The sequence below is a fragment of the Paenactinomyces guangxiensis genome (genome assembly GCF_016055185.1).
GTDB lineage: Bacteria > Bacillota > Bacilli > Thermoactinomycetales > Thermoactinomycetaceae > Paenactinomyces > Paenactinomyces guangxiensis.
In genome coordinates this window covers 57,672-112,466 of the sequence record NZ_JAECVR010000012.1, presented here as the reverse complement: position 1 = coordinate 112,466, position 54,795 = coordinate 57,672, and the positions used below count along the sequence as shown (strand labels likewise).

The 54,795-nt window shown below is 43.2% G+C and carries 77 protein-coding genes and 2 pseudogenes (2 of these 79 running past the window's edge); 16 read left to right on the top strand and 63 right to left on the bottom strand.

Annotated elements, in window-relative coordinates; genetic code table 11:
- A protein-coding gene (locus I8U27_RS12545) for an SMI1/KNR4 family protein (RefSeq protein ID WP_181752305.1) crosses the window boundary here: on the bottom strand, positions 1-106 show its 5' portion. Its footprint begins 431 nt before the window's first position; the window shows 106 of its 537 coding nt (coding positions 1-106); it begins with the start codon at positions 104-106; its stop codon lies off the left edge, out of view.
- Between the two features lie 138 nt (positions 107-244).
- Positions 245-922, bottom strand: a complete 678-nt coding sequence (locus I8U27_RS12540) for an MOSC domain-containing protein (protein ID WP_181752306.1) — start codon at positions 920-922, stop codon at positions 245-247.
- Between the two features lie 203 nt (positions 923-1,125).
- Between I8U27_RS12540 and I8U27_RS12535 the strand changes: the two genes are divergently transcribed.
- From I8U27_RS12535 to I8U27_RS12520, 4 genes are all read left to right on the top strand, one after another.
- Entirely contained in the window at positions 1,126-1,746 is a 621-nt protein-coding gene (locus I8U27_RS12535) for a TetR/AcrR family transcriptional regulator (protein WP_181752307.1), read from the top strand.
- Positions 1,739-2,593, top strand: coding sequence for an ABC transporter ATP-binding protein (locus I8U27_RS12530; RefSeq protein WP_181752308.1), 855 nt, complete (start codon positions 1,739-1,741; stop codon positions 2,591-2,593). Before I8U27_RS12535 ends, I8U27_RS12530 begins: the two co-directional genes overlap by 8 nt.
- A gap of 128 nt (positions 2,594-2,721) precedes the next feature.
- Positions 2,722-3,279: a fluoroquinolone export ABC transporter permease subunit gene (locus I8U27_RS12525; RefSeq protein ID WP_181752309.1), complete on the top strand. Its 558-nt coding sequence runs from the start codon at positions 2,722-2,724 to the stop codon at positions 3,277-3,279.
- 16 nt (positions 3,280-3,295) lie between these two features.
- On the top strand, positions 3,296-4,018 hold the full coding sequence (locus I8U27_RS12520; protein WP_181752310.1) for a hypothetical protein: 723 nt from the start codon (positions 3,296-3,298) through the stop codon (positions 4,016-4,018).
- A 331-nt stretch (positions 4,019-4,349) separates the two neighbouring features.
- On the opposite strand, the gene I8U27_RS12515 is transcribed toward I8U27_RS12520, so the two are convergent.
- From I8U27_RS12515 to I8U27_RS12440, 16 genes and pseudogenes are all read right to left on the bottom strand, one after another.
- Positions 4,350-5,501 carry a S8 family peptidase gene (locus tag I8U27_RS12515; protein WP_181752311.1) on the bottom strand — a complete coding sequence of 384 codons (1,152 nt, stop codon included), beginning with the start codon at positions 5,499-5,501 and terminating at the stop codon, positions 4,350-4,352.
- A 609-nt stretch (positions 5,502-6,110) separates the two neighbouring features.
- On the bottom strand, positions 6,111-6,416 hold the full coding sequence (locus I8U27_RS12510; protein ID WP_181752312.1) for a YciI family protein: 306 nt from the start codon (positions 6,414-6,416) through the stop codon (positions 6,111-6,113).
- Positions 6,416-6,811: a MarR family winged helix-turn-helix transcriptional regulator gene (locus I8U27_RS12505; RefSeq protein ID WP_181752313.1), complete on the bottom strand. Its 396-nt coding sequence runs from the start codon at positions 6,809-6,811 to the stop codon at positions 6,416-6,418. Before I8U27_RS12505 ends, I8U27_RS12510 begins: the two co-directional genes overlap by 1 nt.
- 266 nt (positions 6,812-7,077) lie before the next feature.
- Complete coding sequence (locus I8U27_RS12500; protein ID WP_181752314.1) at positions 7,078-7,827, bottom strand: isochorismatase family protein; 750 nt, start codon at positions 7,825-7,827, stop codon at positions 7,078-7,080.
- Between the two features lie 674 nt (positions 7,828-8,501).
- The gene (locus I8U27_RS12495) at positions 8,502-9,233 is read right to left on the bottom strand and encodes an MBL fold metallo-hydrolase (protein WP_181752315.1); all 732 of its coding nucleotides are present in this window, start codon (positions 9,231-9,233) and stop codon (positions 8,502-8,504) included.
- A 451-nt stretch (positions 9,234-9,684) separates the two neighbouring features.
- Complete coding sequence (locus tag I8U27_RS12490; protein WP_181752316.1) at positions 9,685-10,149, bottom strand: tyrosine-type recombinase/integrase; 465 nt, start codon at positions 10,147-10,149, stop codon at positions 9,685-9,687.
- Between the two features lie 9 nt (positions 10,150-10,158).
- Entirely contained in the window at positions 10,159-10,581 is a 423-nt protein-coding gene (arsC, locus tag I8U27_RS12485; RefSeq protein WP_181752317.1) for an arsenate reductase (thioredoxin), read from the bottom strand.
- Between the two features lie 29 nt (positions 10,582-10,610).
- Positions 10,611-11,660, bottom strand: coding sequence for an ACR3 family arsenite efflux transporter (arsB, locus tag I8U27_RS12480; protein WP_181752425.1), 1,050 nt, complete (start codon positions 11,658-11,660; stop codon positions 10,611-10,613).
- A gap of 48 nt (positions 11,661-11,708) precedes the next feature.
- Complete coding sequence (locus I8U27_RS12475; RefSeq protein WP_181752318.1) at positions 11,709-12,032, bottom strand: ArsR/SmtB family transcription factor; 324 nt, start codon at positions 12,030-12,032, stop codon at positions 11,709-11,711.
- Between the two features lie 81 nt (positions 12,033-12,113).
- Positions 12,114-12,479 carry a DUF47 domain-containing protein gene (locus tag I8U27_RS12470; protein WP_232345468.1) on the bottom strand — a complete coding sequence of 122 codons (366 nt, stop codon included), beginning with the start codon at positions 12,477-12,479 and terminating at the stop codon, positions 12,114-12,116.
- 31 nt (positions 12,480-12,510) lie between these two features.
- Positions 12,511-12,723 (bottom strand): hypothetical protein, encoded by a 213-nt coding sequence (locus tag I8U27_RS12465; protein ID WP_181752319.1) that lies wholly within the window; start codon positions 12,721-12,723, stop codon positions 12,511-12,513.
- A 187-nt stretch (positions 12,724-12,910) separates the two neighbouring features.
- Positions 12,911-14,273: pseudogene (locus I8U27_RS12460) on the bottom strand (Tn3 family transposase); the annotation flags it as partial.
- Between the two features lie 169 nt (positions 14,274-14,442).
- Positions 14,443-14,799: a HAMP domain-containing histidine kinase gene (locus I8U27_RS12455; RefSeq protein ID WP_181752320.1), complete on the bottom strand. Its 357-nt coding sequence runs from the start codon at positions 14,797-14,799 to the stop codon at positions 14,443-14,445.
- A gap of 70 nt (positions 14,800-14,869) precedes the next feature.
- A pseudogene (locus tag I8U27_RS12450) lies at positions 14,870-15,603 on the bottom strand (response regulator transcription factor).
- Positions 15,604-15,834: 231 nt separating this feature from the next.
- Positions 15,835-16,776: a DMT family transporter gene (locus I8U27_RS12445; RefSeq protein WP_181752321.1), complete on the bottom strand. Its 942-nt coding sequence runs from the start codon at positions 16,774-16,776 to the stop codon at positions 15,835-15,837.
- A 99-nt stretch (positions 16,777-16,875) separates the two neighbouring features.
- A complete protein-coding gene (locus I8U27_RS12440; protein WP_181752322.1) occupies positions 16,876-17,712 on the bottom strand; it encodes an AraC family transcriptional regulator in 837 nt (278 codons plus the stop codon).
- Between the two features lie 223 nt (positions 17,713-17,935).
- Between I8U27_RS12440 and I8U27_RS12435 the strand changes: the two genes are divergently transcribed.
- Positions 17,936-19,231, top strand: coding sequence for an MFS transporter (locus tag I8U27_RS12435; RefSeq protein WP_181752323.1), 1,296 nt, complete (start codon positions 17,936-17,938; stop codon positions 19,229-19,231).
- Between the two features lie 395 nt (positions 19,232-19,626).
- On the opposite strand, the gene I8U27_RS12430 is transcribed toward I8U27_RS12435, so the two are convergent.
- On the bottom strand, positions 19,627-20,073 hold the full coding sequence (locus tag I8U27_RS12430; RefSeq protein WP_181752324.1) for a DUF6376 family protein: 447 nt from the start codon (positions 20,071-20,073) through the stop codon (positions 19,627-19,629).
- A gap of 610 nt (positions 20,074-20,683) precedes the next feature.
- On the opposite strand from I8U27_RS12430, the gene I8U27_RS12425 reads away from it, so the two are divergent.
- From I8U27_RS12425 to I8U27_RS12390, 8 genes are all read left to right on the top strand, one after another.
- A complete protein-coding gene (locus I8U27_RS12425; protein WP_181752325.1) occupies positions 20,684-20,977 on the top strand; it encodes a hypothetical protein in 294 nt (97 codons plus the stop codon).
- A 201-nt stretch (positions 20,978-21,178) separates the two neighbouring features.
- The gene (locus I8U27_RS12420) at positions 21,179-21,373 is read left to right on the top strand and encodes a hypothetical protein (protein WP_181752326.1); all 195 of its coding nucleotides are present in this window, start codon (positions 21,179-21,181) and stop codon (positions 21,371-21,373) included.
- A 221-nt stretch (positions 21,374-21,594) separates the two neighbouring features.
- A complete protein-coding gene (locus tag I8U27_RS12415; RefSeq protein WP_181752327.1) occupies positions 21,595-22,158 on the top strand; it encodes a hypothetical protein in 564 nt (187 codons plus the stop codon).
- Positions 22,159-22,301: 143 nt separating this feature from the next.
- Positions 22,302-22,697 carry a hypothetical protein gene (locus I8U27_RS12410; RefSeq protein ID WP_181752328.1) on the top strand — a complete coding sequence of 132 codons (396 nt, stop codon included), beginning with the start codon at positions 22,302-22,304 and terminating at the stop codon, positions 22,695-22,697.
- A 64-nt stretch (positions 22,698-22,761) separates the two neighbouring features.
- Entirely contained in the window at positions 22,762-22,923 is a 162-nt protein-coding gene (locus I8U27_RS12405; RefSeq protein WP_181752329.1) for a hypothetical protein, read from the top strand.
- Between the two features lie 52 nt (positions 22,924-22,975).
- The gene (locus I8U27_RS12400; protein ID WP_181752330.1) at positions 22,976-23,809 is read left to right on the top strand and encodes a ParM/StbA family protein; all 834 of its coding nucleotides are present in this window, start codon (positions 22,976-22,978) and stop codon (positions 23,807-23,809) included.
- A 15-nt stretch (positions 23,810-23,824) separates the two neighbouring features.
- Entirely contained in the window at positions 23,825-24,121 is a 297-nt protein-coding gene (locus I8U27_RS12395; RefSeq protein ID WP_181752331.1) for a hypothetical protein, read from the top strand.
- 30 nt (positions 24,122-24,151) lie between these two features.
- The gene (locus I8U27_RS12390; RefSeq protein ID WP_181752332.1) at positions 24,152-24,436 is read left to right on the top strand and encodes a hypothetical protein; all 285 of its coding nucleotides are present in this window, start codon (positions 24,152-24,154) and stop codon (positions 24,434-24,436) included.
- A gap of 12 nt (positions 24,437-24,448) precedes the next feature.
- Here the strand turns inward: I8U27_RS12390 and I8U27_RS21035 are convergent, their stop codons facing one another.
- The 22 genes from I8U27_RS21035 to I8U27_RS12275 form a co-directional block, all read right to left on the bottom strand.
- Entirely contained in the window at positions 24,449-25,225 is a 777-nt protein-coding gene (locus I8U27_RS21035) for an N-acetylmuramoyl-L-alanine amidase (RefSeq protein WP_181752333.1), read from the bottom strand.
- Positions 25,215-25,622, bottom strand: coding sequence for a phage holin family protein (locus I8U27_RS12380; RefSeq protein ID WP_181752334.1), 408 nt, complete (start codon positions 25,620-25,622; stop codon positions 25,215-25,217). Before I8U27_RS12380 ends, I8U27_RS21035 begins: the two co-directional genes overlap by 11 nt.
- A gap of 19 nt (positions 25,623-25,641) precedes the next feature.
- Positions 25,642-25,971, bottom strand: a complete 330-nt coding sequence (locus tag I8U27_RS12375) for a hypothetical protein (RefSeq protein WP_181752335.1) — start codon at positions 25,969-25,971, stop codon at positions 25,642-25,644.
- Positions 25,968-26,897, bottom strand: coding sequence for a hypothetical protein (locus I8U27_RS12370; RefSeq protein WP_181752336.1), 930 nt, complete (start codon positions 26,895-26,897; stop codon positions 25,968-25,970). The genes I8U27_RS12375 and I8U27_RS12370 overlap by 4 nt, the downstream gene beginning before the upstream one ends.
- Entirely contained in the window at positions 26,898-28,124 is a 1,227-nt protein-coding gene (locus tag I8U27_RS12365; RefSeq protein ID WP_181752337.1) for a Gp37-like protein, read from the bottom strand.
- A gap of 2 nt (positions 28,125-28,126) precedes the next feature.
- Positions 28,127-29,035, bottom strand: a complete 909-nt coding sequence (locus I8U27_RS12360) for a phage tail family protein (RefSeq protein ID WP_181752338.1) — start codon at positions 29,033-29,035, stop codon at positions 28,127-28,129.
- A complete protein-coding gene (locus tag I8U27_RS12355) occupies positions 29,022-31,001 on the bottom strand; it encodes a phage tail tape measure protein (protein ID WP_181752339.1) in 1,980 nt (659 codons plus the stop codon). Before I8U27_RS12355 ends, I8U27_RS12360 begins: the two co-directional genes overlap by 14 nt.
- Positions 30,994-31,260 (bottom strand): hypothetical protein, encoded by a 267-nt coding sequence (locus tag I8U27_RS12350; RefSeq protein ID WP_181752340.1) that lies wholly within the window; start codon positions 31,258-31,260, stop codon positions 30,994-30,996. Before I8U27_RS12350 ends, I8U27_RS12355 begins: the two co-directional genes overlap by 8 nt.
- Positions 31,261-31,343: 83 nt before the next feature.
- Positions 31,344-31,721, bottom strand: a complete 378-nt coding sequence (locus I8U27_RS12345; protein WP_181752341.1) for a hypothetical protein — start codon at positions 31,719-31,721, stop codon at positions 31,344-31,346.
- Between the two features lie 11 nt (positions 31,722-31,732).
- Positions 31,733-32,359 carry a hypothetical protein gene (locus I8U27_RS12340; protein ID WP_181752342.1) on the bottom strand — a complete coding sequence of 209 codons (627 nt, stop codon included), beginning with the start codon at positions 32,357-32,359 and terminating at the stop codon, positions 31,733-31,735.
- A 49-nt stretch (positions 32,360-32,408) separates the two neighbouring features.
- Positions 32,409-32,792 (bottom strand): phage tail tube protein, encoded by a 384-nt coding sequence (locus tag I8U27_RS12335; protein WP_181752343.1) that lies wholly within the window; start codon positions 32,790-32,792, stop codon positions 32,409-32,411.
- 2 nt (positions 32,793-32,794) lie between these two features.
- Positions 32,795-33,196 (bottom strand): hypothetical protein, encoded by a 402-nt coding sequence (locus tag I8U27_RS12330; RefSeq protein WP_181752344.1) that lies wholly within the window; start codon positions 33,194-33,196, stop codon positions 32,795-32,797.
- Positions 33,193-33,606: an HK97 gp10 family phage protein gene (locus I8U27_RS12325; RefSeq protein ID WP_181752345.1), complete on the bottom strand. Its 414-nt coding sequence runs from the start codon at positions 33,604-33,606 to the stop codon at positions 33,193-33,195. Before I8U27_RS12325 ends, I8U27_RS12330 begins: the two co-directional genes overlap by 4 nt.
- Positions 33,606-34,157, bottom strand: a complete 552-nt coding sequence (locus I8U27_RS12320; RefSeq protein WP_181752346.1) for a hypothetical protein — start codon at positions 34,155-34,157, stop codon at positions 33,606-33,608. Before I8U27_RS12320 ends, I8U27_RS12325 begins: the two co-directional genes overlap by 1 nt.
- A gap of 2 nt (positions 34,158-34,159) precedes the next feature.
- Entirely contained in the window at positions 34,160-34,357 is a 198-nt protein-coding gene (locus I8U27_RS12315) for a hypothetical protein (RefSeq protein WP_181752347.1), read from the bottom strand.
- 65 nt (positions 34,358-34,422) lie between these two features.
- Positions 34,423-35,721, bottom strand: a complete 1,299-nt coding sequence (locus I8U27_RS12310; protein ID WP_181752348.1) for a phage major capsid protein — start codon at positions 35,719-35,721, stop codon at positions 34,423-34,425.
- Positions 35,702-36,406, bottom strand: coding sequence for an HK97 family phage prohead protease (locus I8U27_RS12305; RefSeq protein ID WP_181752349.1), 705 nt, complete (start codon positions 36,404-36,406; stop codon positions 35,702-35,704). The genes I8U27_RS12310 and I8U27_RS12305 overlap by 20 nt, the downstream gene beginning before the upstream one ends.
- Positions 36,352-38,349, bottom strand: coding sequence for a phage portal protein (locus I8U27_RS12300; protein ID WP_181752350.1), 1,998 nt, complete (start codon positions 38,347-38,349; stop codon positions 36,352-36,354). Before I8U27_RS12300 ends, I8U27_RS12305 begins: the two co-directional genes overlap by 55 nt.
- Positions 38,350-38,368: 19 nt before the next feature.
- Positions 38,369-39,655, bottom strand: a complete 1,287-nt coding sequence (locus I8U27_RS12295; RefSeq protein ID WP_181752351.1) for a terminase large subunit domain-containing protein — start codon at positions 39,653-39,655, stop codon at positions 38,369-38,371.
- A 16-nt stretch (positions 39,656-39,671) separates the two neighbouring features.
- Positions 39,672-40,913 (bottom strand): DNA-methyltransferase, encoded by a 1,242-nt coding sequence (locus I8U27_RS20660; protein WP_232345451.1) that lies wholly within the window; start codon positions 40,911-40,913, stop codon positions 39,672-39,674.
- A gap of 261 nt (positions 40,914-41,174) precedes the next feature.
- Entirely contained in the window at positions 41,175-41,351 is a 177-nt protein-coding gene (locus tag I8U27_RS12280) for a hypothetical protein (RefSeq protein ID WP_181752352.1), read from the bottom strand.
- 559 nt (positions 41,352-41,910) lie between these two features.
- Complete coding sequence (locus I8U27_RS12275; RefSeq protein ID WP_181752353.1) at positions 41,911-42,105, bottom strand: hypothetical protein; 195 nt, start codon at positions 42,103-42,105, stop codon at positions 41,911-41,913.
- Positions 42,106-42,201: 96 nt separating this feature from the next.
- On the opposite strand from I8U27_RS12275, the gene I8U27_RS12270 reads away from it, so the two are divergent.
- Positions 42,202-42,369 (top strand): hypothetical protein, encoded by a 168-nt coding sequence (locus tag I8U27_RS12270; RefSeq protein ID WP_181752354.1) that lies wholly within the window; start codon positions 42,202-42,204, stop codon positions 42,367-42,369.
- Here I8U27_RS12270 and I8U27_RS12265 read toward each other — a convergent pair whose 3' ends face one another.
- The 20 genes from I8U27_RS12265 to I8U27_RS12165 form a co-directional block, all read right to left on the bottom strand.
- Positions 42,370-42,780: a terminase gpP N-terminus-related DNA-binding protein gene (locus I8U27_RS12265; protein ID WP_181752355.1), complete on the bottom strand. Its 411-nt coding sequence runs from the start codon at positions 42,778-42,780 to the stop codon at positions 42,370-42,372. It lies immediately after the preceding gene.
- On the bottom strand, positions 42,761-42,958 hold the full coding sequence (locus I8U27_RS12260; protein ID WP_181752356.1) for a hypothetical protein: 198 nt from the start codon (positions 42,956-42,958) through the stop codon (positions 42,761-42,763). Before I8U27_RS12260 ends, I8U27_RS12265 begins: the two co-directional genes overlap by 20 nt.
- 56 nt (positions 42,959-43,014) lie before the next feature.
- On the bottom strand, positions 43,015-43,194 hold the full coding sequence (locus tag I8U27_RS12255) for a hypothetical protein (protein WP_181752357.1): 180 nt from the start codon (positions 43,192-43,194) through the stop codon (positions 43,015-43,017).
- A 37-nt stretch (positions 43,195-43,231) separates the two neighbouring features.
- A complete protein-coding gene (locus I8U27_RS12250; RefSeq protein WP_181752358.1) occupies positions 43,232-43,411 on the bottom strand; it encodes a hypothetical protein in 180 nt (59 codons plus the stop codon).
- A 12-nt stretch (positions 43,412-43,423) separates the two neighbouring features.
- Entirely contained in the window at positions 43,424-43,900 is a 477-nt protein-coding gene (locus I8U27_RS12245) for a hypothetical protein (RefSeq protein ID WP_181752359.1), read from the bottom strand.
- Between the two features lie 110 nt (positions 43,901-44,010).
- Complete coding sequence (locus I8U27_RS12240) at positions 44,011-44,610, bottom strand: hypothetical protein (RefSeq protein ID WP_181752360.1); 600 nt, start codon at positions 44,608-44,610, stop codon at positions 44,011-44,013.
- 5 nt (positions 44,611-44,615) lie between these two features.
- Positions 44,616-44,990 (bottom strand): hypothetical protein, encoded by a 375-nt coding sequence (locus tag I8U27_RS12235; RefSeq protein WP_181752361.1) that lies wholly within the window; start codon positions 44,988-44,990, stop codon positions 44,616-44,618.
- A gap of 107 nt (positions 44,991-45,097) precedes the next feature.
- Positions 45,098-45,523: a hypothetical protein gene (locus I8U27_RS12230; RefSeq protein WP_181752362.1), complete on the bottom strand. Its 426-nt coding sequence runs from the start codon at positions 45,521-45,523 to the stop codon at positions 45,098-45,100.
- Positions 45,524-45,667: 144 nt separating this feature from the next.
- A complete protein-coding gene (locus tag I8U27_RS12225; protein ID WP_181752363.1) occupies positions 45,668-45,949 on the bottom strand; it encodes a hypothetical protein in 282 nt (93 codons plus the stop codon).
- Between the two features lie 180 nt (positions 45,950-46,129).
- Entirely contained in the window at positions 46,130-46,345 is a 216-nt protein-coding gene (locus I8U27_RS12215) for a hypothetical protein (protein ID WP_181752364.1), read from the bottom strand.
- 15 nt (positions 46,346-46,360) lie between these two features.
- Positions 46,361-46,666, bottom strand: coding sequence for a hypothetical protein (locus I8U27_RS12210; protein WP_181752428.1), 306 nt, complete (start codon positions 46,664-46,666; stop codon positions 46,361-46,363).
- A 46-nt stretch (positions 46,667-46,712) separates the two neighbouring features.
- Positions 46,713-46,910, bottom strand: a complete 198-nt coding sequence (locus I8U27_RS12205; RefSeq protein WP_181752365.1) for a hypothetical protein — start codon at positions 46,908-46,910, stop codon at positions 46,713-46,715.
- Between the two features lie 317 nt (positions 46,911-47,227).
- The gene (locus I8U27_RS12200) at positions 47,228-47,383 is read right to left on the bottom strand and encodes a hypothetical protein (RefSeq protein ID WP_181752366.1); all 156 of its coding nucleotides are present in this window, start codon (positions 47,381-47,383) and stop codon (positions 47,228-47,230) included.
- Positions 47,384-47,399: 16 nt separating this feature from the next.
- Positions 47,400-48,869, bottom strand: a complete 1,470-nt coding sequence (locus I8U27_RS12195; RefSeq protein WP_232345448.1) for a replicative DNA helicase — start codon at positions 48,867-48,869, stop codon at positions 47,400-47,402.
- 12 nt (positions 48,870-48,881) lie between these two features.
- Positions 48,882-49,685, bottom strand: a complete 804-nt coding sequence (locus tag I8U27_RS12190) for a hypothetical protein (protein WP_181752368.1) — start codon at positions 49,683-49,685, stop codon at positions 48,882-48,884.
- 223 nt (positions 49,686-49,908) lie between these two features.
- Positions 49,909-50,310 carry a single-stranded DNA-binding protein gene (ssb, locus tag I8U27_RS12185; protein ID WP_181752369.1) on the bottom strand — a complete coding sequence of 134 codons (402 nt, stop codon included), beginning with the start codon at positions 50,308-50,310 and terminating at the stop codon, positions 49,909-49,911.
- Complete coding sequence (locus I8U27_RS12180; protein ID WP_181752370.1) at positions 50,310-50,663, bottom strand: hypothetical protein; 354 nt, start codon at positions 50,661-50,663, stop codon at positions 50,310-50,312. The genes ssb and I8U27_RS12180 overlap by 1 nt, the downstream gene beginning before the upstream one ends.
- 108 nt (positions 50,664-50,771) lie before the next feature.
- Positions 50,772-51,518, bottom strand: coding sequence for a hypothetical protein (locus I8U27_RS12175; protein WP_181752371.1), 747 nt, complete (start codon positions 51,516-51,518; stop codon positions 50,772-50,774).
- 39 nt (positions 51,519-51,557) lie between these two features.
- Positions 51,558-51,800 (bottom strand): hypothetical protein, encoded by a 243-nt coding sequence (locus tag I8U27_RS12170; RefSeq protein WP_181752372.1) that lies wholly within the window; start codon positions 51,798-51,800, stop codon positions 51,558-51,560.
- The gene (locus I8U27_RS12165; RefSeq protein ID WP_181752373.1) at positions 51,791-52,054 is read right to left on the bottom strand and encodes a helix-turn-helix domain-containing protein; all 264 of its coding nucleotides are present in this window, start codon (positions 52,052-52,054) and stop codon (positions 51,791-51,793) included. Before I8U27_RS12165 ends, I8U27_RS12170 begins: the two co-directional genes overlap by 10 nt.
- A gap of 304 nt (positions 52,055-52,358) precedes the next feature.
- Here I8U27_RS12165 and I8U27_RS12160 point away from each other — a divergent pair, with 304 nt between their 5' ends.
- Positions 52,359-52,706: a helix-turn-helix domain-containing protein gene (locus tag I8U27_RS12160; RefSeq protein WP_181752374.1), complete on the top strand. Its 348-nt coding sequence runs from the start codon at positions 52,359-52,361 to the stop codon at positions 52,704-52,706.
- Positions 52,707-52,739: 33 nt separating this feature from the next.
- Here I8U27_RS12160 and I8U27_RS12155 read toward each other — a convergent pair whose 3' ends face one another.
- The gene (locus I8U27_RS12155) at positions 52,740-52,973 is read right to left on the bottom strand and encodes a hypothetical protein (protein ID WP_181752375.1); all 234 of its coding nucleotides are present in this window, start codon (positions 52,971-52,973) and stop codon (positions 52,740-52,742) included.
- A gap of 349 nt (positions 52,974-53,322) precedes the next feature.
- Here I8U27_RS12155 and I8U27_RS12150 point away from each other — a divergent pair, with 349 nt between their 5' ends.
- The gene (locus I8U27_RS12150; RefSeq protein ID WP_181752376.1) at positions 53,323-54,435 is read left to right on the top strand and encodes a site-specific integrase; all 1,113 of its coding nucleotides are present in this window, start codon (positions 53,323-53,325) and stop codon (positions 54,433-54,435) included.
- A gap of 91 nt (positions 54,436-54,526) precedes the next feature.
- On the opposite strand, the gene aceB is transcribed toward I8U27_RS12150, so the two are convergent.
- Positions 54,527-54,795, bottom strand: the final stretch of a protein-coding gene (gene aceB / locus I8U27_RS12145) for a malate synthase A (RefSeq protein ID WP_181752377.1). 1,333 nt of this gene lie beyond the right edge of the window; the window shows 269 of its 1,602 coding nt (coding positions 1,334-1,602); its start codon lies off the right edge, out of view; its stop codon occupies positions 54,527-54,529.

Sequence of the window (54,795 nt, the reverse complement as noted above, 5' to 3'; positions counted from 1 at the left end):
ACCTCATTTCTTCCACAAGACCCTCTTCATTCTGAACAATTAGTTTATTGTCAACCAACCGTTTCTTAAGCCCGGTAAGTGTTTTCTGAACCAAGGAATATTCCAACATACTCACTCCTCTTTCTGAAAAAACCATATGCCTCTGCTTCATGAGTGCATATGGTTTTTAAGATGAATGAATCTGGTGCCACAAATACTTATACATTTAGAATTTGGTTGATGAAGATTTTTCCGGTGGTCTCCCCTAATTGGATTCGTTGCTTCTAAACCGCTTCGACAGTATTTCTGTCCACGATTCCGATAACAGAGGACAAGAAGCTAACTCGAAAGCTGCTTTTCTGTCATCTTTTCGGTGATACATAATCTCGTTACAAAGGGCAACTGTCCATTGCGGGTATGACCGATCCAACAATAATACCTCTTGGCCTCTTTCAACGCAGCCTTCTTTTAATACACGAAAATACCAACCGGTCCTTCCCGTATTTTGAATACGGACGGTTAAGTCTTTGATTTTCCAGCGTCGGGCCGGCTTCCAACAGGGTTGGCGCGGTTGGGAGATCTGCACAATCGCTCCACCAATACGGTATGTATCGCCAATACAAACATCTTTTTCGGTCTGGTTGGCAATTGTGAAATTTTCCCCCAGCGCTCCGTAATGAAAGTCAGGTAACTGTAATTCCTGTTTCCAAACTGCGTAATGATCAGCTGAATATGCGAGAACTGCTTTATCCGGGCCACCGTGATTTTTCAAATCAGCTTGCCCGTCTCCTTCCACATTTGTTCGCCCCACCCATACAGGCCCCTCTACAGGTGATTTAAAAATCCCGCTCCTCCAGGGACGATCCATCTGATCAGGCGTGTTTTCCACCCCTATTGTTTTGGGAAGGCCAACATGGATCATCAATAATGAAGCTTGACTCATAAAGCTCCCTCCTAACCAAGTATAACGGGACTCGTTTCTTAAAAAGTTGTATCGAAGGATAATAAAAATATTATAACTCTGCTCTCCTAAAATTGTCCCTTTATGAAGTGATTTATGGTTGATTGTTTTCATGGAATGGCTTATACTTTTGGTGAATAAAAAATCATTTTATTCATACAGTCATAAAAATGGAGTTGAAAACGTTGGGCAGAAAGTTTTCCGAACACGAGAAAGAGTATATTAGAAAAAGATTGCTTGAGACCGGAAAGAATATGTTCAGCACTTATGGTCTAAAAAAGACAAGCATTGGCGACCTTACAAAATCAGTGGGGATTGCTCAAGGAACTTTCTATTTGTTTTTCAAATCCAAGGAGGAACTTTATTTTGAGATTTTAGAAATAGAGGAAGAACGTGTTCGTAAGTCACTGTTGTCGGAGCACTTTATTTCAGAGGAGCTAACCAGAGCAAGATTCAAGCAGTTCCTAAAGCAAGCGGTATCGATCGTGGAGACAAATCCGATATTCAGACAAATATATGAAGAAGATGTACTTGAGCATCTAATGCGAAAATTACCCCCCGAAAAATGGGAGAAACACATGATCAAAGATTTCAATATGTCTCTCCCTTTAATCTCACACTGGCAAAAGGAAGGTCGTATGGTTGACCTGGACCCGGAGCTGATCGTGAGTATGATCCGCTCTCTCATACTTCTTACCCTGCAAAAGAAGATAATCGGAGAACAATTATACCAGCCGACGATTGAGTTGTTTATCCAATTCATCGCAGATGGCCTGGTGAAAAAGGAGGATCTTCGTCATGATTGAAGTTCGGAATCTCCACTACCGCTATCCGGGCAATCTCCAGCACACCATTAAAGAAATTAATTTTCAGATCCAACAAGGAGAAATATTTGGTTTTCTTGGACCGTCTGGGGCTGGTAAAAGTACCCTTCAAAAAGTGCTGATCGGCATTCTTAAAAATTACGAAGGAAGCGTGCAGGTAGCAGGTGAGGAGATTAACAAGGCCCGATCCGATTACTATGAGAAGATTGGTGTCGCCTTTGAGTTCCCGAACTTCTACCACCGGTTTACCGCTCTCGAAAATTTAGAATTCTTCCGCTCTCTTTATTCGGTTGACACAGCAGATCCAATGGCCCTTCTTTCCATTGTTGGCCTTGAAAATTACGCCCGAACGAAAGTGTCTGATTTTTCCAAAGGAATGAAAATGAGACTCAATTTATGTCGGGCCCTTCTTAATCGGCCGGAACTTATTTTTTTAGATGAGCCGACATCCGGGTTAGACCCTGCCAACGCCAAAAAGGTCAAAAGCTTGTTACTGGAGAAAAAAGCTCAAGGAGGAACCATTCTGATCACGACCCACAATATGAACGTGGCGGAAGAAATTTGTGATCGGGTTGCCTTTATAGTTGATGGTAGAATCAGTTTGATTGATTCACCCCGGGAACTTAAAATCCAAAAAGGAAGAAAAATAGTACGAGTGGAGTACAAGGATAAAGGGATGGTGCGATCAGAGGATTTTCCTCTTCCTCAAATCGGCATGAACGAGACATTTCTTCGCTTCATTCGGGAGAAAGATATTGAAACAATGCATACGCAGGAAAAAACGCTTGAACAAATTTTTATCGAAGTTACAGGCAGGGATTTAGCATGAACAGAATAATAGCGGCTTTGAGAAATGATATTAGATTTCAGCTTCGGCATGGTTTTTACCTTGCCTATTTGATCGTCACATTGATGTATATTGTCCTTCTCTCTTTTCTGCCAGATTAATCGAAACCAATGGTTTCAGTGATTATTATTTTTTCTGACCCAAGCGCTTTAGGCTATTTTTTTATTGGTGGCATCGTGTTATTAGAAAAGGGACAAAACATTTTTGATAATTTATTTGTGACCCCTTTTCAGTTACAGGAATATTTGCTGTCCAAAACGGCGTCGCTGGCGCTGCTTTCATTAGTTACAAGCACAGTGATTCATCTCTTTACGTTTGGTTTAGCACACCTATCTTTATTATTTATTCTTGGAGTTTTATTAACCTCTGCCTTTTTTACCCTGATTGGCCTTGGAATCGCCATTCGCTGCCGGACTTTGAACGAATTTTTCCTCATTTCACCACTTTACACACTTATATTCACCCTGCCCCTCTTCGGATATTTGCACTTGTATGAGACACCTCTCTACTACCTGCTGCCGACTAAGGCATCATTGCTCTTAATGGAAGCACCATTTCAACCACCTGTGACAGGCCAGGCCATTGTATTCTTGATGATTTTGATTGCGTGGATTGTCCCAGCGTATTTTTGGGCGTACCGCTCTTTTCGAAATTATGTGATTGAATAAATGGTGGGTTGGTTTAATGAGGCGAATTCTTAACTTGACTTTAGCTGATTTAAAAAATGTTCGCAGAGACCCTATGTTGATTATGGCAATTGCCGGTCCTGCAATGCTGACACTGGTATTCCGTTTTGTTCCGCCGATCTTAACGGAATGGCTGACGCAAAAGTTTGGATTTGACTTGACTGCTTACTATGATTTGATTCTGATCTTTATACTGCAGCTTGTGCCGTTAATGATCGGAATGGTTTCAGGGTATCTTATGCTTGATGAAAGAGATGAAAATCTTATTCAATTGTTTGCGGTTACTCCCCTAAGGAAATCAGGATACCTGTTTGTCCGCTTGGCTATGCCCGTGTTGTTGACTATTATGTTCACGATACTCCTGGTGTATTTTACCGGACTGATTCAGATAAAAGTGGTCCAGCTCCTTCCCACAATCCTGTTGCTTGCAATGGAAGCGCCGATGATGGCCTTGTTCCTTGTATCTTTCGCAGCGAACAAAGTTGAAGGACTGGCCTTGTCAAAGGGGATTGGAATAATAGTGGCCGCACCTTTTGCCGCTTATTTTATCCAGTGGCCATGGCAGATAATTGCAGGAATTTCCCCTACGTACTGGGTGGCTAAAATGTTTTTTGCAGACAGTCATTCATATGAAAACACTTTTTTTCTCACGGTTAGCTTATTGATGCATGGAGCATTGATGTGGTATTTGTTTCTCACATTTCAGCGAAGGTTGGACTGAGTATGGAAGAATGGAATCCAATCCTTTTTGAGCGCATGGCTGGCCCTTTTTATAAAATACGAGCGGGAAAACCTTTTGCTTCAGTATTGGGATGAAAGCGAGTGTCAGACGAAGGCGGGTTTATCCCCTTGCAATTCTGACAATCTTTTTTACGGACATTCTCGGGCCGAGGAATTGCGTAAAGGGGTTCCACTGGTACTGCTTACCGTTCAGCGATAGTACCTCACTGGGTGATCGCAAGCAGAATCCCACGGCGACCATCGGGCCCGGAAATCAAAAGGAGCTGTCCGCAGTTTTATACGGACAGCTCCTTTTGATACAGGATAGAGACTTAGTAGTTTACAGCACGATAAGCATTAACCCTTCCGTGAGTCCAGTAAGTGCCGGTACCGTTAATTCTGTCGGCAGTGTTTTCAATTGCGGAACGAATTTGCGAATTGTTTCTCCCCTGTGCTGCCAGGAGTCCAGCTACGCCGGCCACATGAGGAGTCGCCATGGAGGTGCCGCTTAAGGTGCGGTAGGTACCCCCTATATAGGTGGAGTAAATGCTGGAACCAGGAGCGGCTACATCAACCCAACTGCCGTAGTTAGAGAAGGAAGATCTTTGATCGGAGGAAGTAGTAGAAGCAACTGCGATCGCATTGCTGTAATAAGCCGGGTACGAAGGAGCAGAAGTGTTACTGTTGCCGGCTGCAGCAACAACGACGGAACCACTGTTCCAAGCGTAATTAACGGCATTGCTCAACGTGCTGGTGCCTGAAGAACCACCCAGGCTGAGACTGATAACCTGAGCACCTTGATCGGCGGCATATCGAATTCCGTTGGCCACGTCGCTCAAAGTACCACTTCCATTGCCATCCAGCACACGTACGGCAAGAATCCTTGCATTTGGTGCTACGCCGGCAATCCCCGTTCCGTTATTGGTAACTGCAGCGGCAATTCCCGCACAGTGGGTTCCGTGGCCGTTGGCATCATTCGGAACGCTGTCATCATAGACAAAGTCCCAGCCGTTAATCACTTTTCCGCTCAGATCAGGGTGATTAGCCTCTACACCAGTGTCAACAATAGCGATTTTAACGCTGCTGCTGCTTCGGGTGACATCCCAGGCGGCGGGAGCTTGAATTTTTTGCGGCCCCCATTGTTGTGAAGAAAGGTCATTCGGGGTCCACATTGCATGGAAATAATAGTTTGGTTCAGCATATTCAACATTAGGATTCTCTTTATATACTTCCAACATTTCTTCAACGGAAGCATTTTTGAATTTTATCACTTGAAAGCCCAGTTTGGAAGTTTCAGCTACTTTCACACCTGTTTTGTTGTGAATAGACTGGATAGATGTTGCTGAAGCACCTGGTTTGAACTTGACAATTAATTCACCGGGAGCATACTGGGAAGGTTGCGCTGGTTTGGCCAAAATGGTGGAAGGAACAACGAGAAGCGCCAGTACCAACAAAGCGGTGAACACACTGAAGAAGCGTTTCATAGAAATCCTCCTAAATATTTGTTTTTTCAGATTTGTGATCTGAGAGACCCACCCCACAATGACGATTCATTCAAAATACTTTTTCTGCTCATCCCTCCCCTTTACAAAACTATATTACATTTTCGTGAAAAATATTAATATTCCTCCTAGTATATTTAAAAAAATAAATATTTTTCTGTTACTAAAATATGGTTTTATACGTAACACGTCTATTTTACCTAGTCAAAAAGTATGATAACAGGCAGAATGTCATGTCTTATAGATAATCACAAAAAATAAATGATGATGGCCTCATTTGCTTAATCTTAATAAAATGGATATAAGAAGTAAAATTTCATTCTTCATGTGAATCGATCGCAATAGATTTTTGGATGAGTAATCATTTTAAGCCAGATGCATTTCGTGGTTAACCGAAATACACTGGCTTAAAATGATTAATGCTATATTAGCCGACTGCGGGAGTATATCTGCAGTCAGTATATGTAGATTTGAATGGCAACTCTGTTTGACTTTTCGATACGTTCCCCCATATTATCAATAGAATCCAGCAGACGTTGACTATTCTTACAAACGGTCCATAGGAGCAAAAATACGATCTAATTTTTTCCCTTAAATATTTTCTAAAACCCGGTCCAAGTGAAAATTATTTTCCAATGTTGCTTCTTCAACCTCTATCATATCCCTTGATTTGTAATAATCCACTGCCGAAAATGGATCTGAGGCTAATAGCTTCTCAGCCTCCTCCCGGCTATCCGCTTTTAAAATCATGATAGCTGTACCGTCTGTACACGGGCCGCAAAAAGGCAAGCGGCCCACCTCTTTTAATTGACGAAGATAGTTCACATGATCAGTGATCAACTTTGCCGTCATCAAATGTTTTTGTTTGTCAGAAAGGCGAACCACAAATTGTTTCATTATTGACTCTCCTTCAACGTAAGATTTAAAGCTTTTATTTGTTCTTTTAAGGTCTCAAGGTCTCCTTCAATCATTTCGTTTAAAGCATGGTCTGCTTCCATAAGTTTTGGATAGGCCTCATCACATGCAACAATTCCTCTTTCTGTCAACTTCACAATCGTTTCTCTACGATTCGCAGGGTTGGTAAACCGCTCAATCCATTCGTTTTTCTCCATGCGATCCAATATCCTTGTTACTGTGGGTCTTTCCAGTTCAACTAATTTTGAAATCTCACTGGGTGTAGCCTCCTTTAAATCCTTTAGAACACCGAGTACATACACATAGGATGGAGTTAGCCCTAATGGCTCCAACGCTTTCTCATACCATGCGAATACTTCTTTCCGAGCCTGTGCCAATTGAAACGCCAAACAATTAGAGTAAATTTTTTTATGTCTCATAGTTAGTATACTAACTGTTAGTTTACTAATTGTCAAACATGGAACTGCCAAACGCAGTAGGGATCACCAAGTCTGAGAGGTGTTTGCAATCCCAACTCCTCTAATATAGTACAAAACCAGGTTCGGGCGTTATGTTAGCCCCATATATGAGGCGGCTTGCCAGGCTTGTTTATTCGTTGGACTCCAGTTGCTCCGTTTTTTGAGACCTGGGATTAACACAGTCCCTACTCATGCATGCACTCAGAAAAAAGTTTAAGTACTTTTGACCCCGTTGGTAATGCCCAGTCCTGCTGTAGTTTGGCAGCGATGGCTCGCCAACTGGTAACGTTGATACCGGCTTGAACCATTCGTTGCAGAGCAGCTTGTTCTTCCAATAAGCTCCATCCTCCAGACACATCAATCACAGCATAAACATCGTATCCGTCTCCCGCTGCCGAAATAGCTGTAAAAGCCAGGCTCACATCTGACAAGGCTCCGGCTATAATTAGTTTTTGCCGTCCCGTTTGTTGTACAGCCCGGATAAATTCCGGATCCTCCCATGCATTAATAATTGTTCTCCTGATCACCGGAACATCGGGAAAAATATCAAGCAACTCTTGAAGGATAGGTCCACTTTCTTCTCCTAACCCCCCCTGAGTGATAATTACAGGCAAGCTGAAGATTTTTGCAACTCTACCAAGTGTCAGGACATTATTGCGGATATTATAAGGACTTGGGCCGCCATAGGGGATTAACCCTGTTTGGTAGTCAATCAAAAGCAGTACAGCATTTTGGGGAGTGAGTGATTTATCATCGCCTTCCCGCCTTCTCATGGGAAAAGGTTTTCCGATTTTGATCGGATAACGACCTTTTTCCCGATTATCTTCCCGGTGTATTTCATGATGTACCTCATGATGCACTTCATGATGTACCTCCGTAAATGTACCGTTTCGCGTTTTTTCTTTATTCCTGTCCTGACGATAATAAGAAGCCATGGAAATCCCCTTTACAACAAATGAACTTCTTTCACTGTATGCAATCTTGGTGAAAAAAGAGCATGTCTGAAAAATGGGTTAGGACCATCCTTGATTTAAAATTTACCGGGGAATAAGGAACTGAACCTATTCACTTCCCCAAACTATTCCGGGTGCATCAGCACATGGAAAAGAAGTGGATTACGAGCGCTTTTTTGTTGGAACTTATGACGAGTGTTTGAAAAGTGGGGATGGTTTTGACCCGGAGAAATTTAAGGAATGGGAGGATTAGTCCAACACCAGGAAGGAAGAAGTTAAAGGAGCCGGATAATCCCGCTCCTTTATTGCTGGTTCTAGTCCCAAAAGTATCTCTTTTTCTTTACACTTATCCAGAAGTTTTCGCAGAATGCATGTTCCTGCCCATTGTTCTTGATATTCAGGAGCTACAATCATGTCGCATATCAACCCTTGATAAAGTCCATCCGAAATCACTCTTCCGAGATCCGATTAACTTTTCACCTTTGTATGCTGAAACCGTATACCAACCGTTGGATATGGCTTAAAATAAACGCCCTTCATCAAATGGGTGCCTCCATCCTGTTGTTCCATACAGGTTAAAAAACTCTTTGTTATCAGGAAGATCTTCTCTCAGTATCACCATATATCGGAGTCCTCTCTATGATTTATGTTAACTGTCACTTGATCTTCGAGAGATCCCGAAGTTGATCTAAAGGATTAATATTGCATAAGCCCCCGTGATAACAAATCACCGAATCAATTTCAAAATCCAGAAATTTTTTCAGAGAACGAATGGCTGTATTCATATCTAGTGTGGTTCGCTGAACAGGCCCTCGCAAAATACCGTTCACACTGATTATGGCATCTCCGGCAACAAGGACTTTGCTTTTCTTCAAATAAAGACTAATATGGCCGGGAGTATGTCCGGGTGTAAAGATAACACGAATTCCTCCGCAAAACGGAAGTTCTTGTCCGTCTTCCAAGGTTTTATCCACCTTGGCCTTTGGGGGATTTGTGTAAAAAAACCTCAGGTCTTCAGGCAGAGACTCAAATGCCTCTTTACTCATGCGGCTTGGATCTGTTTTAATTAACGGTAGGGTCCCCTCGATATATGGTTTGTCAAGTTGGTGAGCATAAACGTCAATGCAGCCATCAGTTTCTTTCAGGATTTCGGGCAGACTGCCAATGTGATCTAGATCCTGGTGTGTCAGAATCACTGCTTTCAATTTGTCAAAAGAGACTCCAACCTCCCTCATTGCCTCACGTATTTGTTCCAACTTCCCGGGCATGCCGGTATCAATCAAAATAGCTACTTCATCGTCCCAAATCAGTGTGGGATTTAATGTTGAATGTTTACCAAAAACCTCAAATTTAAATTCAATCATTTCCACACCATCGGATACTCGCATAGCAATCCCCCTAACTTTTTAAAACGCGGTAGTGTAGGTAATAGCATTTATGTCTACTCATATAATAAGATATACCAAATAAAAATGTAAAATAAAAAATTATTATAACATATTTAATTAATTTTGTCAAGATATTTTTTTAAAAAAGAAAGCGCGAAATAGCTGGATAAAAGCTTATTCCAACAAAAAAGCTGCTGACCTTTTACTGGTCAGCAACCTTTATTTTCCTAAAAGTTTCCGGACTTTGCTTTATGCCTATTTTTTGATGGCTGGAGCTATTGTTCCACTTTTTCATAAACAGCAAGTAATTGCTTTATGATAGGGGTAATACCAGCGTAGCTGTCACCAGGTGCAATCTGGCTTTCATATATTACAAATCGCCCAGTGACAGGATTGCTGTCATAGACCGCAAAGTAGATTCCAATTACTAGAAAACTCCGTATATGAGTTTTTATTTTTCCTTCTCGGAACTAATACTCTCCACTGCTCGGCGTAAGTCTATTTCGCTTGGTGTGATATATCTGCGTGTGGTTTCCAAACTTTCATGCCCTGCCAATTGAGCGATGACTTGTAAAGGTTGATTGGCATCCACTAAGTTCCGACAAAAGGAATGACGTAGAGAATGAGAAGAGTAATCTACCAGTCCAATCGAATCTAAGTATTTTTTGATGAGATAATGCAGTCCTTGACGTGTCATGCGACTATGTCCTCGTTCAGATAGAAATAAAGCTTTTTCATCTACCTCTCCTCTTTCCTCGATCCAAGCCTCCATCGCTTTCATCAATTCTGGACTCATCAAAGCAATCCGATTCTTCCCGCCTTTTCCCGCAATCACAGTCAGTGTTTTTCTTCTTAAGTCTACATCCTGGATGTCTAACGAGACAACTTCTGAAATTCTAAGACCTGCTTGTAACATTGCTTGGCATTATTTCCCTTCTTTGGCAAACTGTTGAATTCGAGACTCGATTTGATCACGAACTCGGCGGAAAACCTCCCAGACTTCTTGCTCCGTCCCTTCCGCTTTGGCAGGGTCGTCAAATCCCCAGTGGTCCCGGTGAACGTGAGGCGGTGTCATGGGACACTTGTCGTTGGCATCGCCACACAGAGTAATTGCATAATCTGCACGGTTTAATAATTTTGGATCAATGACATCCGATGTTTGATCAGAAATATCGATCCCTTTTTCCGCCATTACTTGGATCGCTTTCGGATTGACTCCATGCGCCTCGATACCGGCACTATATACCTCGAAACGATCGCCTAAGTATTTCTTCCCAAATCCTTCAGCTATTTGGCTTCTGCAAGAGTTCCCTGTACATAAGAAATAGATGATTTTTTTATCAGACATCGATATTCTCTCCTTTTGAAATTGAAGGTTTAGTTTGATTCAGCCAGTTTCTTTGCAAAGTATTTGCGTTGGAACCAAAATGCGACGTTGACTAGGCCAATTAATACAGGCACTTCTACAAGCGGACCGATTACCGCTGCAAATGCGGCTCCCGAGTTGATGCCAAAAACGCCGATGGCTACCGCAATCGCCAATTCAAAGTTGTTGCTTGCAGCGGTGAACGAGAGGGATACTGTTTTTGAATAATCGGCTCCAACTTTTTTTCCCATATAGAACGAAACGAGGAACATCAAAACAAAATAAATCAATAGAGGAATGGCGATTCGAACCACATCCAGCGGTAATTGGAGGACGAGCTCACCTTTTAAGGAAAACATGACAATGATCGTAAACAGTAAGGCGATTAACGTAATCGGGCTGATCACCGGAATGAATTTGGTCTCGTACCATTCACGTCCTTTCGCTTTAACCAAAATCAGTCGAGTCATCAGACCGGCAAAAAAGGGAATCCCCAGATAAATCATCACACTTTCAGCAATCTGGCCCATGGTGATATTCACCACGGCCCCCTCTAAACCCAACCATTTCGGCACAATCGTGACGAAAATGTAGGCGTAAACGGAATAGAAGAGGATTTGAAAAATAGAATTAAAGGCTACCAGACCTGCAGCATATTCTCGATTTCCTTTCGCCAGATCATTCCATACGATTACCATGGCAATACATCGGGCAAGACCGATCAGAATCAATCCAACCATGTATTGCGGCTCATCCCGTAAAAACAGGATAGCTAACACGAACATCAAAACTGGACCAATCACCCAGTTTTGTATCAGAGATAAGCCAAGGATTCGGAAGTTGCGAAACACCTGCCCCAGTTCTTCATAGCGCACTTTGGCCAGCGGAGGATACATCATCAGGATCAACCCAATGGCAATCGGGATCGATGTGGTTCCCACCTGAAAACCTGTCAAGACTTTCACCATACCTGGAAAAAGATAACCAGAACCGATCCCGATGATCATCGCGAGAAAGATCCATAACGTCAGATACCGATCCAAAAAGGTAAGTCTTCTCATTACACCACTCATTAAATGTCACAACCTTTCCAGAGAATGATCCATTTGTTAATCACATAGAACTTTAAGTCCACTCGCTTTCAGCTGCTTGATCTCTTCAGAGGCACTCGGTAAAGATTGCAGGACTTTTTCAAAGAAAGGGTACATGGACCCATCCAAAGAATAGAAGACCCATTGGCCACTCCGCCGCTCTTTAACCAGTTTTGCGTTTTTCAGCTTTCGCATGTGCTGGGAAACGGCAGGTTGACTGATTTGAAGGATTTCAACTAACTCGCAAACGCAGAGATCTTCTACTTTAAGCAAGGCTAAAATACGCAAACGGGTTTTATCTGATAAGGCTTTGTGATATTCAACCAAATCTCCCCAATCCATCAATACTGATCACCCCATATTTATATATTTATTCGCTTATATAATGTGTCAAAAACTTCTCCAAAGGGAGAATGAATTTAATTAAGCATACTTGATAATCATACCTTCCAAAATATCAGCAATATCCTCGGCTGCATCTGTTAATTTTTCTAATCTTTCATAGATATCCTTCATTTTAATCAATTCAACTACTTCCACTGGAGGATTAAAAAGGGAACTAACACTTTCCCTCATTAAACGATCTCCTTCATTTTCGAGCATGTTAATCTCTACACATAACTTTCGAATGGTAGCGAAGTCTCGCTTTTGCAGGGAGATAAATGCATCCTTTAGATGTTTACCCAATGGCTCTAATAGATCAGCAAACTGAGTCATATAGTTCGTAGGTTTGTCTATATAGACAATACGAGTACTGCAAGACTCCACACCATCCAAGACATCATCCAGTTTTCCAGCTAATCGAAGGATATCTTCCCGATCAATTGGAGTGATAAGACTTGTTCAGTTCCGTGATCAGCAGTTGGGTATATTCATCACCTTTAGATTCTAATGCCTTGATCCGTTCACTGTACTCTTCCTTTTTCTCCAGAGTCTCCACATTCTCACGAAATAGGCGTATAGCTTCGACGATATTGGATGTGATATCAATTAATGTCTGATAGAAGAACTCTTCACCTTTTGCACCAAACAAACTTATACTCCCCCTTCAACTCCTTCAATAAATTCCTGTAATCAAGTTAATGATATGGTAATCAAAACATAAAATGATTATTCGCTCATACATATATAAGCATATCCTTATATAATTGTCAAAGAAAAGAGTAAATCCGAAAAAAACCAGTATTTCACTGATTTTAATGAAACACCGGTTTTTTCTGTTAAGCACTGGTGCCACGCAGGGCCAAGCGTTGATTCATATTCAACTGGAATGTACCATAGGGGTTTACATGAGCATAAATCAGCGGAGTAAGTGAACGGAAATCTTCTGGGTGAAGCTTCTTTAAAGCACGTTGGTCGTTTTCTAACAGCACTTCTTGAAACATCAAGGTATTGATAAAGACTAAGCAGTTTTGAAGAAGATGCAGGGATAATACAGCGACTTCTTGATCCTCGATTTGATTTGTTTGTATCTCTCCCCCCTTACCATAAAAGATGAAGCTGTTGGCGGAGTTCCAATTTTCTACTACATTTAACCCCTTATGGATCTCCCTTCGTATCTCCTCAAAATGAAGATAGTCACATAAAGAGATGGTCTTAATTGCCTTTCCTAATTCTCCTAAAGCACGGTAGGTAGGATGGTTGCTATTGCAAATAAATCGTTTCAGAATTGCTTCTGTTTCCGCTGTTCCTAGACGTAAAGCAGTAGCGTATTTAATCATTTGATCATACTGTTGCCGATAAGATCCCAATTGATTGGCCGGGTTAACACAGGGTCCAAATTAGGATATAGATCACCTAATCCTGTCTCGGGTCGGTATAGCTTTTGCGAGTGAATAGCTTTAAAGCGTGGCATAAGCTGAAAGCCCAGTAGGTGACAAAACGCAAATGCAATTTCACTTTGGCCATGTGTGTCTACATAATTTTTTTCGACCTCCATTTCAGTGCAGTGGCGAAGTAATCCCTCCATCATGGCTGCAACTTCTGAAGATGAGCAAGATTTAAGCTGCGAATAGATACAGGTTGAGTTCTTTTCTACATGCCAGTAGATCATCACTCCACGACCGCGATAACGAATATGCCAATCGATTTGCACCAACAACCCAGATTTCTTTTGCACCTGAGTTTATCTCTTAACGCTTGCAACACACTGATTTCATAATTAATGCGGTTGATACGATTCGCTTCCTTATCAAGGACGGTATCTAGCCAAGAAGAACGGACAACTCCTTCAATTGGAATATGATCGTTTTCAGCATAATAACGATGAGTCGTATTTGCATACTTCTTTAACAGCTCCAACGCCTCAATAACCGGCTTATGAACATCATTGTTTGATCGGAAATCGAGAATATCAAGGATTTCCGGAACCATCCTTCGATAGTGAGTACCGTAGGAGGCTCGCATGACTGTATAAACTTTTTGACGGAAAGCCGGCCCCGTATGTTTAATTTCTTTCACAAGATCACGCAATGTCTGTTCATTCACAACCGGATAAAGAACTTCTTTAATGATCCCATCTGGATGTTCAAGGGCTTTTTCTGCCATGCGATATAGGAGGTTTGTTTTCCCACTGACCTTTTTTAAATCATGGAGAATTTCTTTTTCCACTTTCCGTTCTGCCCGGGCACCGATCCGATCGTTCAATAAGCTTATTGACGTGAGGCAATGCCGCAAATGGCTGGTGATGGCAAGGCCTAAGCCGCTGCCTCCATATGAAGAATTTCGGGAACCATCACTTTGATAAATTCTTTCAAATATGTTCCCAAGATCCTCCTTTGAGATACCCGGGACCCTGATCCCAGATGAGCAGTTGGTACTCATGGGCAGTTTCAATAAGCTCTATCCCTAACACTTTTCCTTCTTTTCCATAATGTACGGTATTCTTGATGATATTACCTATGATTCTTATAATGCTTAGACGATCCGCCATGACGAGGCAATTTTTTTCTTCCGGGATATTCAATTTTAGTTTTATATCATATTTTTTAAGCTCAGGCAAAAACTCAATCAACGATTCCCTGGCCATTTCAGCTAAATCCAGAGATTCTGGCTTCCTTGGAAATTCATCTGCATCCAGCTTTGCCAAAGTAAATATTTCATCTGTCAACTTTAAACCTTTTGATTTCCTCTCCAAAATCTTGAGATATTCCCGTTTTTCTTCTTCTGTAGCAGCTATATCATCTTTTAGAGCATCTATATATCCGATAATTGAGGTAAGGGGGAGTCCGACTATCGTGAGAAATACTAGAAATAATCCTTCTTCTTGCTGCCTGTGATTGTATCGTTTGAACATGAAGCTTTCTTATGTGTACCATAACTGTATTATCATCCTCCAGATAGTTACTGTCCCAAACATTGCGAAAAAGTTGTGTCTTGGTAAATACTTGCCCGGGATGGGTGACGAAAAACTTCAGTAGTTGGAGTTCTTTTGCTGTCAAAGATATCTCTTTTCCATCTTTCATGACTGTGTAATTTTTTAGATCCATTGTCAGTCCTTTAAACTTTATAAGTGTTTTTTCATGAGAACTGTCGACGCTGCCCAGTATTAAGAATCTCCTCATATGAGCCTTCACCCTGGCGATCACTTCATTGATACTAAAAGGCTTGGTAATATAATCATCTGCTCCTATGCTCAGACCTAAAATCTTATCAACTTCATGATCTTTAGCAGTGAGCATCAGTATGGGTACGTTTGTTTTGTTTCTAAGTCTTCTACAAACCTCAATACCATCAACCCTGGACATCATCAGATCTAATATGATTAAGTTATATTTGTTCCTCTCAAACAGAAGAAGGGCTTCCTCCCCATCTACTGCCACATCTGCCTTATACAATTTTCTTTCCAGATATTTTTCAATAAATCTCTAATCTCTTTTTCATCATCAGCGATAAGCACTCGAATATCTTCCATGTTTTCACCTGCCTCTTATGTCATTTTCATGGATGATCAATTATTTTACTGCCTATTCCTAAATAGTGATTACCTAAAGTGTAGCAATATGCCTGATTTCAAATACAATAGGGGGTTGTTTAATTAGATTTTTTTTCGTGTTTATCTGAAGAGAAAGTTACTAGCATGTAAAATCCTCCAATCGGAGCAACAGCAGGAATAGAAGAAAAATTTTTTCATGAACGATAAACCTCATTGTTTGTTACTTCTCTTCCTTTGTGGTTGATCCTGGTTGGAAAGGGATTGATCTGAGCTGGGATTCGGCCGATTGACCAGCCACGCACCAAAGATGACAGCAATAATACCAAGTAGCGTGGTTAACGTAATTGATTCATCTAAAAAAATCATTCCAAGTATGACAGCAACAACAGGATTGACCAGCATGATAAACGAGTAGGTTACACTATGCAGACGTTCAATGAGAAAAAAAGTCAGCCAGTAAGCCAACGCGGAACCGATCAGAGCCAAGTACATTAGTGTTCCAAGGCCAGACCAACTCATGGCACTGCCAATGGATACAGGAGGATCCATTGCAAGGGATAGTCCAAGCAAATAGAGACCCGACACCCCCAGGTGAATCGTTGTATTTGCATATGTATCTCCGCGAATGTAGCGTTTGCTGAAGGAATAGGAAAGAGCATAGCAGAACGCCGCCGCAATCATCGCCAGCAACGCTAACAGCCGCATCTCGTCGTTACCGGAAAACCCGTTACCCTCACGCTGTAGAGATGTGAGTACAACACCAATAAAACCAATGACAACTGCCGCGTATTGAACAGCTGTCACTTTCTCACGTGTCCACCACCGGGCCAATAACAAGGAAAAAAGCGGAACAGTAGCAACCAAAACCGCTGTCTGCCCGGACGGAAGGTACCGCTCCCCCCAAAAGATCAGCGCAAACGCACTACCATTAAAGATAGCAAACAAGATTAAATTACGCCACTCGACCCAACTGCGCGGCAGAGTTCGACGTATCGTCAGCATTAACAATCCTATAGCGAAACAGGCGACAAGATTCCTTAATGCAGCCAACAAGAAAGGAGGCCAGACCTGAAGTCCGATTTTTATGAACAGGTATGTAGAACCCCAAATGAAACACATGGCTATAAAGCTAACTGCAACAGAAAAGCGCATTTACCTTACCACCTCCGCTAAAGTTACTTTAAAAAGGTTGTCTTTTCCTTTTATACAAATAACAATCCCCCTTGACTTAAATCATAAAGAGGGATTGCATCATTTTTCTTGTATAAAATTGCTCTTTCGATACTGGTTTGGGGTTACACCAAACATTCCTTTAAAGTCGCGCGTAAAATGGCTTTGATCGTAAAATCCGTTCTCTAAGGCGACTTCAATTAAAGACTTCGTTGAATGTAAAGCTTGCTTTGCTTTTAATATACGTAAATAACGTTGATAACTATGAGGAGGAAGACCGATCTGATTTTTAAACGAGCGAATGAGATAATAAGGACTTAATCCTGCAATGCTGGATAAATCATTTATGGAAATTTCCTCTGCGTAATGAGCTTCAATGTAATTCCTAATCCTGGTGATAGCGGCGGTTTCTTTTCCTTTCGATGGAAGGGTGTATTTTTTATCCGCATGTTTGGTTACTAGCTTTGCGAAAGCGAATAATAGCTGACTTTCTTGTTCAAGAATAGCCGATCGATTTAATAATGTAAAAAAGAGATTGGATAGAACCATCCAGAGTTCTGTGTCATTAATGACCGGATGTGTAAAAAAAGGAAGACCTTTTCTCTGCCAATGGAGTTCATCTAGTACTTTTTCTATAAGAGGAATGTTAATATAAATATCACGATAAAACCAACCCGTTTCAGAATTTGCTTGCCCGGTATGAACTTCACCGGGATTTAAAATAACCAGACATCCGGGATGAGTTTGCCAGTATTCCCCTCGATAAAAAAATGAACCCCTCCCGTCATCATGAATCCCAATGGTATAAGCCTCATGTATGTGTTTAGAGAAGGAATGACTAAAAAGTTTAGCATGAAATAATTCAATCCCCTGCACCTTTGAAGATTGCTTTAATTGGGCAAACTCCTTTTTTCGCAATATCCAACACTCTCCATTCGGTATGCCTTGTTCAAACTGCTTTTCGTGTGTCTGGAAATGATAATCTTTTTTGTGATATAAATAGTTGTAATTGGGTAGAAGATACCGAAATCGACCGATGCTTTCTCTAACCCTACTGTCAGTTTCACACGCAGATGTTCATTACCTCCCACCCCTATTACAACAAAAACAAAATGTTTTTGCCATAAAAGGAGTTACATTTATGTCCTCTCAAACGAATACAACTCTTAAGTCCAAACCATCCATTTTTTATGGATGGTATATCGTGTTTATTGCGGGTTTAGGTATATTTTTCTCTGGCCCGGGACAAACCTATTCGATCTCTGCTTTTATCGAATCCTATATCCACCATTTTGGATGGAGCCGTTCTCTTGTATCAGGGATCTATTCCAGTGCAACACTTACAGCCGGTATTTTACTTTTGGTTGTAGGACGTTTAATTGATCAATATGGCCAACGGCTCATGATGGTGATCGTCGGGATCCTGTTCTCTCTGGCATGCTTATGGAACAGTCTGGTGACTCAGCCCTGGATGCTTTTTGTCGGCTTTTTCCTCATCCGGTTACTCGGTCAGGGGTCCATGACTCTCATTCCCAGCACCTTAGTTCCTCAATGGTTTATCCGTCAGCGCGGTAGAGCCATGAGCCTGATGGCAATCGGAGGATTTCTTGGTTCCGCTCTTGTTCCGCCGATCAATGGATACCTTATTCACCGGCTGGGGTGGCAATATTCATGGATCGTATGGGGGATGTTGCTCCTCGTGATATTTGTACCTCTGGCGGGTTTTTTTGTTCGTAACCGCCCGGAGGATATGGGTTTACAACCGGATAACGGTCTTTTAAAACATCAAGATAACAGTACGGACTCTTCTTTCACAGAGAGAAGCTGGACGCTAAAAGAAGCCATTAAAACAAAAGCTTTCTGGCTGATTTTATATTGTGTCGGTGTTCCTGCCCTCGTAAATACGGCTATTGTCTTTCACCTTCCTTCGATCTTGAAAGGGAATGGGTTAGACATGAATTTGGCAACGATCATTCTCAGTATCATGGCGATGGTTGGTTTTCCCATGACATTTGTTTCTGGCTATGCCGTGGACCTTTTTAAGGTAAATCGGGTGCTGGCAATTGCATATATGGCTCAATTAACAGTTCTTACCTTCTTTTTAAGTGTGGAATCTTCGCATTGGATCGTACTCATTGCCCTGATCTGGGGAATTCAGAACGGAGTTGAACAGATTACCCTCAACGTAATCTGGCCTAATTATTTTGGCAGAGCCTATCTGGGAAGCATTAGAGGAGTAGCCATGATGACCACCGTCGTCAGCTCTGCCTTTGGTCCCGTGTTATATGGGGTTGCTTATGACTACTTCTATGGATATAAAGAGGTTATACTGGCAACAATGCTGCTTCCCGCGATAGCTATTTTGAGTTCACTTGCTCTAAAAAAACCGGACATCAGTGATCACAGTTATAAACCAAGTAAAAAACAGATGATCTGAGGAACCAGCGTAGAGGCAGCGAATATTGATGTTGTCGTCATTTATCCGGGAAATAGAAAAACGACTTGAGACTGCGTATAGCCCTCAAGTCGTTTCGTGTTTATACAGAAAACTCAAGAATGACATGTTAATATTTAACATGAGGAAAACACCATCATTTCTTAATGTTCTATAGGAAAGAATAGCATTTCTTCGTTGCTGTGGCCAAGAATACTCCTTTTTCATTCAATAAAATACATCTTGCCGTCTACTTTGAGAGAAATGGTTGATTCCGTCAAATCCTTCTTCCTTGATCCATCCGAAAAGCTATACGTTTCATCTTGGAAGCAAGAATCTGCCCCCCTTTTTTGTTCAAAAGGGGGGCAGATTCTACCTGCGTTCTCATCTGATTTACGTCATTTTCCAATATTCTGGATGTCATTGACTGCTTTTGAAATATCCTCTATTGATTGAAGAAGGTCCGCGTTCTCCAACAGCTTCGGATCAATCTTACCGTCTTTTACATTATCTAGATATGTGTCGATCACTGTTTCCAACTGCTTATTGTGTCCCACAATTACATCATGGTATTCCTGCACATTTTCGGGAGGGGTCAATTGATTGAAGTCCTGGATCTCTTGTTTTACATTTTTTAATTTTGTCTCCAATTCCTGTCTCGATGCAGGATCTGTAGTTGCTTGTTCAACTAATGAGGGAGCCGTATTGTAAAAGTCGGTGATCACCTGCGCGTACTGAGCGGCTTCGTCTGCATACTCAATCGTGTTTGTGACATCCTCTACCACAGAACATCCTGCGGCAAAAACGAACAGGATTGACAAAAGAACCAGCAAACTTTTTTTCATTTAAATAAAAACCTCCTGCCTACCTACAAGAGATGATTACTTATTCGTCTAAGGGAATTTTTGGAAATTGATATCCTGATTTGCCGTCCTCTTTCTTCACAGGCTTTATGTTCCAAAAATTCTTTACTGCGTTATTTGAGGATTCAGCTGACTCATTCCGTCTCCCCTTTCGAGTACAGAGATAGGGCTTACTTCATCTTTTCTACCCTTTAAGCCAATTCATGAAAACTGATTTAACATGTTCATCATAATCTGATTTAGGTCTTGTCGACAATAACTTTTTATCATCTACTAACAAACCGTAAAATATTACTCAATCCGTAATGATTCGCCATTATCCTAAAACTCATCTTCAAAAGCCGGCCCTGTGTAACAGGATTATACACAGTTCAGTTAATTTGCTTATTTCCTGTTGTCAAAACGCCCTATTTTACGGGGTGTTTTTCTTTTGCTTCCCTTTATTTATCAGGTTTTTATCGCATTTTCGTGTGCAAAATGTGAGCAAATAACTTTCTTTGCATAACGCAAAATTTATTGTTGACAAATTTACGAAACGCAAGTAATATAATAGTTGAAGTTGAAAATGTTGAAGTAAAGGGGATATGTGAAAGTGTCGACTGTAAAACGATTAAAAAAAAGCGACATTGTGAAAGTGAAATTTTTCAAGTTTGACCATATCAGAAACCGTTATTTAGATTCAATCGGAATCATTGTCAGAGTTGCGAGAGTAGCAGGGACTAATCAAAAGGCTTACAGAGTCCGATATTATAATCCGAGGGCTGGTAAAGTGGTCGAGGAATATTATCATGATTCCGCTTTGAAAGTGATTAACCCGGAAAAAGATATTAATCCGAAAGTATGGGAAGTGGAAAAAGAGCGTTTGTGTTTGACCACACCTTTTTAAATAAACGGAGGGGTTAAAAATGAAATGCAAAACTTGTGAAGGCGATGGAATCCTTTTTGTTATTGTTGACGTTTTAGGCGTAGAACATAAGGTTAAATGCCATGCTTGCAAAGGGGTCGGAGAAATTAAAGTCCCTTATGACATTGAAGAATAACATGGGCGGTCATTAAACCGCCCATTCAAATAAACGGAGGGATATTGATGAAGCTGAAAGCAAAAGCGATAGATTTAAACGACGAATGGATAGAGGTTGATTTACTCGAAACTGATATACGGCATGCTCCAGACGATGGAGTCACCTACTTTGAAAATATATCTGGATGTTATGACCCGGTTGCAGTTGACAGGGAAACGATTCAAATTGTGCAAAACGGTGATGAAAATGTTAGACAATAGAATAATTATTGCGGCTGGCTTAAACGTTGGTATAAACGATTATAGGAATGTTCGTTCCCCTCCCCTATCGACAAAATAAACCGTTTTCGCTTAGAAAGAAGCCGGGGAGGAGGGGCCAAAAGCGAACAATACCATAAAATAACAAATCCTTATTTTATGCAGCTTTAGCCTCCCTTCTCCCCCACCGATACCCCTAAAAAACCGGACAAAGAGGACGAAATTTGAAAGAGAAAACAGAAGAGAGAGGAGGCAGCCTGATGTTCTGGGAGAAACACTACAAACATCATAAACTTTTCTTCAAAACGTCTATCCGTGTTTATTGTGCCATCTTACGTATTGACACTGAAAATAATAAATTTGACTTAGATGTATTCATAGGAGAGCCTTACTTCTCAGATGGTACGATAAAATATGCTGAAGAAGCCTATAGTATTGGCGGTTGGAAAGGCGTCGAGTTGACCAACCCCAAAAAGGTCCGGGAATGTGCAGAGGAAACAATTAGAGATTACGAATTACCGGAACGAACGGCAAACTATTTGAAACTAAATAACCATTTCTTTGACTTGAGAAAAGAGGACGAAATACCGAAATATCAGGAACCGGAAAAGCCGGAAATACATGACCACGAGGAGAAACAAGAAAGAAGTTATATTCAATACTTGATTGAAAACCCCCATGAAGTTGAAGAACTGACAGCAGAAGAACAGACGGAACTGTTTAAGAAAAGCGAAAAGCTGAAACAGACGTTTATGGAGTGGTTTTGGTTGACCAGACAAGCCAAATGACTTTATATATGTTACTCATTAGAAACCAATGAGTAACTTTTTTAATTTACCTCTTGCATTTTGGCCTCAACTTGGTATAATGATAATAGAAAGTTACTCATAGGTTACTCGTTAGAAACTTTTTAATAAAGGAGATATGCAAAATGGAATTCAAAGATGTATACACTCTTTACTTAACGGACATTATGGAGCGGTTTAACGTAGACGCAGGCAAAGCGGAAGAAATTTTTATAAAGGCACTTGTGAGCAACGTTATTTTCGCCGAAATTTCGGAACAAGTTGATTTTCTTGTAGAACGTGAAGGCATTGAAGAGAAGAAAGAAGAGAAACTAAAACATAAAAACATTAGTCTCACTGAATTTAAAAAGATGTTTCCAGGGTACAAGCTCACGAAGAAAACCCTTATTAGCTACATTAAAGAAGGTTACGACACCATTAAAATAGATGGTACTGAAATCGACATATCAGCAAACGAAAGAGTGACGCATTTAACGGCCCGATTTATTAAAGACGGTTGGATTTATTGCGTTACAGCATAACTGTTGTAATCGCCGGGCCTAACATGGCCCCTACAAATAAAACAAATAAAAAGGAGAATGACACATGCAACAGTGGAATATTATTGCAAAATTGCAGGACGGGAATGAAATATATGACTATGAGGAATTATTCATGGGAACATCAGCACAAGCTGAAAAATACCTTTATGACGTTGCCTGCGAATTTGGTTGCTATATTGAAAGCTACAAAATTATTCCGGTGTAATAATGCCTAACATGGGCCGACAAACAAAAACGCATAAAAGGAGAATGATAACATGTTAATTTCGGTAGACGCTGGACGTTCGTATGTAAAAGTTGTTTTCCAAACGAAACCGGGGATTTTCAAAACGTTCCTTTTCCCGTCATGGATTACAAAATACTATGAAACAGATTGGGACGTTTTGACAGGTGAAAACGATTATGTTATTGAGCACGAGGGAGAGGCAAATTATATTGGTGAAGTGGTTGAATTCGTAGCGGACGGGGATTCAGGACGCCGCATGGATGAAGACAAGGGAAGTAAAAACACGCTTTTATTTATCCTGGCTGCTCTCTACCGGGCCGGGGTCAATCAATATGAACCGGTCGATTTAGTTACCGGCGTTCCGCTCGGCCGTTTTAACTCAGACATGGAAAAAGTAAAGGAAATGTTAGAAGGCTCGCACAAAGTAACCATGTATACGAAACACGGCAAAGAAATGCGGACGATTAATATTAATCGTTGCGCGGTAACTGTTGAAGGGGCTGGAGCTTTCTTCGACCAGGCAACAGAGGAAGAAACCCACGTCATTGACTTGGGAAGCCGGACAGTGAACTGTCTGACGTTCCGCCGAAAAAAATTCCTTGCTCCCGCTTCTCTAACGTTGCCCTGGGGCTGGGATACCTTGAAAGAGGAAAATAGAAATTATGAACGCGTAGCAGAAACACTGCACGGCGAACTATCAGCCAAATGGCACACAGATGCGCGTATCATCGTTGTAGGAGGACAAGCAGAACAACTAACCCCGGCCATTCGTGAATATTTTCCTTACGCTTCAACCGTAGACGCCCCTCAATTTGCAAACGCGCGAGGATATTATAAAATAGGTAAAGTAATGTTTGGATATTAACAGGAGGCGGCGGCTATGAGCGAAAACGAGAACAAGAAAAGAAAGGAGAAAACAGTTGAAAAGGCCCCGGTTAACTTTAATTTAAAGGATAAGCAAGAGGCCCAACTATGGGAATACCTAAACCGGGTTTCGGATAACCATTCACAGTATTTTAAACGGCTGCTTTATTTGGAAATGAGGACAAACCCAAACGGTGACGGGTCATTTTATCCAGTTGGTCCCGTTCCGCAAACACAACGGGAACAGGAGCCTGAACCGGAAGAGGAAAAAGAAAATTTCTCGGCGGATGATTTAGGTGGGATAGTAGGGTAAAATATTATTATTGAGAGGACGGGGAATAAAATGAAATTGACTAAAAAGATGGTTAAGGAATTCGCTGAAAAATACTTGTCAATGGAACAAGCAACCGCGACACCTTGCATTTATTACCATGACGGTAAAATTGATTTTTCACACGGGTCTACTACCTGGGGAACCGCTGAACCGGTCCATCATGGGCAAGCGAATATCTTAGCCGATACTGGAACCCTAAGCGCGTTTTCTTACGAACGAACCAAAAAGGATTTTATAGAAAACCTTTACCATCATCTAAAAAGCGAATTGAAAAAGGTAGAAGAGGAGGCGTAAAGCCTCCTTTTTTTACTGATGAACAATATACGTAGGGTAGCCGTCCTTTTTAAGCCGTTCGGCCAATCCTTCCGCGTTTTCTTTGTCTTTGAAGGCTCCAACCTGGACCCGATAAAAACCGCCATCTTTTCTCTTCACTTCAACATCTACGGAACGTTTTGAAATAACAATACAATTGGCCTTTGCCTTCGTTAGGCGCGTAAGTTCTTTCTCTAACAATTCGGTGTTCTGGCTGGAAAGTGTATTTTTCATGCTTCCGTCGTCCAGCAAGTAAGATAAATCATACATATCTTCAACCCATGCCACTTTTATTCCCCCCTCTTGAATTTGTTTAGTGAACTGGCTCCATTGCGGAAGGATATGCCGGGGGCAATTTTTCCCGGACCAGTGTTTATGAGGGACCACACGGGAAAGCGGAATATTATGTTTCGCCATCAGATAACGGACTAATTCAACTGCGTTTTGTTTAGCTTTCTCAAAATTCCCATCCGAATTGACGCATATTTCAATACCAATACTTTTCCGGTTGCCGGTCCCGCTCCCTCCGTCGCCTGCGTGCCAAGCCACCTCGTTATCAGGGATACTTTGCCAAATTTCTTTGTCATCGACGGTATAATGCCACGACGCTGCGCGGCTATTCCCGTTATATTGAAGTCTTGCGTGCGCCTCCGCATCCGCTCCACTCTTTGGGTTATCAGTTTCATGAATTGTAATATATTGTGGGTCCATCGCAATCCCTGGCCGGGTCTTTTTATTACTTGCGGGAATGAATTTTTGCTTAATTTTCACTCTTATCTTTTTCCCCTTTCTCGCGCAAAATGTGAATAGCCTGCTTAAACTTCTCGGGAACCGGCAACCCGGCCCGGCCTACGTTTTCAACAATGGAAAGGATTTCATTCACGAGATAGAAAATGGTCATCCCGTCACGGAAAACGGTTCCAGTTCCTAGAATCACGTCGACGAAATGAGCCACGGCAACCAACACCGGCATTAGAACTTTTCGGGCAATTCCTTCCCGGCCGGTCTTACTTGAAAGTTTGCCGCCAACCCAACCAGCCAACAGCCCGGAAAGGTAATCAATGACCATGAGAATAAGCAGAAATTTCAATAGCATAGGAAAACCGCCCCACAAAAAGGAAGCGGCCGCACCAACAACGCCCGAAACGGTTTTGATAATTGTCTCCATGTTTTCCCCTTCTCTTTTTTTATTCAGGTGTTTTGCTAGAATCAATTTTGGGTTGAATCCATTTTATTAACGCATCGCGGACCCCGGTCCAATCCGCTGCCGCTTGTAGCTCCGCTTTTAGTTGTTCGTCCCATGTCATGGGGATAGTAGGGACATGGGCGGCGGCTACTTGGTCAACTGTTGGTTTTTCTGATTCGTCATTTAGTGTAAAAATTAAAGTGGCATAGTAATCCGGCTCGGTTTCATGTCGATAACCAGAAATTATCAAAGGTGAAACCCCGACTGCTTTCAATTCGTTAATAATTTGGTCAACGTTGAATTTACCGTGAATGGTATGTTCTATGCTCATGATGTTGCTTTATCCCCCATTCTGACCACCGTTAGAGATGGTGTATATACATTGGTTACGTTCCATGTTACATTTGACCCGGAATTATTATAGACCCAGGCTCCGATAGTTTGACCGTCGTTTAAGTTGCCAATCCAAGTCAGTGAACTCTCTTTAACTCCTTCCGAACGTGCTACAAAATTGGACGTTGCAGGCGAATCGTTCAAAGTGATTGTATTGATGACGCTTGCTGAACTCATTCTTGTGTTTAGCTTGACTAAATATAGCCCGTTCATTCGGATACTAACCCGCTTGTTGTCGACGTCAGCCATATCAAAATTGTCATATCTTACTGTATCTAAGTTCAATTTTTGATAATTTGTTGATGATGTAACGGTTTGGTCGGCTGCCATACCGATTTCACACACCGGGACCATGTCCACTGACAAAGCGGGCTTTCTTTTGTCCACGATGGTACAGTCCAAACCGGTAGTGGCCCCGTAAGGCACGGCGACTTGAGCCAAGGGAATTTCCCAACGCGAGCCGAAATTCTTTGTTAAACTTGGAGCAGTTGGGTTTGTGGCTTCCGTCCCTTCTATGACTTCAACAGAAATGGTATTTTCAAGCCAATCCAAGCGTAAAACTACCATATCAATCCGGGAATTACCTGACGTCGTGACACTTGATAATGTTTTGTCAATGTTTGAATCCGTATCGAAAAAATGGCCCTGAATCCACGCACTTCCAGTGAATACAATAACTGAAAGCGTAGAATCATCCCCAACCACTTGTAGTTTGTTCTGAATATCGTTCGGGGCAGTGAACGCCCCACCGGGGTTGTCGGGTAAAATACCGTCGTTTCGCCAATATCGGGCCATTTGTGACCATTGTTCTTCCTTGACGTTGGCTCCAGCCCCCGAATCAAAAGGAAAATAAGTAGTTGTCATCTAGTACGCTCCCTCCAAACTGCGTAATTTTTCTTCAATATGGGTCAAAGAATCGACAATATAAGGAACCGGTCCCCCATTGGTCGTAATGACATCATCAGAACCAACAAGAGCCCGGATTTCTTCCGCCCTCTCTTCAGTAAGGGAGATGGCTATTTCTTTGATATAGTCATATACTGCTATTTCCTGGCCTGGGCCGCCTTGGTGAATAGTAACTTTGACAAAATCGCCCAGGTCCCAATCCTTCCCCATTTCCGGGCCGCCTTTGACTTGCGTGATTTGCGCCGTGACGTTTATTTTTCCTATCATGTTTTCATCCGGTTTTTCTTTCCCGTCTTCCAGCTTCAATGCGTCCCAGGCTGCTTGTTTTAATTCGTTAACGTCGACGGTTCCGCGCTTGTCAATGAATTCTACGACGTTTCCCCAACGGTTCCGGGACCATTCATTTCCTGAATACGCGAATTTTCTATAGACAGGCGTCGTTCCTCCGTCCTGTCCGCCGCCAACAAGAACAAAATTTCGGTCCGGTCGTTCATAGGTGTAGTCATATCCTATCAGGTTCCGTAACCGTTCGGAAAATTCTACACCTTTTGCCCATCGGTCCACCCAGGGGACTAATTTAAATTCAAGCTTGTTAGAATCGTTTACAACTATGTCGAAATTGTAGCCGGGTATATGCAAAATAATATCCTGGCAGACTTTCAACAGCTTGTCGAAACGGGCGATATAATAGACGTTGTTCCCCCGGTCCTGGTTGGTTTCTATAACTAGGCCCGGTATTTTTCTTTCTGCTACTGCGTTCGGGCCGATATTCAAGTCGATATAATTCTTTAAAACTCTCTCGGCTGCACCGCTCCGCGAATCATACGCCGAATTAAACGTTGTCGTATAATGCCAGGGGTCCGGTAAGGCCAATTCGGACGTAAGATATATTTTCTCATCGGCTCCAGAAAGGGTTAACGTTCTTTCTTCTCCGTTTTTTCGCCGTTCAATCCTTGTTAATGGTCCAGTAAAGAACCGGGAACCATTGCGCCATACCTCAAGGCCGAATTGTTCGTTTTGGTATTCGTGTCGTAGCTCTGTGCAGTCAAAGTCAACCTCTAACAACCAGGAACCCACTTTATTCCGTCGCTTAACCATTTCTAGGCGTTTATATTTGCTTATTTGCTGAACCTGCTTTAAATCGGAATTACGACGGATAAAAATTTGATAATTTGAACAGGTCATGACTACACCACCAAATGACGAGTCTGATAGTTTAAATCCACCTTCGTTTCGCTCGCGGGCCCGGCAATCTCAACCCGTATTTTATTTTCACCAGGTTGAAAGCCAAACAAAACGGAATCAGGTGAACGGTATTCAAATAAATTTGTTCCGTCGCTCCGCTCGATTAGATAATTGCCTGGCCGGGCGTCGACCGTCGCATATCGGGAGTATCCGATTATAGCCCCGTTCTCTACGTTGCCATCAATCAAAAACGCTTCACCTGTAGTCAAATTTGACACTTTAAAAAAATCGGCCGGCCCGTAAATGGTCCAAACAGGGTACGCGGTTGCGTCGCCGTCATTGTTGATGGTTACCTCTCCAAAACTCCCTGCATAATTCAATGTCAACGGGAAAAACGGGAAAAACGACGTCGTTGTTGATTGTTCGGTAATTGTTATCGACGTGCTAGCCTCCGAATAAAAATAAGGGTCATATGCTATCAGGACAAGGGGCAACGTTTGGGTTGTTGTTGTCAATTCGTCAGGATTTTCTTGCCCCTTCAAGCCGTCCAGGTATCGGCAATATAAAACTCTCACTATTCCGTCTGGTGTCGTGACTTGTAACTTACCATCACCAAAAAGAGGACTAAATGCTTTCATATATTTTCTTACGTTCTGGCGTAATTCGGCTGGATTGGCCCCTGATACCCTTAATCGCATTCTTATTTCCCTAGGTTCAATGTTGAGCCGCCGGACGGTTTTCCCTTCTTGAATGGACGTTCCAGAACATTCATCCTCTATCGGGACCGCTTCTTCAACATAAGAAACGGGAGGCATAAAAAACCCCTCCCGGTCAAACAAAACTTTTATATCTGATTGGCCTGTTAGGGAGTACTCCGTTCCGTCGCTCCGTATCCATTTAATAGAGTCCATATAACCACATCTCCCGCGAAACCGCCCGCGCGGTTGAATAACCTATTTTTTCGTTGTCTGTGTAATTGTTTACAGTTATATTGAGCCCGCCGCCGATGCCCATTTGTGAGGCTATAGCCTTTGCAAAGGGTTCCATGCGTCGCCCGGACAGCGGTACAACTGCTTCCGGCCCGGCTTCCCCAATGACTCCCGCCGTTGCTCCGTTCACAATCCCGCCCGACGCGAAAAATCTAAATTTCGGGATAACCGCACGGGCCGCGCCTTTTGCGACTTCTACCCAATTAACATCAACTTGCGGCAATTTCGGCTTTGGGATAGTAATTTTCATGCTTGAAAATGCTTTTTTAATTTTGTCGATGATACCAGTGATTGTGTCGTAGGCGTCTTCTATCGGCTTGGTTATAGCTTTTTTTATGTTTTCCCATGCGGTGCTTGCGTTTGTTTTTATATTGTTCCATTTGTTAGAAACTATTTTTTTAAGCCCCTCTAATACAGAGTTTGCATTATTTCTCAATTCGTTGATTTTGTTTTTTACAATTTGCTTCAATCCGTCCCAAGCCTTTTCTGCGTCTGGTTTCAGCGAATCCCATTTGACCAACTTACTCAAGTCAATCAAACCTATATCATCATCCCATTTTAAATTTGCGGGGTTGAAGGCTCGGTTTAACGATTGTTTGAATTTTTGTTTCAATGGTTCCCAGTTTATATTTTCTACTTTTTGCCCGGATATTTTTTCGGCCGCGCTTTGTAAAAGACTTTGTGCAAAACCCGCCGGAAGTGTTTCCCATAAGTATTTCCCCAGGCTTTCCAAGTTTATTTTTGAAAACATTCCCTGGAATAAACCGATAATAAAGGCATGAGGGGCAAGGGCGCTTTCTCCGGCCTTCCGGCCTTCTTGGGCGGTCATCGCTGAACTAATAACCCCGGCGAGGGCTTCCGAAATGGCCGTCTTGATTGATGCCTCAATGGCTTTTAGGTTTTTGGTTCCGTTCACAATCGCTTTACCTAACCACACGCCGAACCCATGGGCCGCTTGGGTCGTCTCCCCTTTTTCCAGGTGTTCCCCGGTTTTTTTATCAATCTCTTTTACAACTCCAACAACAAATTTCCCGGCCTTGGTAAGGAATGTTTGGGTAACTTTCGCCCAATCTATTTTGTCAATCCATGCGGTGATTTTATCGGTTAAATCGCCTAGCTTGTCAAACGCATTTCTAATCCCTTGAACCATGTTTTTGCCTAGTTGTTCCCAATTGACTTTACTTAATTTATCTAACGCGGCATTTACTTTTTCTCTTATGATTTTCCCCAACTTATCCAACATATTAAAGAAGGGCTCGGCCCCTTTGGACGTTTTAAGAATTTTCGCTGCTAGCAATCCCAACGCGGCCACAATCCAGCCAATTGGCCCGGATAAGAAAGTAAGCGCTTGCCCTAAACCGCCTAACATTAAAACCAACGCCCCGCCGAACATTAAAACCGGGCCTAGCGCAACTATCAGACCTCCTAGGGCTATAACAAGTTCTTTCATTTGCGGGGAAAGATTTTGAAACCATTTAGAAATACGTTCAACCATATTAATAAATTTGGGCATATACTTTACGGCCATATCAAGAATAGCCTGCCCGACCGGGGCCAATGCCTTTTTTAACTTTTTGAACCCGTCGGCCAATTTCTTAACCGCCTTTTCGCCCTTCTTCGTTTCCTTTGCCGCCATAACCGCCAACGTACCAAGCAAAAGAAAAGGAAGTCCTATGGCTTGCGTTAAGTTTTCCCCGGTATCAATCATGCCTTCGCCCATTCGCCCGAAACGCTCCGAAATATCCCCGATAACCCCGCGAATGGTCCGCCCGGTTTCTTGCATCCGTTCTTCTAGCTGCTCGGCTCCTCTTTCGGCCTCTTCTATGCCGTCCGTGAATTCGTCGGAATCCATGAACAACTTTACAAAAACCTCACCCACTTTAGCCACCAGGATTTATCCCCCTTTCCTTCGCTTTTTCCAGGGCTCGCGCAATCTCGTCAGGGTATTTCTTTTTCCTGGTTTCGTTCGGGAATCTTTTAGGCGGTTTTCCTATCAAATTTTCCGGCTTCATTTTCTTTTTACCAAACGCGCTTATCAATATGGCCGCTATAACGGCTGTTTGTTTCCATTCGTCGTAGTTTTTGACACGAGTCCGCCATTGGATGGATTCAGCTACAACAGATAGCCGGCTCAATGGCATATCCAAAACATCATCCAGAGCCCAACCGGTTTCACAACAAACAAAGACGGACAAGTCAATCAAATATTGGGCCGTGTCGTCCAGGCTGGTTATTTGGCTTTCTTCCGAATCTGCATCGCCATCATGACCGCCTGGTAAACCTTGAAAAAATTTAGTTTTAAATACACCTCAATAGCTTCCGCCCATTCGTCAAAATAGGCGTTAAAAACTTGCTCTTCGCTTACGCCTGGAGCGATAAGTTGGGCCAATTCTACCAGTTTGGTTTCTATAGCTCCCATTAGTACATTTGCCACGTTTTCTTTCGTGAATTCTTTACCGCCAATCTCGTTCGCCTCAGCCATTACTTCGCCGATAAACCTCAGGAACTTCAAATTGTGACCGATTGTTTGGGGTTGGATTTTGACCGGTTGACCGGCAATTATAACCTCTTGCCCTTCCGCCATGAATCTGGCCGCTTTTTCGCTCATTTGATAACCTCCTATGACTCCCTATAATAGATTTCGCCATTCGCCATAAATTCCAATTCTTCCGTTACTACGCCGTCGTTAGGGGTTTCGATACTATCCGTAGTAATTGCCCCTGTGAATTCATATCTAATATTGTTTGTCTCGTCTACATACAGGATGATGATTAAATCATCATCGCCCAACTTTTCAAAAAAAGTTCCATTCGCCCAATACCAGGAGAATGACCCGGAACCGCTTTTCCTGGTCGGCGTTACGTCGTTCCAACCGTCGCCAAATGTCGGCGTATCTTGTACTTCCTGTTCTAAATCTAATGACCATTCAAAACCGGCAACAATTGTTTCTATGGGATACGCTGCCGCATCCACCCGAAAGGAATCGGTTGAAACCTGGGGCGCATTGAAAACAATTCGCCCGCCGACGTATTCTATTTTGTAATCGCTGGCCGGGACTGTTGTCCAGTTGGTTCCGTCGCTTGATTTTTCAACTGTTACGGCGGCCGAACGGTCCCAATACCGTTTCGTTTCGTCGCTCACGATATAAGTTGTTTGGTCCCCGCTGTCAGTGAGCGGAACATCCGTAAAGGCTACGGACGGGCCTGACTTTACTTTAATCGCTCCTAAAAAACCCTGCTTTGCCAATTGCCTGCCCTCCTTTATAGCGAAGGACCGGGGTTAATGCTCCCCGGTCTTACGTAAATGTCAACGGCCCGGAACCTGTAAACTCAAATTCGACAGTAACCTTGTCATCAACGGGCGTCTCATTCCCTTGACTGGTGATATATGCCGTTCCGCTATAAAAATTTGTTTCATTCGTATATAGTTCAAGGCTGATAGGTGTGCTGTTTAGCAAGGCATCTTGTAGGGCTTTTTGTCCGTTCGTGTCGCCCATGTTCCAGGAACCCCCGAAAGAACCAGCCCAACTTTTCAAACCTGGAATCATACCAGTCCAGGAATCACCGAAACTGGTGTCATCCAGGTCCGCAACCTCAATTTCTAATTCCCATGAAGAAAGGTCTATGACTTCATTTGCTCCAATCCTTACCTTACCCTTAAACCCTTGGGTTGCTGCCATCTTTACGCCTCCTCTTCGATTACTTCAAGCGAAAATAAATGAAGGTAGTACGGGTTTTGAACATCCGTTACTACCTCCAAAGAACCGGCCGTTATTTCGGCCCGTTGTGCTATTCCGTTCAAGTCCGGGGCAGCCCGGAATGCGTTGATATATTGGTTAACTAAATCTTTTGTCGTGTCGGCTGCCGTCGCCGCATCACTCCCTAACCCAACATATAACCGCAACTCCCAAGAATAAGTAATTTCGCGTTTTTTAAAGCGGTTTCTACTCTGAAAGAATTGGTTATAATTTAGCGTTATAGCTGGAAGAAAGGGGAAACTTTTAGGCTCATGGTCATAGACAGCCACGCCTGGGACAGATTGAAGGACCGTCATTATTTCAGCTTCTAACGTTTTTATGCTCACAATTTGGCCTCCCTGATTGCTTTTCTTACCAAGCGTGGTACATTGGCCTGTGTAGTCGATGCGGAACGTTTTAAATATCTTTTCGGCTTTATCTTTACTTCCTTTACAGTGACCCAACGGTTACCGATTTTAAACCGTAGGTATTTGGCCCGTTTTGCTCGTATCTTTCCACCTTCTTCTTGTATCCTGGCGTAAATGATATTTGTTCCGTATCGGCCCCCCTTGCTGCTGCTGTCCAGGACATGAATAGACCGGCGAAGATGACCGGTCTTAACAGGTGAATTCTTTTTCGCCTCGCCCACGCCGAAAGCCAAAATATTATTTACCGCTTGCCGGGCTGCTGCTTCCATCTTCAGACCGCTATTTTGAAACGATTTCCGATTTATTTTCACTTCAACGCCTGCAGCCATCATATCACCGCCATTTTACGAACCTTGTACGGGTCCAACATTTTTAACGCTGTTGTCGGGAACCGCCATTGCCCCGTTATAACCTCCGATTCGCCATAAGTTGAAGAATAGTCCAGCGTGTCGCGCTTGAACCAGTAATGACAAATTAATAACGCGGCCTGTTTAATGCCTTGGGGTATATCTTCATGCGTCGCCCCGTATCCTGACGAATAGTTGACGGTTACGTTTTGTCGTCCTTCTGGGAAAACATCATCCATATACAGAATGCCGAATTCATAGAAACCTATTGCCGCCGTTTTATCTACTCCGTCAACGACAACGGACGAAACAGAAAGAACCGGCACTTTAGAAAGTTTGATTTCGTCGTGTCCGGTTCCGTCTATCTTTTCTGTTATTGATTCGGTTATGATTGGCCCGCCGACATATTCACGGCAATAATCAGACGCCCTATATATCAATGATTCGACAAGTTTATATTTGTCGTCCGTATCCGCCGGCAATGGTTGTTTGACGTATTGAAAGAATTCTTCAACGGTTATTAGTGCAGCCATAATCACTCAACGCCTTTTTTCTTGTGTTGGCGGCCGGTTTTCTTTGGTGCTTCTTTCTTGTCGGTTACACGTTCAACCAAAATGAAATGGCTTGGCCAACTCTTTAAAAGCCGCTCAGCCTTTTCGTCGTCATATTCTCGAACCTCATTCAATTGCTCCCCGTTCGGTCCTTCCAGTCCTAAATACTTTAATTTGACCACCTTTACACCTCCAAACAAAACCTAAATAAATGGGCGGGGATAAAGCCCGCCCATTATATTGATTATTAGGAGTCTAATTCCATATAAACCGTTCCAACGGCAATGCCTTTTCTCATATTCCCGTCGGTTGATGCCGGGGTTTGTAATGCTACGCGTTCGGTTCCGACAATATCAATAGTGTCCTGCTTGATATTTTGGTCGGTCTTAAGAGTGAGGGTACGGCGGTCGCCCATACGCGGAATCATACGATTGACTAAAAGAACCTTGTGCGCGTCGTTTTCAGTCCCCGTCCCGGTATTGTCGACTTTCATGTCTGGGCAAGTGGTTACGAAAATCGGAATGCCGTATACCTTCCCGACTTCGCCCGTTAAAATGGTCGCTTGGTTTCCGTATTTGTCCAGGGTCCGTACCGGTTCTTGGTCAATCATCCATGCCCAAATCTCCGGGCCAATCACCAAGGCCAATTGATTAGGGTTAATTCCATACGGGCCCATTTTCCCGCGTAATTTGCTGATGAATTCAAGGCCGCCCGTGTATTCAGAACCTGCGGCAATTGCTCCAAAATCTTGAGTAACCCCAGCAACTTCCAAAAGGCCGTCAAATTCGGTAATGTCCGTACCTGTTGCGCTTGCACCATACCACTTTCCAGCAATCACTGCATTTTCTTCTTCGGCTGCTGCCCCTTCTGCAATCGCTTGGCGGATTTCACCAATAACAGGGATTAAGCTATCTTCTTCCGCCTCAGTGGTCAATGGAACATAAGAACCTAATTTTGCGGCAGTTAAAGTCATGTCAGAAATAAAATCCGTTTCGTTTTGGCCTACGTTGGCGTTTTGGCTTACATAGAAAGTGTTTGCCCGGCCGGTACGTAACGGGATACGGTAGGGGTTACTCGGCATATCAATTACATTCAAGAAATTCCGAACAGTAACAAGGTCCGTTTTGGCTCTGATGATTTCGCGGGCTAATTCAGTCATGGCCCAATCGTCGGCGTTACTTGTCGTGAAAGTGATGGCCGCTTTTTGGTTAACATTTCGGACGTTCATAGTCTTTCTTCCCATACAAATATCAACCAGAGCTTTATCAGTCTTGCTCAAATTTCCGGCTCGGTCCGTTACTGGGAATTCTAATTTCTTCCGGCGGCGTTCTTCTTTCGTTTTCTCTTGTAACATCTTCTGAAAAAATTCTTCTACGAGTTGTTTTTCTTCCAACTCTTGGTTTACAATCTCTTTCGCCTTTGCTTCCGCTTCCGCCTCAGCCTTTTTCATGGCCGCCCGTGCTTTTTCCTCGGCTTTATATCGGTTGACTTCCTTTTCTAACGAATCTATACGCTCCATTACCTGTTTAACATTGTTCAAGTCCATGTTTCAATTCCTCCTTAGCGGTGAGTAAGTTTATATAGTCCTCGATAAATTTGGCCCTAAAATCAGACGCTTCCACCGTCTTCTTCTCGGGCTCGGCTGCTTTCTCCTCAATAGGCGGCCGACCCACCGGTCCGGGCTCGCTTCCCTGCATCTTGCGTTCCTCAATGTCCAACCCTTTCCAGGCTTTCGACAAACTAAAAAGCGCGTTAGGGTTAGCAGGAATCCCTACAATAGAGATTTCCAACAATTTCACGCGCTTGATAATTGGATAATCATATTCAAAAACACCACCGATACTGAAAGCCCTTAATAATCCCTCCTGCACCTTTTCGCGGACCATTTTTGTAAATTCGTCCTGAGCATTAGACAATTGAACTTTCACCCATAACCCAACGTTGTCTATTTTTGCATCTACAACTTTTCCAACTACGGACCGGATTTCGTTTCTATGGTCGGCCAAAATAACCGGGTTTTTCGCGTATTCGCTCATTGTGTCATCAAACGCCCCAGGTGCTACGGTTTCGCCGTCCAGGTCCTCTGTGAAAGTGGACGCATACCCTTCTACATAAATAAAACCGTCTTCTTCTTTGACAGCTTTAAAATCGGCGTATAGTTTGAACTCTTTCTTTTTTACTTCTTGGCCCCCGGTAGCCTTAACATCTTTTTGCTCATCTTCTCGGCCCATTCCTCGCCCTCCTTTCGCGCTATTTCCTCAAAGGATAGGCCGTCCAGGTCAACATATGGGGCAAATGCCCTTGTGCAGTTCGGATGGTCTTTTGGGTTGGCCCTGGCTTTTTCAATGCTCCAAACTTGGCCGTTAGCTCGTCGACATTCTTCGTCCCAGTCCACACCGTCGAGAACATATACTTCCGACTGTCCTAACTCTTCGTAGGCCAATAAATCGGCCAAATTGTAGGCGTCTGCTGATTCACTTCTCGCTATCATTTCGGCCCGGTAGCCTCTGGCCTGCTCAAACACTCCTGCAATACCTTTGAAATTTTCCTCCGGGTTTCCGTGCGCTATTTGGTTGATAGAATATCCGCGTCGCATCCCCTCCGTTACTTGGTCGATTACGGCTTTCCGCGTTGTCTCATTGATTCGCGTTATCTTCCGGCCTAAATTTTGTATTAGTTCCGCATGTTTCGGGTTGTCCAGGTCAAACCTCAAATCTTCCTCAAACCAGGAACCGGCCTTTTCATATGCAGATTTTGCGACAGTGATATGAAGGACTCTCATAAGCTCGGCCAATTGCTCATCTTCCGTCAATTGGTCCCATAATTCGTTAGGAATGAATTGATATGCCTTTCTTGCCAATAGCCGGTTTAATACTCGTTTTTCTTGCTCATTGAAAAAGTTGATAATATCCGGGACAAAAATTTTCTTTGCTAACGCTAAATAAGCGATGCGGGACCGTTGGAAAGAATCTGTTATGCTTTTCCAGGCCTTCGCGCCTTCCTCGTCTTCCGGTGTTGGTCTTTTCGGTTCCGGCAGCGTTATTTCGTCACCTTTAGGCATCGGGTCATAACCCAGCCTTTCGCGCACCTCGTTAACTGTGAGAATACCGGCCTCCTTGAGCGCAACCGCCTGATTAACGTTTGCTTCCTCGTCTTCCTTGACCATTTCGTCAAACTCGACGTGATTATTGCCAAAACGCGGGGCCAGTTCGTTGTTTATCACGTCCTGAAGGTCCATCAATCGCGGGGCCATCGTTTCGGACCAAAATGTTCTATCTTGTTCTTCGGAGTTGGAATAGTTCGCGTTCTCCATGATTCCAATTTTGGCCGGCGGCACACCAAACGCGGCCAATATTTGGTCACGGTTAAACTTTGCCATGCCCAAAAATTCCATGTCCTTCTGACTCAAACTAATTTCTTTGAATTCTAAACCCTTCTGCAGAACGGCCACTTTATGAAAATTGTTCACACCCCGGAACATCTGCTTAACTTCCCGTTTTAGCTGCTCAAAAGTATGTTCCGGTATTGTGTCAGGCGTCGTTAAAACCCCGGATAACTTGGCCCCGTTCTTAAAAAATGCCTTGTCGTAACTGCTTCTGTATTGCTCTGTTTCCAGCATGGCTGCAATCCCCTGCAACGTACCCAGGCCGTAATATGGATTGAACGGGTTAAAGTTTTTGAAGTGTAAAACCTCGTCTTTATCAAGCGGTATTTGTTTGCCGTTCACCTCGTAGACGTAGCCCCTTATCATTTCCTGTTTATCAGGAACGACAGCCATATGCCGGGAATCTAACAACCAAATATTTTTTGGCCGTCCGCGCCCGTCTATGTCTTCCAGAAACCAGTAGGCATTCCCGTTTAACTCCTTCCATGTTTGCGTACCTTCCAGGAGTTGCCGGCCGGTCATAAAAGGGTTGGGCCGTTGTAAAATTTTCGCCAACGGGTCGCCTATTAATTCGTTATCTCCGTTACCCTGGTAGACACGAAGGGGTGTTCGTTTCACGCTCGTGGCCAACAAGCGGACGCAAGTATACACCCATGAAATTGCAAGCATTATTTCTTCGTTTGTTTTTATCGGATTGTATACCTGTCGCCCGTCGTCGTAATCTCGTACATCTAGAATGCTTTTTCGGCCATATGACACCAGCCCGAAGACTTTAGACCAAAAACCCAAATATTTCACCCCCTTTGCATCAATCTTCGTCATCAAATAAACGTGCAAAACGTTCCGCCCGCTCGTTCTCGTATATTGGTGTTTTCTTCTCTTCCAGGTCAACCGGAATGAGCAACGGTCCGTAATCCTTCCGCGCCCATACAGCTAACGCCAACGATATAACCGAATCATCATGCTGGCCCTCCGGGGCGTTGTATCGTATGTTCCCGGCTCGGGTAATCTCATATTGGAACATATCCAGTTCATTCAATAGAACCGGTATATCAGGGTAACTGATTTCCTGCCGCTCAATCCTAACGGCCAAATGCTCGATTAAATGCTGTTTAGTAACGTTTGTCAAGGTGTAGCCTTCGACATCCAAACCCCGGCGGACGGCCATTTCCAACAACGGGTCACCTACGCCCGTGCTATCCATCAGGATTTTAGCATTGTTGAATTTTCGGGCCGTTGTCTCTACTCGGTCCATTTGCAACGTATAATCTAATTTATTAAACCGCTCCCAGGCGACAACATGGCCCGTCTTCACGTCCACACAAGTTAAAACAGTGAAGTCCGTCGTTTTTGCCACGTCTAAACCCAGCACGTAAGCCCGGCCCGGCTCCGGTTCTTCAAATGAGCCTTTGACACATTGACGAATACCCCGGAAAACACCTGCCGCATCATCTAAAAATTCCGCCTCGTACTCCTGGCGGAAAATATCAGACGGAATCGACGCCTTGGCCTCTTCTATTTCCTGCGGGGCAATATAGGGATTGGCCGATGTTGGGAATCTCCAAGACTCATATTGCAGAAATTCCGGGTCTTGCCCTCGCGTCCATATGTGATAGAACCAATTCTTCCCTTTTGGTGTTGATATGATGATTGCCCGGCCGTTTGTGTCGCTCAATGTTGGCCTTAGGACAGCCGTCCAGGCTTCCTCTTTCACGTCCGCCGCCTCATCAACAACTAGGAAATTAACCGCGAATCCGCGAAGATTATCGAATTTTTCAAGGGAATGAAATTGTATTTTGCCGCCGGATAGAAAATTAATTTCCATTACGGGCGATTCTCTAAACGATTTAATAGCCCCTTTAAAATGCCGTTTGACAAGCTCGTAAATGTTCCGGCATTGCTTATACGTCGGGGCCGTCCACCAACATAAATGATTCGGGTTCTCCCAAGCGTGTTTTACTATCTCATTAGCGGCCATGAACGATTTCCCAAACCGTCGGCCACACGTTGCGACACGGAACCGCGCCGTTGATTGGTGCATGGGTATTTGTCCAGGATGCGGCCGGTATAGCTTGATTTTGTATGCTTGACTCATCCGGCTCGCTCCTTTATTAACTTGTTCTCACTTTCGACATCTCGACGTAGGCCGGGTTTAACTCAATTCCGATATATTGGCGCTTTAATTCTGAAGCAACCAGACCAACCGTCCCGCTACCGAAAAACGGGTCTAGTACGATTCCTTTCCCGCTTCCGTCGTTGTCTTCGCATTTGCAAACCGGTTCCCAACCAATAGTATTTACAATGGTATCACCGGCGCGACCATGTCCATTTTTAAATATGGTTTCTTCTCCCAAATATTCGCGGTGGTTTTTTTTAGATGGTCCCCGACCTTCTTTATTTACGGTTAACCGCTCCGTTTTTCTTGCCCACGGCGCACCACAATGCGGGCAAGTTTTTTCCGGGCATCCGGCTAAAATACACGGCTTTATCAAGTCTGGCGGAAACACGGCGAAATGTGCGCCTTTAAACGGTTTTGTTGATACGTTCCACACCGTTCGTTTGTTCTTCCCTCGTTCGGCGTAATTTTCATTACCGAATCCGGTATGAGGTTGCAAACCGGTTCCTTTATTTTTCTTGTTGTTAATCCTATTGCGTGTTCCCCAATCTTTGGCCGGTTCCCGTATCGCGTCCGCGTCGTAGTAGTACCGCGGCGATTTCGTCAAAAGGAAAATATATTCATGGGCTTTTGTCGGTCTATCTTTCATGCTTTCCGGCATGGCGTTAGGCTTGTTCCATATGATATCACTTCTTAAATACCATCCGATTTCTTGCAATGCCTCAACCCACGCATACCGGCGTAATCGTTCTTCCACCAATTGAACCATTTCCCAATCACCAAATAACCGCGCTTCTTTCAACCAATCGGCCCATTGCGCGATACTTGCGGCGGGAATTACGGTCATACCTTGTAAAGCGAAGGCTACGCGCCAAGGGATTCCAGCAAGGTCTTTCGGTTTTAATCCCGTTGGTATTTTACGGGCGGGTTTCTCTAACTTGTCTATATTCCTATTTGCCCCCGTCACAGACTTCCGCCCATTGCCGCCGTTAAACTTCGTCGCGTAACTATCCCCCAGGTTTAACCACAACGTACCATCTTTTCTTAACACTCGCCGCACTTCCCGGAATACTTCAACCAACTTTTTTACGTATTCTTCCGGCGTCGGCTCCAGTCCAATCTGGCCATTAACGCCATAATCACGAAGGTTCCAGTATGGCGGAGAAGTAACGCAACAATGAATACTATCATTAGGTAACTTTTTCAACTCTTTTATACAATCGCCTTGAATTATCATTGTTAACCTCCACAATATGAACCCTTTTAACTTATTGAGCAAGAGAGGGGCACGGGTATAATCCATAAGGTTATCCCGCTCCTGTCCTGCTCAATAAGTTAAAAAAGAACCAGAGCCGTTAACCCCGGTTCAATGCAGTAGACACTAGCAACGTCCGTTGTATATGGTATTGCCTCCGGCGCACCTCTGACCCCATTCTCGCCTACATCAATAGCTCACGTAGGAATGAAAGACTTCGGGAGAACAGGTTTTCACGCACCTCTAACCCCAATTCGTGCGCATGTCCGCAACCCGCGTCCCTTGTCGCGGCTTCCCTTCCTTCGGCGCTCCCATCTTCTCCGGATTCCTTACACCACGCGGAGTCCCGGTTCTTCGATTGGCCTGGCGCCGATTATTTGCCGCCCCGATGGTCATTGACAACACGGCCGCGGAGGCCATGGCCTTGCACCAGTGGCGAACATTAGCCGGTTGGATGCTCCCTCAGCGCAATCTATACCCAGGGTAATTCGGGCAACCGGCACGGACATTATATCCTGATAATCAACCCAAAACGGCCGATGTTACGGATATAATGGCCTTGATAGGGACTGAGGGGTAATCACTCAACACATCCAAGAAGGGGATGCTACCTCAGCCTTTCTTGACGCAATGTTACGCCTATAAAGTCCCGTCCGCTCTTTATAGGGTATTCCTTCCTCAAGTTTCTAGTTTTATAGCCGTCTCCTACTTGCAAAGTATCGGCTTGGAAGGTTGTTTACCGCACAACCTTTTAAGCGTTGGGTCATGTTGAACACTGACGCGCCCGCAATTGGGCAAATACTCTTACTTCTCCGGCTCGCTATTGAGCATTAGTAAGCGACTACCATTGTCGCTTTTGTTGATTCAATACTTTTACCGTTAGCCCCCTATCCGTCATTCGCTAACGGCGGTGACTCACCCCCACGGGATTTCCAGTCCCGCCCTACAGAGCCTCCCGAACCTTTCCTATCTCAGCCTTTTAAGATTTTGCCCATTCGTTAAGCTCATCAACGGCTAAATTGATTCTTTCCCTTGCTAATTCATATTGTTTTTCAATCAATTCGGCCATTTTCCTTTTTAATTCGGCCTCCCGTTTGTTGCATTCCAGAGCCAAAAATTGTTCTTTTAACCATGAGTCAAACTCTTCGATATAAAGCTGGTTTTCCTTTTCCATCTTATCGCCGCTCCTTCTGAGAACTCCAATAAATTCATTGTAATCAGTCCAAATCAGTGATAACGTAAAAGAAAACACAATATAGAAGGTGGAACTATGGATATTAACTTAGAGCATGAGCAAATAGATATTTTAAAAAAACTCATCGAAGAAGAAATAAAGCGGAACGGGGAAACAGACGAACTTAAACGCTTAAAATTCTCTATATACAATCAAACAACCCTCTGGCAGTTACCCCGTTATGATTGGTCTAAGGCTGAATAGTTATTGCCCGCCGTCGAACTCGGCCAAAAACTCGGCGGAATGGTCTATTTCCGCCTTAACCTCTTGTTTTTCGACAGGTTTCAACCCTACGCGGTCCAAAATATCGGCGTTGGCGTCCAATTGGGTCCGGGCCGATACATCGCGCCCCTGGCCCTTTTTCTTTCCTTCAGCCAACGCAACAATATTCCGGGCTGCCTCCGGGGCGTAGACTAACAGTATATCTCTGGCCTGTTCTACGTTTTCGTTCCGTATCACTTCGTATTCAGCCATGAATGACTTATTCTTATAAAACCAACTATGGACCGTTGTCCTTTTCTTCTTCAACTTCTCGGCGATTTCATCAATGGTACAGCCTTCCAAACGTAGCCGCATGGCCGTGTAATGCTGTTTGTTAAGTTCCGTTTCCGCCAACGCCTTTCACCTCCCCGGACAACTCAACAATAACTACTTTTTCCGGGTCGTACCTTTGAGCCTTGATAAAACCTTCAGCGCGGCCCCTGGTACGGAACACATACAAAGACTGATTAAAACCTCTCGTTAAAAATTTTTCCGTAGCTTTATTGAACAATATATAAATATTGACTTTCAACGCTTCCAACTCCCGGTTGCAAAATTAAAAAGGGCGTTCATTGTCCCTGATTTCTTTTATTTCGTTTTGTTCCCGTTCAGAAAATCCACTCCGTAACCCATAACAGATAACTCAATAGGTCCCTCAATATCCGCCTCGAATTGAATATACTTCAAACCTTCAACCGGTTGGCCGTCAACTAATACCTCGATGTCCCTGCCGCGTTTTCCTTTAGCCTTAATGATTAATTCTTTCACGTCTACCGCCCCCCAAAAATCCGTGTTTTATTCCTTTTTAATCCGTCACATATCCGACGTATTCAATATTCCTCATATTAATGACGCCATTATGAGTTTTTATTAAACTATCGGGTTTCAGTTCATGGGCAAGGTCTAAAAAGTCTTGGAGCGCATCTCCTTCCAATGTATAAAACTTCCCACTATTCCCGAAAAAAACAATCTTTTTAATATCCATGCCTACCGCTCCCTATGATATTTTCCGGGTCCATTTGGCCCGCTTTTTAAACTCCACAACCGGAACCAATCGCCCATAACTCCAATACGTCGGATTTTTCGCCGGGGCCTTTTTGTATAACTGTATCCACTCCGGCAAACTCTTTAAAATGGCTAATGGTTCAATGGCTATAATCTCGGACGTCGGCGGAATGAAATAAATAATAACATCCGCTTGGCATTTCATTACCCATCCCTCTTCAAAGGTTGAGCTATTGGAAATGGTTTCTATAAAAACGTTCCCGGTTTTCCTGGCCATAGAATCCGCCTTATATTCCACTTTTAACCGTCGTCCGGTTTCCTCATCTATAAAAATCCGGTCAATACCTGCCTTTTGCAGTTTCCTATCTGTAACCGGTTCGATTCGATACCATTTTGAAAAGAAGGTGTCTAACATCTTTTCAAATGCTTCACCCTCTTTTAGTTTTTCGCTGAATGTATGAACCTTCATCTATTCACCTCGCGAAGAGGGAAAAATTACGCCCTAAATTTTGCGTTACGCAATGTTAAGGGCCAAAAAAATATCCCCTATATATAAGTTGCAACTGTTGGTCAAATTCGTTAATTTCGTAGTTGTATAATCTGCCTTTTGCTATACCTTGCGGGCGTTTTCTCTTTTTTTCTCGCTTTTTCTAATTCCTTTCTTATTCTTCCGTATTGCCTATGGACATCCTGTTTTAATAACCTGTTAGCTTCCCTGGCAGATACGCCCCAAACCTTTGTTAAAATAAAAACCTTCCTTTCCAATGCTGACAAATTATTTAATGTCCGACGTATGGCTGCCTTCTCGAATCGGGTTAACTGTTTAGAACGTTTATAGCCTCTTTCTATCGCTCTAACCAATGACGGGACGTCTTCAGGCTCAAAAGGGCTTGTTTGTTTCCTATCGCTCGGTCCCTTTAATTTCCCACTATGAGCCTTTAGCCAATCGAAACCGGCTTTATATTCCTCTGCTGCTTCCTTCGCCTTTTTCCTCAGTTCCAAACTAAAATCATGATTCATAGATTCCGCTAACAGTAGATTGATTCTTTCGGCCAATGCTAACGCGCTTTCGTACTCCCGCGCAGGTAATACAGTCGCCTTTTCGGTTTCATGGTCAACAACTAAACACGCTTGATTCTCAGACCCATAAACCTTTATACCTGCATTCGGTTGGAACATCGCCCTCACTCCTCAAAGTAATCTTCCATATATTCCGCCCAATACTGTCTAAATTCTTCTTCTTCCCCTTTCCAAACGGTTGTCAAGTCATCGGTTTCATAATGCACCCGGTTAAAATCATCAATCAAAACCTCCCGGCGTCTTTTGGAGAGGCGGGCCGGGTCTGTTGTTTGTTCCGGTTCCCGGCCTCTTTTTAGCCAATTGGCTGCATAGCTTAAATCTCTTTTCATGCCGTTTAAAATCCGCCATTCCTTAGTTATCCTGGGATTCACCCGGCAGTTATCCTCATGCTTTTTCGTTTTGTTTATTAATTCTTCCAGGCGTTCCAAACTATCGCGGCATATATCTAAATGTTTTTTTCTCCACTCCTCGAACTTCATTTCTTTTTCCTCCTGTGCTATGACTATTGCTATCTGTAAATATAATACCAAAAATAAACTCGGAACGCAATGTTATCAACCTAAAAAAATGCGTTCCGCAAGTCGGCTTATTTATATTTGTCGAAATAACCTAGTAATCCATACCCCGCAAGGTCCGCCCAAGCGTTTTCCTCTCCCTGGTTCCCGTTTGCAATCCGACTTAATTTGTCTATTACTCTTACAATCCCTAACATATTATGATAATGTTCCGGCTTTACGCCGTCGGGATAAAGTTTTTCAAGAATGCCGGCCGCTTTCCCCCAGCTATCGCCATATTCTTTTTGTTTCCGGTCTACCAGTTGGCCGATTCGTTGGCCTAGTGTTTCATATCTTCCGGGGCGTTCTTCCTGTTGGTTAAACTCCTCCGCTATTTGGCGGGCTGTTTCTCTAGATGTAAGTCCACGCCCTTTGACTTCCTTTACATTTTCTTTGTTTACAGTGTCATAAATATAAGTATTTTCCGTACCATGTACTACAATATAACGTTTTTCCATTATTACGCCTCCTCAATCAACTTGTAATATTCTTTCAATGCTTTTTCGCCTTCATATCGTCGGTACTCCCTGATAATTTCCCCGGTTTCCCGGTCTAATATCTGAATTTTGAAGGTGTTTCGGTTATCGAATATGAGATACCTTTCATTCATCATCTGGCTCTTTAAAACGTATAACAACTTCCCCGTCTGATACAATCCATTGTTCGATTTCATAATCTAAAACATCCGCCGTTATTTGCTTTTCCAGGCTCCGTAAAACTACCAGTAGATTCCGCCCGGTTAATCTTTGCGGGATGGCAACTCGTTTCTTTAACCGCTCCTTCGCAGCCTCTTCCTTTTCTCGCTGCATCCGGTCCTGAATCTTCTTTTGATGTTCCGGGTCATTCGCTTTTATCATTTCCGCCCAGGCAGCCGTAGTTTTCATGCCCCGCGCCTCCAATCAATCAAAGCACCTAAGCCGCCGCCGAAAGACATTACTGCTGCGCCGATTGTCACAAAGGGAGATAATGTTCCCAACAGTCCCAATGAGATAAACACAACACATAAGCAGCAACCTAAACCGAAAAGTAGTGGATAGTAAAAATCATTCATGTCCCACGACTCCTCAATTGATAGCCCTGTTAATCTCCACTTCTACTGGATACATTTCCGCCAATTCTCTCCGCTCACGTAAGAACTCGTGTTTGATTTCGTTTAGGTGACGGATAAACGTTAATTCGGCAAACGTCCATTTATCACAATCCTTGCTCAATATTTCCTGTGACAGTAGAAGCACTGAGTTATAAAAGTCTCTGCGTTTTTCACCATCTGTTTTCTTCATGCTCCGCGCCTCCCTTTACATCTCCTCATATAATCCTAATAAACTCAACAACGTCTGAACCGGCAGGACTACAAGCCAATCCTTTTTATCCGCCTTAATCGCCAAGCCGTCGACCACCTCTTCATCTAACCACTTATACAACTGCTTGAACCCGTCTTTCCTGGCCTTGACTTCCCACTTTAACCCCAATCCTTCAACGTCTCCGGTATGTTCTTCTCCTGCATGTTTCGCGGAACCGGAAAGGGGAACCCGTTTTCCATTAATCAATTTAGCGAATTCCCTTTCGCGCCGCGTGCCTTTCATTTTCTGGCTACGTCCCATATGCCTGGGCCATACGTGCAGCCCTACACCCCCCGTGTTAATTTGTTTATTCATCCTTTCCCTCTGACTCATAGAACTTGATTCCATGCTCGATTCCATGCTCGCCGCAATATTCATTTATTGAGTAGAATAACTCGCTATCAACAGCAACCTTCCGCAACGCCCAACGAATGATAGATAACTCTTCTTCCGAAAATTCAAGTGTATGAAAAATCGCGACTAACCTTGTTCCTTTAGCAATCATTTTTTATACCTCCTCAGGGCTAATATACGCCTCATACAGGGGCGAAAAGTTCAGGTTGATATAAATGTACCTCCGGGGCCGTTTCTTTGCTCTGTGCCCCTTTTTTCTTCGTTCTACGTTGCGGAACGCCAACTTCTTGACCAACAAAAGACGCAACCCGGCCACAACGACATAAAACAAAAGCCCGGCCAATAACACCAACCTGTTTTTTACATTTCCTGCATTCATACAAAAACACTGTTATAACCTCCTATATTATATCATGCAATACGCATATTAACAACAAATAAATTTTACTTTACGCAAAGTAATAAGGGTCACAAAAGGCCCTTATATTCTAAAATGTGTCGTTCTATTTCGTCATATAATCGGCGGTATTGTTTTTTCTTCGCGTCGGTTAACAGTGGATTTGATAACTTTTCCGCTCCTTTTACCAACCGGTCCAGCAACTTGAAGTATTCCTTCTCTGTCATCGTTGTTTCCACCCCCTCAAAAATACGTATTCGGGAAAAGGTTAGTTTGATTTGATGGCGTTTTCGGTTTCGGCTCTTTCTTCTTTGGTTCCGTCTTTTTCTTTTTCGGTTTCTCCTCTCTCATCTCTTTATAAATTTTAATATACCCGTCGGGTATGCCCCCTTCCTCTTCTTTCTTCTCCGCTTTCAATTTGTCAACCAAACCAACTTCTTCATACCTTTGGGACCATCCGGCGAAATAGCATTTAATTTCAAACGTTCCAATGTTTCGCCCTTTCGCTATTTTACTTCTTACCCATTTACAACCTTCAGACGCCGGGGTTTCTCTGTCGTCCTTGTGCTCGTACAAGAACTCTACAACGTCTGCTGCCTGTTCGATTCCGCCGGATTCCTTCAGGTGTCCCAGTTCTGGCACGCCGTTTTCTTCCGTCTTCCGACTCAATTGCGACAGCATGACAAATGCAAATTTATGTTCCCGCGCTAATTCTTTGGCCTGCTGCGCGACGTTTCCGACGGCCTGGGCTCTTGTTTCTCCCGGCTCTTGTTGTATATTCATAATTTGGAGATAATCCACGAACACGGCCGCAATTTTTCCCTTGCGGGCTTTAAACCGTTTAATAGCTGCTTTAATTTGTGACATTGTTTTCCCTGCCGAATCATCGACATAAATTGGTAGCTTTCTAAGCTGCTTAAACCGTTCCCGCAACTTCTTTTTAATTGGCTCGGTCAATTTATCTTTGTCCTTAGTGAGGAAATTATAAGGAACACTCGTTTCTGACGACAGAACGCGCAATAATAATTCTTCTTTGTCCATTTCTTGAGAGAATACCAGGACGGCCCCGGCTCCTTGTCTCGCTATCCCAAAAACCTTTTGCAGCATTTTGGCCGTCTTCCCGACGGACGGGCGGCCCGCTAAAACGTATAGCCAACCAGGATGAACGCCACCGCTTAACTTATCGTACAAAGGAAAACCGGTTTTAATCCCACCCTTTTTCTTTTCTATCAGGTCAAAAGTAGATTCTTCCGCATCGGAAATATGAATTAGACCTTTTGCATCGTTCACCCTTGCGCTTTCTACGGCCTTTTCCATTTCTTCGACCAGGGTTTCCGCTTCGCTTGGGGCTGCGAATTGAGCACGTGAATATATTTCCTGAGCCTTTTCAGCCAACCTCCGAAGGGTTGCAGCTTGACGGACGATGTTGGCGTAGTATTTGACGTTTTTGGCCGTTGGGACATTCATTAAATCAGTTAGCCTCAAAACACCCCCGACTTCTTCTAGCCGGTCCGCTTCTTTCAGTATCTGCACAACGCTAGGCAATTCGATAGGCTGGTCAGTCTCGTAGAGATATTTAACTGCTGTCCAAATCAATTGGCAATCTTTCTCTTTGAATTCATCCGCTTCCATGTCAATAATATCAGCAATTACTTCCGGTTCCGATAACACAGACCCAACAACATTCCGTTCAACCTCTGCCGAATATTTCATTTTGTATTCCTCCTATAGATTCGCTACTGCCTCTTGTAATTTCCTCATCAAAAAATCATCGCTCAATTGCAGGTTTACCGGTTCCGCTTCTTCCGCCTGGTAATAATCATCTTCGATATAGTCCCTAAATGGTTCATCCATCCCCAAAAAGGTTGTAGGATGTTTGATGTATTTCTCCGGCGTTTCCTTCTCTTCGCATTCCCTAGCATAGTTCTCGGCCGCCTTTATCAAGTCTTCCGGCTTTTCTCCATCATCTATCAATTGTTTGTACAACTCGTATGTCTTCTTCTTGTTCATCTTCCTTGTCCTGGGGTAAACCTTCCAAAACTCCATGAAGTCATCGGGGTATGTCCGCTTTCGTTTCTTTTTCGGTTGTTCTTCTTCAGACTCGGAAACGACGTTATTATTATTTATTTCTTTATTATTATTGGTTGTTGTTAGTTGTTTGTTAGTTGCCTGTTGGTCTGCTTGTTGATTTTTTTCGGGTGATTGGTAAACCTCCCAATTTACAACGGTTATCAGCCTCCCTTTGTTTGTTGATTCGCATGTTAAAAATCCCCACTTTTCTAATTTCGTCAATGCGGTCCGTATGTTTTGTATGGTCACATCTTTTGCGCAATGCTCCCGGATGCTCTCCAGCGAACAAAACCTTTGCCCCGGCTTGGTTTTGACAATGTTTTCCCCTGTGTCAACCCGGCTCTCATCATGGAAAACCATGAGTAGAATAGTCATTGCTACATCCCTTTGTTTGCTGTTCAGACTCTTCCACATGCCCGAATTTAACAATTTTCTATGCACCTTAATCCATCCGCTCAAAACGCTAACCCCCAAACAAAAATATTGCGTTTCGCAAGATAAATATATAATACATTGCGTTACGCAAAGATGTCAACAATAGATTTTAAAAAATGAGTATAAAGGGAGGAGGGCGTTAACCCTCCTTTTGCTTCTGGTTTTCCTATTTCCAGCCCACTCGTAGAGTAGGTCACTGGTTTGAAGGACTTTCACCCGCTAGGATAAGCGTAGTTGTGCGGAGCGCTCAAAACGGTAAATCTTCATCTTTAATATCTATTGGCTGTCCGTCGTCTGCGAATGGGTCAGTCTTCCCGGCTCCGCTATTTCCCCCGCGTCTGTCAAGGAATTGAACATTCCTTGCATTCACATGCGTAGTGTAGACGGTCCGGCCTTCCTTCTCGTAGCTGCCTGTCTCAATGCTACCAGTCACCGCGGCTAATGAACCTTTTCTTAGATGCTCCGCACAATTTTCGGCCGTTTTGCGCCAAGCGACAATATTAATAAAATCGGCTTCGCGTTCCCCTTGTTGATTAGTGAAACGACGGTTAACTGCAAGGGTAAAATTTGTAACTGCTACGCCTGACTGGGTGTATTTTAAATCAGGGTCACGTGTCAAACGGCCAATTAAAATAACTTCATTCAGCATTATACAAGCCCCTCCCGGTAATCATTTAAAATATCTAAGATTAAAGTATAGATTCTCGCGTGCTTGTCTATCGTTCCGTACAAAACCCCGCCGGATAAACGCAGTTCTGTCTCGAAATTATCCGGCTCCTTTATGGTCTCAACCGGGAACCCGTCAATGATTACGGTTCCTTTAGGTAAATCTTTATATTTTCGTTTCAATCTGTAGGCTCCCGGCGTTCCTTCTATGGGCTCTGAATATTTTGGGGAATGCCATACACGCCAACCGGTCCGCATGTACTTTCTAACCTCCAAAATCACACCGTTTTCAATGCGGTAAACGTCTATATATTCACTCTCTCTTACCAATTCCATTGTTACGCCTCCCGGAGAAAATGTTATAATACCTTTTGTCAGGGCGGAATAACTCCCGCCCCGGCACATCCCCAATTCTGTTGCTTGCCCGGTTTTGCCGGGCCTTTTTTATGCGGTTTTCTTGTCCGGCTGCGTTTCGTCGCTCACCGTCTGTTTAAATTCTTCAAACAGTTGTTTTTTTCGCGTTTCTTCCAAGTCTTTCAACTTGCCCAGGAACTCCTGGGCTTGTTCCTCTGATAGTCTAGTAATGTCGTTTACTCCGTAAAGGTTTTTAAGTTGCCGGCCTAAGTCTTCCGCTTTGTAGCCCAAACGCATCCAAATAACTTTTATCTCGCCCAGGGTTTTGGGTTTAATGGGCTCTTTTTTTTCGGCTGGTTGCGCTTGTTTTTGCGGCAGTTGTTGCGTCTGCGCTTGTTCCTGTTTTCGTTGCGGCTGCTCTTTTTTCACTTGCTCTTGTTCCCGTCTGTAAACCGCGTTCGCTACTTCTTCACGGGAAGCGATAGACTTTTTTATGTCGTATCCCATATGGGCCAATGCTCGCCCTATAGCGGACGTTTCACAATTCTCTAATGCGCTCCCTTTGTTGATATATCCCGTTCCGTCTTTTTCATAGGCGTGTGCCTTGGCTGCAAAAATCCCGTTTTTGAAGTCTTCCGGGTTTTTGTAAATCTTGACTTGAATGACTATTAAACCGTCATCGGTCCATTTAATAATCTCCGGGTCAATGATTCCTTCCGGGTAGTCCTCACGAAATTTCATCAGCCGTTCATTTACTGTTGCATAAGTTTCTAAGTATTCCGGTTCTTTTTTTTCGCCTTGCCCTTTGTTTTTATTTCCGTAATTGTTGTAAGCCATTTCGCATAACCTCCTAATTTTCATTTTTGAGAATCTATGTTAAAACCAGTGAGCATCGTATGCTCGCCGGTTGGACTTATCAGTTAAGTAAGTGGTAGCCGCAAATGCTTTCCTGGGTTTTATCGGCCGTTTAATGAACCCTTTAAAATCGGCAGAAAAATTCTCGTTGCAATTGCTGCAATGGTAAAAATCTTTTGCCGGCTTCCCTGGCTTGCTGGCCCCTAACACAAATGAAACTGGAACCGTTTTGCAATCAGGACAATATTTTTGTTTCAGGCCCATTGCTGCCCGCCTCCTTCCGAATTAACCATATCTTCCAAGCGTTTTTTAGGAACCATGACCCTGCCGCCAATTTTAACGGTAGGTATCTCGCCGCACCTGGCCAACTCGTAGGCTTTATTGGTGGAAATTTTCAATTTCTCAGCAGCCTCCTGGACCGTGTATACTAAGGAATCATCTTTCCGTGAATTTTTTTCAATGATTTCTTGCAGAACGTGACTGAGATGAGTAAAAAAAAGTTCTTCGCTGTTCGTCATCTGTTGGCCCCCTCTCGTTGCGTTTCGTATTACAATTAAAATGATACTATGCGCTACGCTAAGTTGTCAAGCGGAAAATAAACTTTTTTATAAAAAAGTTTGCGATTTGTAAAGATAAAAAGCAAAATAAAAAATAACAACAGAAAGAAGCACTTAAATATATTATTCGTTACTCGTTGACAAATTGTAACCACATAAGGTAAATTAAATTCAGCGCAAAGATTTCACTTTGTTTTTTTACTCTCGGTGATACTAATTTAAAAAAATATAAATTGAGGTTGCCTGAGAACAGGAGGTGTCAAACATGGACAAGGAGGCCCGACAGGAATTCGGGGCTCGTCTGCGGCGTGCTAGGAAAAACAAAAAATTAACTATTAGGGAATTAGCAGGAAAGACAGGTCTTGCAGAGGCTACGTTATCATGTTACGAAAATGGCACACGCATACCCGATTTGCAAAATTTAGCGAATATAGCCGACGTTCTGGACGTCCCAACCGATTTTCTAATTAGTAACAACCAGGAAGAAATAAAGAACCTCAAGACATTGTTAGAGAGTGGAGAGTTGACATATGACGGAGTAGAGTTGAAGGGAACGGACTTGATACAGCTTAAAGGATTTCTAGAGTTTATTATCAGGAACAAATTAAAATAACCGCCCAATAACAACCGGGCGGTTTTTTTCTTTTTAACCGCAAAAACACTTAACAATAAAAGCAATAGGCAGTAAAAGGACAATATCCATAGAAGCAGCTTTTTTTAAATCACTTTCATCAATATAACCTTTCTTTTTTAACTCACGTACAATCTCGCTAACGTTTGACGACGGGGCAATCTTCGCGGTATGTAACACATAGGCCAAATAATCCAAGACAATCTTTTTCACTTCACTCATCTCTTTGTCCTCTTTGTTTGTGGCCACTCTTAACCCCTCCCCGAATTCTGTTTCTTTCATTATAGGTTAAAACACTATTACCCACAATAATTTTAGTAAAAATCAAAATGCCTTATCGTGAAGCGGTGAAGAAACGACATATATTATTTATATTCTTGTATTCTTGGTTGTTGTTAGTTTAAAGAGTCTTAGCTTGTTAGTTTGTTTGTTGACTATTGGCCAGAACCATTGATATTATTGGCCTAGCCTCTTGTTAGTTTGTTTGTTAAAATCCTTGTTAGTGGTTTGTTAGTTGCTTGTTAGTTTCCAAGCGTTCCCATCTCCTTTTTTATGTAAGAACGTCAGTTCGTATATTATAGCATAAGGAGGACGACAAGTGAAGGGAAGCATCAAAAAACGCGGGGCCGGTTGGTGCTACGTTGTCGACATTGGTCGGGACCCAGTAACAGGAAAACGCCGTCAGAAGATGAAAGGCGGCTTTAAAACCAAGAAGGCGGCTGAAGCTGCCCTGGCTGAATTGTTGGCGGACATCAATCGAGGCCAATATATAGAAGAAACAAAAATGACTTTTAACGAACTTCTTTTCGATTGGTTAAAAAATGTTAAACCTAAGGTAAAAAAGACTACGTTTTCCCGCTACAATCGTATCGTAAACTTTTATATATCGGATACAATTGGCCGGATACGGTTGGCAGAATTAAAGCCGATACATATAAGCCGGTTCTACGCTGAAAAAGAATTGTCCCCGAATTCGATTAAGGCCATTCATAACGTCGTCAACGGGTCCCTTGGCTGGGCCGTAAAGATGAAGTTAATAAAGGAAAACCCGGCGGCAGGAATAGAACTCCCGCGGCCAAAACCACGGAATTTCAACGTCTGGACGCCGGAAGAAATCAACCGGTTCCTAGAGGTCGCCCGGCCCCGGCGGGCTTTTCCTATTTATTATTTAACCCTTATGACAGGTATGAGAAGAGGAGAAGTATTAGGGTTAAAATGGGAAGACATAGACTTTGAAAACTCTATCATTCATGTTTCCCGGTCCTGGACGGTTTCAGATAAAGTTAAAATCATCCACGAAGGCGGGAAAACTGCCAATTCACGGCGGTCTATCCATGTTTCCCGGTCCGTCCTGGACGTCTTGAAAATACACAGGGAAAGACAGCAGGAGGAGCATAAGCAACTAGGTATTACTTCAGATTTTGTATTTACGACGGGCAAGGGTGAATTGTATCACCCGGACACAATATCGGAATTTTTTCACGAAACTCAACAGGCTGCCGGGGTCCCTCGTATCCGGTTCCATGATTTGCGCCATACTCATGCGTCGATTCTGTTGCAAAAAGGCGTTCACCCTAAAATAGTATCCGAACGCTTGGGCCATAGTAGCATATCAATTACACTTGATATATATAGTCATCTCATTCCAACTATTCAGAAGGAAGCCGCCGACGCCATAGAATCATTTATGGGAGACGTGGGCAAAATGTGAGCATTTTGGCCTATTCCTTTTCTAAATTCCTTTATATAAAGGGATTTCCTGCTTGGTTAGTGTATCAGGATTATACACAGGGCCTTAGAATTTAATCCAACAGGTTGTATCCGGGAAGAGTGAGGAAGTCGACAAAAGCTTCATCCCTGATCAGCCGCAGGAACAGCTTGCGGGCGACTTGGTACTTGCCGGAAGCAAAGCGTTCATCCCCTATTTCGTTTCGGATTTTATTCAACTCTTCTTCTAACACCTGTTCAAACAGAGCAAATGTCACCTTGCGACCGTCATCCAGCACTCCTTTCGGGTGACGGATCCACTGCCACACTTGGGCCCGGGAGATTTCAGCAGTTGCCGCGTCTT

Bases quoted from the DNA above. Each gene is read 5' to 3' on its own strand.
- I8U27_RS12175 (WP_181752371.1), bottom strand. From the start codon at position 51,518: ATGGCTTACAACAATTACGGAAATAAAAACAAAGGGCAAGGCGAAAAA.
- I8U27_RS12200 (WP_181752366.1), bottom strand. From the start codon at position 47,383: ATGACAGAGAAGGAATACTTCAAGTTGCTGGACCGGTTGGTAAAAGGA.
- I8U27_RS12445 (WP_181752321.1), bottom strand. From the start codon at position 16,776: ATGCGCTTTTCTGTTGCAGTTAGCTTTATAGCCATGTGTTTCATTTGG.
- I8U27_RS12365 (WP_181752337.1), bottom strand. From the start codon at position 28,124: ATGACCTGTTCAAATTATCAAATTTTTATCCGTCGTAATTCCGATTTA.
- I8U27_RS12270 (WP_181752354.1), top strand. From the start codon at position 42,202: ATGGATATTAACTTAGAGCATGAGCAAATAGATATTTTAAAAAAACTC.
- I8U27_RS12310 (WP_181752348.1), bottom strand. From the start codon at position 35,721: ATGGACTTGAACAATGTTAAACAGGTAATGGAGCGTATAGATTCGTTA.
- I8U27_RS12430 (WP_181752324.1), bottom strand. From the start codon at position 20,073: ATGAAAAAAAGTTTGCTGGTTCTTTTGTCAATCCTGTTCGTTTTTGCC.
- I8U27_RS12230 (WP_181752362.1), bottom strand. From the start codon at position 45,523: ATGGAAAAACGTTATATTGTAGTACATGGTACGGAAAATACTTATATT.
- arsC (WP_181752317.1), bottom strand. From the start codon at position 10,581: ATGTCTGATAAAAAAATCATCTATTTCTTATGTACAGGGAACTCTTGC.
- I8U27_RS12305 (WP_181752349.1), bottom strand. From the start codon at position 36,406: ATGGGCCGAGAAGATGAGCAAAAAGATGTTAAGGCTACCGGGGGCCAA.
- I8U27_RS12435 (WP_181752323.1), top strand. From the start codon at position 17,936: ATGTCCTCTCAAACGAATACAACTCTTAAGTCCAAACCATCCATTTTT.
- I8U27_RS12390 (WP_181752332.1), top strand. From the start codon at position 24,152: ATGAAATTGACTAAAAAGATGGTTAAGGAATTCGCTGAAAAATACTTG.
- I8U27_RS12495 (WP_181752315.1), bottom strand. From the start codon at position 9,233: ATGCGAGTATCCGATGGTGTGGAAATGATTGAATTTAAATTTGAGGTT.
- I8U27_RS12250 (WP_181752358.1), bottom strand. From the start codon at position 43,411: ATGGATATTAAAAAGATTGTTTTTTTCGGGAATAGTGGGAAGTTTTAT.
- I8U27_RS12215 (WP_181752364.1), bottom strand. From the start codon at position 46,345: ATGAAGAAAACAGATGGTGAAAAACGCAGAGACTTTTATAACTCAGTG.
- I8U27_RS12345 (WP_181752341.1), bottom strand. From the start codon at position 31,721: ATGAGCGAAAAAGCGGCCAGATTCATGGCGGAAGGGCAAGAGGTTATA.
- I8U27_RS12280 (WP_181752352.1), bottom strand. From the start codon at position 41,351: ATGGCCTCCGCGGCCGTGTTGTCAATGACCATCGGGGCGGCAAATAAT.
- I8U27_RS12375 (WP_181752335.1), bottom strand. From the start codon at position 25,971: ATGAGCATAGAACATACCATTCACGGTAAATTCAACGTTGACCAAATT.
- I8U27_RS12275 (WP_181752353.1), bottom strand. From the start codon at position 42,105: ATGGAAAAGGAAAACCAGCTTTATATCGAAGAGTTTGACTCATGGTTA.
- I8U27_RS12510 (WP_181752312.1), bottom strand. From the start codon at position 6,416: ATGAAACAATTTGTGGTTCGCCTTTCTGACAAACAAAAACATTTGATG.
- I8U27_RS12410 (WP_181752328.1), top strand. From the start codon at position 22,302: ATGGAATTCAAAGATGTATACACTCTTTACTTAACGGACATTATGGAG.
- I8U27_RS12180 (WP_181752370.1), bottom strand. From the start codon at position 50,663: ATGGAATTGGTAAGAGAGAGTGAATATATAGACGTTTACCGCATTGAA.
- I8U27_RS12295 (WP_181752351.1), bottom strand. From the start codon at position 39,655: ATGAGTCAAGCATACAAAATCAAGCTATACCGGCCGCATCCTGGACAA.
- I8U27_RS12205 (WP_181752365.1), bottom strand. From the start codon at position 46,910: ATGATTGCTAAAGGAACAAGGTTAGTCGCGATTTTTCATACACTTGAA.
- I8U27_RS12225 (WP_181752363.1), bottom strand. From the start codon at position 45,949: ATGAAAACTACGGCTGCCTGGGCGGAAATGATAAAAGCGAATGACCCG.
- I8U27_RS12530 (WP_181752308.1), top strand. From the start codon at position 1,739: ATGATTGAAGTTCGGAATCTCCACTACCGCTATCCGGGCAATCTCCAG.
- I8U27_RS12405 (WP_181752329.1), top strand. From the start codon at position 22,762: ATGCAACAGTGGAATATTATTGCAAAATTGCAGGACGGGAATGAAATA.
- I8U27_RS12515 (WP_181752311.1), bottom strand. From the start codon at position 5,501: ATGAAACGCTTCTTCAGTGTGTTCACCGCTTTGTTGGTACTGGCGCTT.
- I8U27_RS12525 (WP_181752309.1), top strand. From the start codon at position 2,722: ATGGTTTCAGTGATTATTATTTTTTCTGACCCAAGCGCTTTAGGCTAT.
- I8U27_RS12395 (WP_181752331.1), top strand. From the start codon at position 23,825: ATGAGCGAAAACGAGAACAAGAAAAGAAAGGAGAAAACAGTTGAAAAG.
- I8U27_RS12240 (WP_181752360.1), bottom strand. From the start codon at position 44,610: ATGTTCCAACCGAATGCAGGTATAAAGGTTTATGGGTCTGAGAATCAA.
- arsB (WP_181752425.1), bottom strand. From the start codon at position 11,660: ATGAGAAGACTTACCTTTTTGGATCGGTATCTGACGTTATGGATCTTT.
- I8U27_RS12500 (WP_181752314.1), bottom strand. From the start codon at position 7,827: ATGGCTTCTTATTATCGTCAGGACAGGAATAAAGAAAAAACGCGAAAC.
- I8U27_RS12195 (WP_232345448.1), bottom strand. From the start codon at position 48,869: ATGAAATATTCGGCAGAGGTTGAACGGAATGTTGTTGGGTCTGTGTTA.
- I8U27_RS12165 (WP_181752373.1), bottom strand. From the start codon at position 52,054: ATGACGAACAGCGAAGAACTTTTTTTTACTCATCTCAGTCACGTTCTG.
- I8U27_RS12370 (WP_181752336.1), bottom strand. From the start codon at position 26,897: ATGACAACTACTTATTTTCCTTTTGATTCGGGGGCTGGAGCCAACGTC.
- I8U27_RS12335 (WP_181752343.1), bottom strand. From the start codon at position 32,792: ATGGCAGCAACCCAAGGGTTTAAGGGTAAGGTAAGGATTGGAGCAAAT.
- I8U27_RS12380 (WP_181752334.1), bottom strand. From the start codon at position 25,622: ATGGAGACAATTATCAAAACCGTTTCGGGCGTTGTTGGTGCGGCCGCT.
- I8U27_RS20660 (WP_232345451.1), bottom strand. From the start codon at position 40,913: ATGATAATTCAAGGCGATTGTATAAAAGAGTTGAAAAAGTTACCTAAT.
- I8U27_RS12170 (WP_181752372.1), bottom strand. From the start codon at position 51,800: ATGGGCCTGAAACAAAAATATTGTCCTGATTGCAAAACGGTTCCAGTT.
- I8U27_RS12235 (WP_181752361.1), bottom strand. From the start codon at position 44,990: ATGAAGTTCGAGGAGTGGAGAAAAAAACATTTAGATATATGCCGCGAT.
- I8U27_RS12245 (WP_181752359.1), bottom strand. From the start codon at position 43,900: ATGAAGGTTCATACATTCAGCGAAAAACTAAAAGAGGGTGAAGCATTT.
- I8U27_RS12420 (WP_181752326.1), top strand. From the start codon at position 21,179: ATGAAGCTGAAAGCAAAAGCGATAGATTTAAACGACGAATGGATAGAG.
- I8U27_RS12360 (WP_181752338.1), bottom strand. From the start codon at position 29,035: ATGGACTCTATTAAATGGATACGGAGCGACGGAACGGAGTACTCCCTA.
- ssb (WP_181752369.1), bottom strand. From the start codon at position 50,310: ATGCTGAATGAAGTTATTTTAATTGGCCGTTTGACACGTGACCCTGAT.
- I8U27_RS12540 (WP_181752306.1), bottom strand. From the start codon at position 922: ATGAGTCAAGCTTCATTATTGATGATCCATGTTGGCCTTCCCAAAACA.
- I8U27_RS12400 (WP_181752330.1), top strand. From the start codon at position 22,976: ATGTTAATTTCGGTAGACGCTGGACGTTCGTATGTAAAAGTTGTTTTC.
- I8U27_RS12490 (WP_181752316.1), bottom strand. From the start codon at position 10,149: ATGTTACAAGCAGGTCTTAGAATTTCAGAAGTTGTCTCGTTAGACATC.
- I8U27_RS12160 (WP_181752374.1), top strand. From the start codon at position 52,359: ATGGACAAGGAGGCCCGACAGGAATTCGGGGCTCGTCTGCGGCGTGCT.
- I8U27_RS12210 (WP_181752428.1), bottom strand. From the start codon at position 46,666: ATGGGACGTAGCCAGAAAATGAAAGGCACGCGGCGCGAAAGGGAATTC.
- I8U27_RS12475 (WP_181752318.1), bottom strand. From the start codon at position 12,032: ATGGATTGGGGAGATTTGGTTGAATATCACAAAGCCTTATCAGATAAA.
- I8U27_RS12325 (WP_181752345.1), bottom strand. From the start codon at position 33,606: ATGGCTGCAGGCGTTGAAGTGAAAATAAATCGGAAATCGTTTCAAAAT.
- I8U27_RS12520 (WP_181752310.1), top strand. From the start codon at position 3,296: ATGAGGCGAATTCTTAACTTGACTTTAGCTGATTTAAAAAATGTTCGC.
- I8U27_RS12320 (WP_181752346.1), bottom strand. From the start codon at position 34,157: ATGGCTGCACTAATAACCGTTGAAGAATTCTTTCAATACGTCAAACAA.